At 68.2% G+C, this 57671-nt stretch carries 52 protein-coding genes and 1 other RNA gene (2 of these 53 cut by a window edge); 22 read left to right on the top strand and 31 right to left on the bottom strand.

All coding sequences use genetic code 11. The features are described 5' to 3' along the window. The 8 genes from IT361_17405 to aspS all read right to left on the bottom strand — a co-directional run. Window positions 1–374, bottom strand: the 5' portion of a protein-coding gene (locus tag IT361_17405; protein MCC6319452.1) for a methyltransferase domain-containing protein. The gene continues 283 nt to the left of window position 1, outside the view; 374 of the gene's 657 nt are visible here — the first part of the coding sequence; the start codon lies at window positions 372–374; its stop codon lies beyond the left edge, outside the window. A 185-nt stretch (window positions 375–559) separates the two neighbouring features. Then, window positions 560–2242, bottom strand: coding sequence for a methylmalonyl-CoA mutase (locus IT361_17400; GenBank protein MCC6319451.1), 1683 nt, complete (start codon window positions 2240–2242; stop codon window positions 560–562). Next, window positions 2239–3306, bottom strand: a complete 1068-nt coding sequence (gene meaB, locus IT361_17395) for a methylmalonyl Co-A mutase-associated GTPase MeaB (GenBank protein ID MCC6319450.1) — start codon at window positions 3304–3306, stop codon at window positions 2239–2241. Before meaB ends, IT361_17400 begins: the two co-directional genes overlap by 4 nt. Continuing rightward, window positions 3303–4295, bottom strand: a complete 993-nt coding sequence (locus IT361_17390; protein ID MCC6319449.1) for a DUF21 domain-containing protein — start codon at window positions 4293–4295, stop codon at window positions 3303–3305. The genes meaB and IT361_17390 overlap by 4 nt, the downstream gene beginning before the upstream one ends. Beyond that, entirely contained in the window at window positions 4292–5539 is a 1248-nt protein-coding gene (locus IT361_17385) for an HlyC/CorC family transporter (GenBank protein ID MCC6319448.1), read from the bottom strand. The genes IT361_17390 and IT361_17385 overlap by 4 nt, the downstream gene beginning before the upstream one ends. Then, a complete protein-coding gene (gene ybeY, locus IT361_17380) occupies window positions 5536–6066 on the bottom strand; it encodes an rRNA maturation RNase YbeY (GenBank protein ID MCC6319447.1) in 531 nt (176 codons plus the stop codon). Before ybeY ends, IT361_17385 begins: the two co-directional genes overlap by 4 nt. Then, window positions 6059–7030: a PhoH family protein gene (locus IT361_17375; protein ID MCC6319446.1), complete on the bottom strand. Its 972-nt coding sequence runs from the start codon at window positions 7028–7030 to the stop codon at window positions 6059–6061. Before IT361_17375 ends, ybeY begins: the two co-directional genes overlap by 8 nt. Continuing rightward, window positions 7023–8789 carry an aspartate--tRNA ligase gene (gene aspS, locus IT361_17370; protein ID MCC6319445.1) on the bottom strand — a complete coding sequence of 589 codons (1767 nt, stop codon included), beginning with the start codon at window positions 8787–8789 and terminating at the stop codon, window positions 7023–7025. Before aspS ends, IT361_17375 begins: the two co-directional genes overlap by 8 nt. A gap of 430 nt (window positions 8790–9219) precedes the next feature. On the opposite strand from aspS, the gene rlmN reads away from it, so the two are divergent. Next, a complete protein-coding gene (gene rlmN, locus IT361_17365) occupies window positions 9220–10311 on the top strand; it encodes a 23S rRNA (adenine(2503)-C(2))-methyltransferase RlmN (GenBank protein MCC6319444.1) in 1092 nt (363 codons plus the stop codon). Here rlmN and IT361_17360 read toward each other — a convergent pair. Genes IT361_17360 through IT361_17320 form a run of 9 tightly spaced genes read right to left on the bottom strand, consistent with a single transcriptional unit; the run spans window position 10225 to window position 19845 of the window. Beyond that, window positions 10225–10662: a LytR C-terminal domain-containing protein gene (locus IT361_17360; protein ID MCC6319443.1), complete on the bottom strand. Its 438-nt coding sequence runs from the start codon at window positions 10660–10662 to the stop codon at window positions 10225–10227. The two genes, rlmN and IT361_17360, sit on opposite strands and share 87 nt — an antisense overlap. Continuing rightward, a complete protein-coding gene (locus IT361_17355; GenBank protein MCC6319442.1) occupies window positions 10644–11195 on the bottom strand; it encodes a hypothetical protein in 552 nt (183 codons plus the stop codon). Before IT361_17355 ends, IT361_17360 begins: the two co-directional genes overlap by 19 nt. A 32-nt stretch (window positions 11196–11227) precedes the next feature. Further along, on the bottom strand, window positions 11228–13300 hold the full coding sequence (locus tag IT361_17350) for a GAF domain-containing protein (GenBank protein MCC6319441.1): 2073 nt from the start codon (window positions 13298–13300) through the stop codon (window positions 11228–11230). A 6-nt stretch (window positions 13301–13306) separates the two neighbouring features. Next, window positions 13307–14065, bottom strand: a complete 759-nt coding sequence (locus IT361_17345; protein ID MCC6319440.1) for a tryptophan synthase subunit alpha — start codon at window positions 14063–14065, stop codon at window positions 13307–13309. A gap of 10 nt (window positions 14066–14075) precedes the next feature. Further along, window positions 14076–15545 (bottom strand): HD domain-containing protein, encoded by a 1470-nt coding sequence (locus IT361_17340; GenBank protein MCC6319439.1) that lies wholly within the window; start codon window positions 15543–15545, stop codon window positions 14076–14078. After that, a complete protein-coding gene (locus IT361_17335; GenBank protein ID MCC6319438.1) occupies window positions 15542–17251 on the bottom strand; it encodes a HEAT repeat domain-containing protein in 1710 nt (569 codons plus the stop codon). Before IT361_17335 ends, IT361_17340 begins: the two co-directional genes overlap by 4 nt. Then, window positions 17248–18435 carry a tryptophan synthase subunit beta gene (gene trpB, locus IT361_17330; GenBank protein MCC6319437.1) on the bottom strand — a complete coding sequence of 396 codons (1188 nt, stop codon included), beginning with the start codon at window positions 18433–18435 and terminating at the stop codon, window positions 17248–17250. Before trpB ends, IT361_17335 begins: the two co-directional genes overlap by 4 nt. Further along, window positions 18432–19070, bottom strand: a complete 639-nt coding sequence (locus IT361_17325; GenBank protein ID MCC6319436.1) for a phosphoribosylanthranilate isomerase — start codon at window positions 19068–19070, stop codon at window positions 18432–18434. Before IT361_17325 ends, trpB begins: the two co-directional genes overlap by 4 nt. Continuing rightward, window positions 19063–19845, bottom strand: a complete 783-nt coding sequence (locus IT361_17320) for an indole-3-glycerol-phosphate synthase (protein ID MCC6319435.1) — start codon at window positions 19843–19845, stop codon at window positions 19063–19065. The genes IT361_17325 and IT361_17320 overlap by 8 nt, the downstream gene beginning before the upstream one ends. 136 nt (window positions 19846–19981) lie before the next feature. On the opposite strand from IT361_17320, the gene lexA reads away from it, so the two are divergent. Continuing rightward, window positions 19982–20590, top strand: a complete 609-nt coding sequence (gene lexA, locus IT361_17315; GenBank protein MCC6319434.1) for a transcriptional repressor LexA — start codon at window positions 19982–19984, stop codon at window positions 20588–20590. A gap of 245 nt (window positions 20591–20835) precedes the next feature. On the opposite strand, the gene trpD is transcribed toward lexA, so the two are convergent. Together trpD and IT361_17305 are read right to left on the bottom strand one after the other, a co-directional pair. After that, window positions 20836–21870 (bottom strand): anthranilate phosphoribosyltransferase, encoded by a 1035-nt coding sequence (trpD, locus tag IT361_17310; protein ID MCC6319433.1) that lies wholly within the window; start codon window positions 21868–21870, stop codon window positions 20836–20838. Then, window positions 21860–23170, bottom strand: a complete 1311-nt coding sequence (locus IT361_17305) for a GAF domain-containing protein (GenBank protein ID MCC6319432.1) — start codon at window positions 23168–23170, stop codon at window positions 21860–21862. The genes trpD and IT361_17305 overlap by 11 nt, the downstream gene beginning before the upstream one ends. Window positions 23171–23316: 146 nt before the next feature. Between IT361_17305 and truA the strand changes: the two genes are divergently transcribed. From truA to IT361_17210, 19 genes are all read left to right on the top strand, one after another. Continuing rightward, window positions 23317–24087 carry a tRNA pseudouridine(38-40) synthase TruA gene (gene truA / locus IT361_17300; protein MCC6319431.1) on the top strand — a complete coding sequence of 257 codons (771 nt, stop codon included), beginning with the start codon at window positions 23317–23319 and terminating at the stop codon, window positions 24085–24087. Between the two features lie 64 nt (window positions 24088–24151). Then, window positions 24152–25564 (top strand): trypsin-like peptidase domain-containing protein, encoded by a 1413-nt coding sequence (locus IT361_17295; GenBank protein ID MCC6319430.1) that lies wholly within the window; start codon window positions 24152–24154, stop codon window positions 25562–25564. Further along, window positions 25561–26994, top strand: coding sequence for an adenylosuccinate lyase (locus IT361_17290; protein MCC6319429.1), 1434 nt, complete (start codon window positions 25561–25563; stop codon window positions 26992–26994). Before IT361_17295 ends, IT361_17290 begins: the two co-directional genes overlap by 4 nt. Then, the gene (locus IT361_17285; GenBank protein ID MCC6319428.1) at window positions 26991–27911 is read left to right on the top strand and encodes a phosphoribosylaminoimidazolesuccinocarboxamide synthase; all 921 of its coding nucleotides are present in this window, start codon (window positions 26991–26993) and stop codon (window positions 27909–27911) included. The genes IT361_17290 and IT361_17285 overlap by 4 nt, the downstream gene beginning before the upstream one ends. Further along, window positions 27908–28561: a phosphatidylserine decarboxylase family protein gene (locus IT361_17280; protein ID MCC6319427.1), complete on the top strand. Its 654-nt coding sequence runs from the start codon at window positions 27908–27910 to the stop codon at window positions 28559–28561. The genes IT361_17285 and IT361_17280 overlap by 4 nt, the downstream gene beginning before the upstream one ends. A 2-nt stretch (window positions 28562–28563) precedes the next feature. After that, window positions 28564–29430, top strand: coding sequence for a CDP-diacylglycerol--serine O-phosphatidyltransferase (gene pssA, locus IT361_17275; protein MCC6319426.1), 867 nt, complete (start codon window positions 28564–28566; stop codon window positions 29428–29430). Between the two features lie 13 nt (window positions 29431–29443). Then, window positions 29444–29701: a phosphoribosylformylglycinamidine synthase subunit PurS gene (gene purS / locus IT361_17270; protein MCC6319425.1), complete on the top strand. Its 258-nt coding sequence runs from the start codon at window positions 29444–29446 to the stop codon at window positions 29699–29701. After that, the gene (gene purQ / locus IT361_17265; protein MCC6319424.1) at window positions 29698–30390 is read left to right on the top strand and encodes a phosphoribosylformylglycinamidine synthase subunit PurQ; all 693 of its coding nucleotides are present in this window, start codon (window positions 29698–29700) and stop codon (window positions 30388–30390) included. The genes purS and purQ overlap by 4 nt, the downstream gene beginning before the upstream one ends. Window positions 30391–30430: 40 nt before the next feature. After that, window positions 30431–30733, top strand: coding sequence for a zf-TFIIB domain-containing protein (locus IT361_17260; GenBank protein MCC6319423.1), 303 nt, complete (start codon window positions 30431–30433; stop codon window positions 30731–30733). Between the two features lie 2 nt (window positions 30734–30735). Beyond that, window positions 30736–33042 (top strand): phosphoribosylformylglycinamidine synthase subunit PurL, encoded by a 2307-nt coding sequence (gene purL, locus IT361_17255; protein MCC6319422.1) that lies wholly within the window; start codon window positions 30736–30738, stop codon window positions 33040–33042. A gap of 1 nt (window position 33043) precedes the next feature. Further along, window positions 33044–34426, top strand: a complete 1383-nt coding sequence (locus IT361_17250; GenBank protein ID MCC6319421.1) for an amidophosphoribosyltransferase — start codon at window positions 33044–33046, stop codon at window positions 34424–34426. A 32-nt stretch (window positions 34427–34458) separates the two neighbouring features. Beyond that, entirely contained in the window at window positions 34459–37122 is a 2664-nt protein-coding gene (locus IT361_17245) for a pyruvate, phosphate dikinase (GenBank protein MCC6319420.1), read from the top strand. Continuing rightward, a complete protein-coding gene (aroF, locus tag IT361_17240) occupies window positions 37059–38108 on the top strand; it encodes a 3-deoxy-7-phosphoheptulonate synthase (GenBank protein MCC6319419.1) in 1050 nt (349 codons plus the stop codon). Before IT361_17245 ends, aroF begins: the two co-directional genes overlap by 64 nt. Beyond that, a complete protein-coding gene (locus IT361_17235; protein ID MCC6319418.1) occupies window positions 38105–38404 on the top strand; it encodes a chorismate mutase in 300 nt (99 codons plus the stop codon). The genes aroF and IT361_17235 overlap by 4 nt, the downstream gene beginning before the upstream one ends. Before the next feature lie 8 nt (window positions 38405–38412). Then, window positions 38413–39162 carry a carboxy-S-adenosyl-L-methionine synthase CmoA gene (gene cmoA, locus IT361_17230; GenBank protein MCC6319417.1) on the top strand — a complete coding sequence of 250 codons (750 nt, stop codon included), beginning with the start codon at window positions 38413–38415 and terminating at the stop codon, window positions 39160–39162. Window positions 39163–39182: 20 nt separating this feature from the next. Beyond that, window positions 39183–39959, top strand: a complete 777-nt coding sequence (locus IT361_17225; protein MCC6319416.1) for an isoprenylcysteine carboxylmethyltransferase family protein — start codon at window positions 39183–39185, stop codon at window positions 39957–39959. A 100-nt stretch (window positions 39960–40059) separates the two neighbouring features. Then, the gene (locus IT361_17220) at window positions 40060–40395 is read left to right on the top strand and encodes a PadR family transcriptional regulator (protein MCC6319415.1); all 336 of its coding nucleotides are present in this window, start codon (window positions 40060–40062) and stop codon (window positions 40393–40395) included. 3 nt (window positions 40396–40398) lie between these two features. After that, on the top strand, window positions 40399–43038 hold the full coding sequence (locus IT361_17215) for an ABC transporter permease (GenBank protein MCC6319414.1): 2640 nt from the start codon (window positions 40399–40401) through the stop codon (window positions 43036–43038). A gap of 123 nt (window positions 43039–43161) precedes the next feature. Next, a complete protein-coding gene (locus IT361_17210; GenBank protein MCC6319413.1) occupies window positions 43162–44340 on the top strand; it encodes an NAD-dependent epimerase/dehydratase family protein in 1179 nt (392 codons plus the stop codon). A gap of 76 nt (window positions 44341–44416) precedes the next feature. Here the strand turns inward: IT361_17210 and ssrA are convergent. The 3 genes from ssrA to dusB form a co-directional block, all read right to left on the bottom strand. Continuing rightward, window positions 44417–44777: a transfer-messenger RNA gene (gene ssrA / locus IT361_17205) on the bottom strand. A 231-nt stretch (window positions 44778–45008) separates the two neighbouring features. Further along, a complete protein-coding gene (gene larB, locus IT361_17200) occupies window positions 45009–45758 on the bottom strand; it encodes a nickel pincer cofactor biosynthesis protein LarB (protein ID MCC6319412.1) in 750 nt (249 codons plus the stop codon). Beyond that, window positions 45755–46720, bottom strand: a complete 966-nt coding sequence (gene dusB, locus IT361_17195; protein ID MCC6319411.1) for a tRNA dihydrouridine synthase DusB — start codon at window positions 46718–46720, stop codon at window positions 45755–45757. Before dusB ends, larB begins: the two co-directional genes overlap by 4 nt. Window positions 46721–46926: 206 nt before the next feature. Here dusB and IT361_17190 point away from each other — a divergent pair, with 206 nt between their 5' ends. Continuing rightward, window positions 46927–47379: a PTS sugar transporter subunit IIA gene (locus IT361_17190; protein ID MCC6319410.1), complete on the top strand. Its 453-nt coding sequence runs from the start codon at window positions 46927–46929 to the stop codon at window positions 47377–47379. Between the two features lie 93 nt (window positions 47380–47472). Here the strand turns inward: IT361_17190 and IT361_17185 are convergent, their stop codons facing one another. The 9 genes from IT361_17185 to rodA form a co-directional block, all read right to left on the bottom strand. After that, window positions 47473–48789, bottom strand: a complete 1317-nt coding sequence (locus IT361_17185; GenBank protein ID MCC6319409.1) for an MATE family efflux transporter — start codon at window positions 48787–48789, stop codon at window positions 47473–47475. Between the two features lie 50 nt (window positions 48790–48839). After that, the gene (gene guaA, locus IT361_17180; GenBank protein MCC6319408.1) at window positions 48840–50423 is read right to left on the bottom strand and encodes a glutamine-hydrolyzing GMP synthase; all 1584 of its coding nucleotides are present in this window, start codon (window positions 50421–50423) and stop codon (window positions 48840–48842) included. Beyond that, window positions 50420–50944: a metallophosphoesterase gene (locus tag IT361_17175; protein MCC6319407.1), complete on the bottom strand. Its 525-nt coding sequence runs from the start codon at window positions 50942–50944 to the stop codon at window positions 50420–50422. The genes guaA and IT361_17175 overlap by 4 nt, the downstream gene beginning before the upstream one ends. Then, window positions 50944–52233 carry a diaminopimelate decarboxylase gene (gene lysA, locus IT361_17170; GenBank protein MCC6319406.1) on the bottom strand — a complete coding sequence of 430 codons (1290 nt, stop codon included), beginning with the start codon at window positions 52231–52233 and terminating at the stop codon, window positions 50944–50946. Before lysA ends, IT361_17175 begins: the two co-directional genes overlap by 1 nt. Further along, entirely contained in the window at window positions 52215–53732 is a 1518-nt protein-coding gene (locus IT361_17165) for a proline--tRNA ligase (GenBank protein MCC6319405.1), read from the bottom strand. Before IT361_17165 ends, lysA begins: the two co-directional genes overlap by 19 nt. Before the next feature lie 102 nt (window positions 53733–53834). Next, complete coding sequence (locus IT361_17160; protein MCC6319404.1) at window positions 53835–55157, bottom strand: histidine--tRNA ligase; 1323 nt, start codon at window positions 55155–55157, stop codon at window positions 53835–53837. A 9-nt stretch (window positions 55158–55166) separates the two neighbouring features. After that, window positions 55167–56456 carry a bifunctional folylpolyglutamate synthase/dihydrofolate synthase gene (locus tag IT361_17155; protein ID MCC6319403.1) on the bottom strand — a complete coding sequence of 430 codons (1290 nt, stop codon included), beginning with the start codon at window positions 56454–56456 and terminating at the stop codon, window positions 55167–55169. Continuing rightward, complete coding sequence (locus IT361_17150; GenBank protein MCC6319402.1) at window positions 56441–57304, bottom strand: acetyl-CoA carboxylase carboxyltransferase subunit beta; 864 nt, start codon at window positions 57302–57304, stop codon at window positions 56441–56443. The genes IT361_17155 and IT361_17150 overlap by 16 nt, the downstream gene beginning before the upstream one ends. A 268-nt stretch (window positions 57305–57572) precedes the next feature. Then, window positions 57573–57671, bottom strand: the final stretch of a protein-coding gene (gene rodA, locus IT361_17145) for a rod shape-determining protein RodA (protein ID MCC6319401.1). The gene runs 1164 nt beyond the window's last position; 99 of the gene's 1263 nt are visible here — the last part of the coding sequence; its start codon lies beyond the right edge, outside the window — the gene reads right to left on this strand; it ends in the stop codon at window positions 57573–57575.

Raw genomic sequence — 57671 nt, 5'->3', positions numbered from 1 at the left:
AACCTCGACATCACGCCGTCGCGGCTCCCTCCGTGCCAGACGAGCGTGCCGCCGGGCCGCAGCACGCGAGCGAACTCGGCGATCACCCGGGCATCGTCGCCCGGGGACACGAAGAAGCCGAACGAAGTGAACAGGTTGACCACCGCGTCGAACTTGCCGGTCCATCGCCGAGGGAGCCGGCGCATGTCTCCCTGCGTGTAGCGAAGACGCGCCGGGTCGGTGCCACGCTCACGGGCGCGCGCCAGCAATGCCGGCGAGAAGTCGAGGCCGTCCACCACGAAACCGGCCTCCGCAAGCAGGTGCGCATGACGTCCCTGGCCACAGGGACAATCGAGGATACGCGTACCGGCCGGGAGCCCGAGCAGGTCGAGCAAGCGGGCGACCTGCCTCCGGTCCTCGACCGGATCGAAGATCGGCTCGAACTCGAGGAGATAGTCCTCGGAGAAATACGTCGTCCACCACTCCGAAGCGTCCCGGGGCGCGCCGCCGGCGCGCGCACGCGCGGTGGACGGCCCACGGGTGCCGCTGGCGGCGCGATCCTCGGTGCGCCGGCGCCTCGTCAGAAGAACACCGGCTCGCGGTACGCCCCGAACTCCTTCTCCAGCGCATGCCTGATCTCGTACAGCGTGCAGTAGCAGCGCGCGCAGTCGAGGATGAACGGAACGAGGTTGGCCCTGGTTGCGGCGGCCGCGGTGAGCGCGTCGAGACGGGACTGGACCAGCGCACCGTCCCGCGATGCCTTCAGCTGTGCGAGCCGCTCGCGCTGTGACAGGTCCGCCTCGTGCCCGACCCGGAGTACCGGGATGTCGAGTTCCGCCTCCTGCGTGACGAACTCGTTGACGCCGACGATCACGCGACGGTGCTGCTCGATCTCCCACTGCTGGCGGGCCGCACTCTCGGCGATCTTGCGCTGGAACCATCCGGCCTCGATTCCCTTGACGACGCCACCGACCTCCTCGATCTGCGCGAACAGCGCCTCGGCGTCGCGCTCGAGCTGGTCGGTGAGCGCCTCGACGTACCACGAACCGCCTAACGGGTCGCTGACGTTGGGCACGCCGGTCTCGTAGGCGAGCACCTGCTGGGTCCGCAGCGCCACCTGCACCGCCTGTTCGGTGGGGAGGGCGAGCGTCTCGTCCATGGAGTTGGTGTGCAGCGACTGGGTGCCGCCGAGCACCGCGGCCAGCGCCTGATAGGCAACGCGCACCACGTTGTTCATCGGCTGCTGCGCCGTGAGGGTGACGCCGGCCGTCTGCGAGTGGAAGCGCAGCATCCAGGAGCGCGGATCGCGGGCCCCGTACACGTCCTTCATGCGTCGGGCCCAGATCCGGCGCGCCGCGCGGAGCTTGGCGACTTCCTCGAAGAAGTCGTTATGCACGTCGAAGAAGAACGAGAGGCGCGGGGCGAAGGTGTCGACCGGCAGCCCGCGAGCGATGCCGCGCTCCACGTAGGTGAACCCGTTGGCCAGCGTGAAGGCCAGTTCCTGCGCGGCGGTGGCCCCCGCCTCCCGGATGTGGTAGCCGGAGATGGAGACCGTGTTCCACTGCGGCGCGTGCTGCGCGCCCCAGTCGAACAGGTCGATGATCAGGCGCAGCGCGGGCTCGATGGGATAGCACCACGCATGCTGCGCCATGTACTCCTTGAGGATGTCGTTCTGCACCGTGCCGCGGATCTTCTCCGGCGGCACCCCCTGCCGCTCGGCCGCCGCGACGTAGAAGCAGAACAGGATCACCGCCGGCCCGTTGATCGTCATCGACGTCGACACCTGGTCGAGCGGGATGCCGTCGAAGAGCGTCTCCATGTCGGCCAGGCTCGAAATCGCCACGCCCGTCTTGCCGACCTCGCCTTCGGAGCGCGGATGGTCCGAGTCGTACCCCATCAGCGTCGGAAAGTCGAATGCGGTCGACAACCCCGTCTGCCCGTGCTCGAGCAGGAACTTGAAGCGCGCGTTGGTCTCGCGCGCCGTGCCGAACCCCGCGAACTGACGCATCGTCCAGAGGCGTCCGCGGTATCCGGTGGGATGGATACCGCGGGTGTACGGAAACGTGCCCGGCAGTGGCTGGGCCCCGGCGGCGTCCAGGGCCGTGTAGACGGGCTCGACCTCGAACGCCGAGTTGGTGAAGGCGATGTCGCGCTTCTCGCCCCGGCCATAGCGCTCCCGCCAGGCCTGGACTTCGGCGCGCAGCGACTCGAGTTCCTCGTCTTTCGCGCGGATCGCGTCCGACAGATCGCGTATCGACGTCATGGTTGCCCCTTCCTCAGGAGGTCGGCCCCGCGGTGCAGCAGTTCGTCGGCGATCCCGAACGGCGACACGTGGCCCGACGCAATGGCCGGTAGTTGCTGCTCGATGTAGCGCCGGATCCCCGCGTCTTCCCAGACCCTGCGCCGGATCCGCTGTTCCGCCACCTCGACGACCTGCTCACGCCAGCGGGCACGACGGCGACGCTCCAGCTCGCCGCTGGTCTCAAGATAGCGCGCATGACGATCCAGCGCGTCCACGATTTCGGTCGTTCCCTCCCCTTTCGCCGCCACGCTGCGGATCACCGGCGGCACCCATGCGGCAGGCTGTTCCGTCGCTGCCGCCAGTCGCGCTGCTTTCCCCGGGTTGTTGATGCGTCCGAGGTCCACGCCGTGATGTGCGGGCACGTCCCTGAGCGTGAGCCCGGCGCGCAGGCCGAGCATGAGCTCGATGTCGTTGCGCATCCGATCGGCGCCGGGGCGGTCCGCCTTGTTCACCACGAACAGGTCGGCGATCTCCATGAGGCCCGCCTTGAGCGTCTGGATCGAGTCTCCGGACTCGGGCACGAGGACGACCAGGGTCGAGTCGGCCACGCGCGCGATGTCCAGCTCGCTCTGTCCCACACCGACCGTCTCCAGCAGAATGCGGTCGAATCCGAACGCGTCGAGCACGTCGGCCACGACGCGCGCCGAGGCCGACAGCCCGCCTAACGACCCGCGCGTGGCCAGCGAGCGGATGAAGACGCCCGGATCCAGCGCCACGCTCTCCATGCGAATCCGATCGCCCAGCAACGCGCCGCCGGTGAACGGCGACGTCGGGTCCACCGCGACCACACCGACGCGGAGTCCGGAAGCCCGCCACGTCTGCACGAGCAGGGTACTGAGCGTGCTCTTCCCCGCTCCGGGTGGCCCTGTCACCCCGACCCGCCGGGCGCGGCCAATGCGCGGATGCAGCGTCGACAACAGGGCGTCGTACCCCTCGCGCTGGTTCTCGACGATGCTCACGGCCCGCGCCAGCGCCGCCGGTTTACCGGCGTCGAAGTCGGCGAGCAGTCGGTCGATCAGGCTCATGACTCCGGCCTCCGCGTGGCCTCGGGGATCGACGGCCCGGCGGGCTCGTCGTGCTCGTCGCGGATGTCTCCCACCAGTTCTTCCAGCAGGTCTTCAAGCGTGACGAGACCCAGGATGCGCCCCTCGGCCTTGACCAGCGTGAGGTGCTTGCGCTCGCGCAGCATGCGGAAGAGGAGGTCGTTGCACGCCATCGTCGGCGACGCGACCCCGATCGGCCGCAACGCGGGGGCCGCCCCTTCGTCGGCCTGCAGCATGTCGAACGCGTGGATGAAACCCACCGTGTCGTCCAGCGATCCCCGGTAGACGGGCACACGACTATACGTGCCCTGCGCGATGCGCGTCGCGAGCTCACCAGCCGGGAGCGAAGCGTCGACGGCAAAGATGTCTTCGCGCGGCGTCATCACCTCGCCGACCTTCTTTTCACCAAAGTGGACGACGCCCTCGATGATCGCGATCTCCGTATGCTCCCCGACACCCTCGAGCTCACCTTCGCGGAGGAGTTCCCCGAGGGTATCGCCATCGTCCGCGGCCAGCTGCTCGCGAGCTTCGTGTTCCGCCTCGCCGGTGAGTCGCTTGACCAGGGCGAGCATCGGCGTCAGGACGAACTCGAGCGCCCGCAGGAGCGGGAGCAGCGGAGGAATGATCGCGCTTGGCCACCGTCGCGCCACCGCGCGCGGCAGCAACTGCCCAAAGACGAGCAGCGAGAGCACGTAGGTCAGCACCACCTGCGCGGTGACGAGCGGGCCACCGGGGAGATGTGTGCCGAGGAAGGTGCCGGCGAGGAAGACCGTGAGCGCCACCGCGGTCGTCGCCGCGAGGATGAGCTGCTGCGGACGTTCGAGGTACAGCTCGGCGGTGGGCGCGCCGCTGAGCCGCCGTTCGACCCAATGGCGAAGCCAGATGCGGCTCACCGAGCGCACCGCCGTGGCGACCGCCGTCAGGCAGGCCACGATCACGATGGAGATGGTGAGCAGGGAGGTCGCCGTCATGCGTCCTCCTGCCCCGCCGCATCGCCCGACCGGTCGTCCAGGCGTTCAAGATAGACGCGCGTGATCCGTCGGCGGACGACGCGTTCGATGACGACGCGGAAGCCGCGAAACTCGAGGTCCTCGCCCGCGCGGGGCACGCGCCCCAGCAGTTCGTACACGAGGCCACCGACCGTCGAGACCTCGTCGTGGCGCAGGTCGTGGGAGACCAGTTCCGAGAGTTCGTCGAGGGTCATTCGCCCCGACACCCAGAAGCGCCAACCCTCATCGGACTCGACGCGCGGCTCGTCTTCGTCGTACTCGTCGTGGATGTCCCCCACGATCTCCTCGAGCACGTCCTCGATGGTGATGAGTCCCGCGGTGCCTCCGAACTCGTCGGCGACGATGGCGATGTGCATCCCCGTCGCCTGGAAGTCGCGCAGCTGGGCGTCGGCGCTCTTGCCGGCCGGAATGAACACCGGCGGTCGCGCGCGCGCCGGCCAGTCGTCAGGCACTTCGTCGGCGACGATCAGCGGCAGCACGTCCTTGGCGAACAGGATGCCCGTGACGTTGTCGATCGTTTCCGTGAAGACGGGCAATCGCGCGTGTTCGGCGCTGCGCAGACGATCCACGACCTCGGACCACGGAGCCTCGCGGTCGATCGCGACGATATCGACCCGGGGGATCATGAGTTCGTGAACCGCCGTCTGCCCAAGGCGGAAGACGCCGTTGAGCAGCACCTCCTGGTCCTTGGAGACTTCGGCTTCGGAGGCGACGACCTGCCGGAACTGATCCGCCGTTCGCTGCCGATCCTCACCCGGCGTTTCGGCGGGCGGGAGGAGACGATGGAGCAGTTGATCGAACCAGCTGCCCAGCGTCACGATGGGCGCCAGCAGCCGTTCCATCAGCAGGATGAAGCCGAATCGACGGCTGGCGACGGCGAGGCCACCAATGGTTCCGCGGCTGCGCGCCAGCGACTCGCTGGTCATCACCAGGACGACCGCCGCAAGTCCACCCTGCCAGAGAGCGTGACGGAACGGGATCGCGTCGAGCCCGAGGGTCACGGCGACCCCAACGCCCGAGAGCAGCTGCGCCGTCACGCGTGCGAACGCGAGCGCGCGATGCGCGCGCTCGCGTCGTGCGTGCAGGGCGCGGAGCGGCTCGGGCAGCCCCTGCTCAGGGTCGAGGGCCAGGAGCGCGCCGTCGGCGGCCGCGCACGCGTAGGCGAGCGCTGCTCCGACGAGCGCGAGGACGAGGCCCGGAATCATCGCGGATGACGGGTCGCGAACACACCCTGCCGACGGGCGGAGCGCAGGAGCGTCTCCTGACGCCGCCACATGGGGGACCGCGTTCGCGCCGCCGTCTCCGGGTGGTCCCAACCGAGGGCGTGCAGCACACCGTGGACGACCAGGCGTGCGATCTCCTCGCGCGCCGGGATACCGAGCGCGGCGGCGTTGGCAGCGGCCACCGCCGGGGCGATGCTGATCTCGCCGACCACCGGTGCCCCGGCGGCGGAGCGGGCATGCTCGAGCGTCACGATGTCCGTCGGCCCGTGACGCCCGACGAACTCGCGATGGAGCCTTGCAATGCGCGACACGGTCACCAGGTGGATCGCCAGGTGGGCGCGCGGGATGCGTTCGGCGCGCAGGACGTGACGCGCGAGCCCGCCGATCGCGACGCGCGACAACGGCGATCGGCCGATCTCGCTCGTGACCTCGACCTGAATCGCGCCCTTTGCGGGAACACGCCCGGGGTGTGTGCGCGAACGGCGCTGTGGAGGGTCGTCGCTACGCACGGGGCGCGTCGCCACCTCCCTCCGCCTCCGCTTCGTACGCCTTGATGATCTCGCGCACGAGCCGATGACGGACGACGTCGGCGTCGCCGAGGTAGTGCACGGCGATGCCGTCGATGCCCCGGAGGATCCGCTCGATCTGCAGCAGGCCCGATTCCTCGCGCCGTGGCAGGTCGATCTGGGTCTTGTCGCCGGTGATCACCGTCTGCGAGTTCGCCCCGAGGCGCGTCAGGAACATCTTCATCTGCGCGTTCGTGGCGTTCTGTGCCTCGTCGAGGATGACGAACGCGTCCGACAGGGTGCGGCCGCGCATGTAGGCGAGCGGCGCGATCTCGATGACGCGCGTCTCCAGCGCGCGCTGCATCCGCTCGGCCGGCATCATGTCCTCGAGCGCGTCGTACAGCGGACGGAGGTAGGGGTCCACCTTGGCCTGCATGTCGCCGGGGAGGAACCCGAGGCTCTCGCCCGCCTCCACGGCCGGGCGCGCCAGGATGATGCGCTTGACGCGCTTGCGCGAGAGGGCGTCGACCGCGGCAGCAACGGCGAGGTAGGTCTTGCCGGTACCGGCCGGCCCGATGCCGATCACGATGTCGTGGTCGGCGATCGCCTGGAGATACTCCGCCTGCCCCGAAGACTTGGGCTGGATGATGCGCCGCACGCCGGGGAGGACGATCCGGGTCTCGCCCGGGGTGCCATTGTCGCGCTGGTGCTCGAGGCTGGCTCGCAGGATGTCGTCCGCATCGAGCGCCAGCCGCTGGCGTGCCGAATCGATCATGCGCTGCGCCACCGGCATCGCCCGCTCCATGGCCTCGGCCGTCCCGGACAGCGTGAGCACGTCACCCCGGAGCGAGACGCGCGCCCCGGACACCCGGGCCAGCTCGTTCAGGTTGGCATCATTCACGCCGGCCAGCAGCAGCGGATCGGCGCCCTCGACGCTCAGGCGCTGCGTTCGGGTCTCGTCAGGCACGCGTTCCGTCGGCGAGAGTGGCGAGGTGCAGCGCGGTCAGGTCGGCCGGCTTCACGAAGGTGGGCGCGTCCTCGAACAGCGCCCGCGCCGCCGTCGTCTTGGGGAACGCGATCACATCGCGCAGCGAGGGCGCGCCCGCCAGCAGCATCGCGATGCGGTCGAACCCGAGAGCAAACCCGCCGTGCGGAGGCGCCCCGGATGCAAGGCCGTCCAGCAGGAACCCGAACCGACGCTGTTGCTCTTCTGCCGGGATCCCCAGCAACCGGAAGATCGTCGACTGGATTGCTGGATCGGTGATGCGAATCGAGCCACTGCCCAGCTCGTTCCCGTTGTAGACCGCGTCGTAGTGTTGCGCCCGGCAGCGACCGGGATCCGATTCCAGGTACGCGAAGTCGTCTGCGTGCGGGGAGGTGAATGGGTGATGCGCGGGCACGTGGTGGCCGGTCTCGGGATCGTGCTCAAACAAGGGGAAGTCGACCACCCAGCAGAACGCATGTTCGCGCAGCATCGGCGTGCCGGGTCGCCGGACCACCGCCGTGCGCACCCCGTGCAGCGCCGCCGACGTCTGCGTGTCCTGACCAACGACGGCAAGCAGCAAGTCTCCGACGGCCCCGCCAAGCCCTTCGAGGAGCGTCGCGCCGAACGCCTTCACGCCCTGCCCTTCCCAGGCGGTCGCCGCGCGTCGTGCCCAGATGAGTCCTCCGGCCTTCGCGTCCTTCGCGATCGCGGCCAGCGCGTCGATGTCCTTGCGCGATGCCTCCCCGGCATTCGCCACGCGCAGCGCCCGCAGTCGCCCACCCGCAGCGATGGCCTCGCGCACGAACGGCGCCGCATCGTCACCCACCCGCGACGTCAGATCCTCGATCTCCACGCCGTAGCGCAGGTCGGGCTTGTCGATCCCGTAGCGCTCCATGGCCTCCCGCCACGTCAATCGCGGAAAGGGCGAGGGAATCTCGTGGCCCGCCGCACGCCACAGCGCGACCAGCACGCGCTCCACCACGAGTTGCACGTCTTCCTGCGCGACGAAGCTGGCCTCGAGGTCGACTTGCGTGAACTCCGGCTGCCGATCGGCGCGCAGATCCTCGTCGCGGAAGCATCGGGCGATCTGGAAGTAACGATCGTAGCCCGCCACCATCAGCAACTGTTTGTAGATCTGCGGCGACTGCGGCAGCGCGTAGAACTGGCCCGGATGCACCCGACTTGGCACGAGGTAATCGCGCGCACCCTCCGGCGTGGGCTTGGTCAGGATCGGCGTTTCGATCTCGAGAAAGCCAAGATCCGACATCGTCTCGCGCGCCACCTGCAGCAGCCGATGGCGCATGATGAGGTTGGCCTGCAGCTCAGGGCGACGCAGGTCGAGGATGCGATGCTTCAGTCGCAGGTCCTCGGCCGGCAACGCGTCATTGCGCGCCCGGGCCACCGGAATCACCGGAATCTGCGCCGGTCCCACCAGAGCAAGCCGCGTCGCGCGCACCTCGATCGCCCCGGTGGCGAGGTCTGCGTTTCGCACGTCGGCCGGACGCTCCACCACGGTTCCCCACACCAGCACCACCGACTCAGGGGTCAGTCGCTGGGCAGCCTCCATGGTGTCGGGCCCTGCGAGCGAGGGATCGAACGACACCTGCACGATGCCGTCCCGGTCGCGCAGGTCGACAAAAACGAGCCCGCCCAGATTCCGTGTGCGGTGCACCCATCCGCCGAGTCGGACCTCGAGGCCCGCGTGCTGGAGGCGCAGAGCACCGCAGCGATGCGTGCGCATGGCGGTGGACTGGGAGTGCTCACCACTCACGACAAATCTCCTGGCGACCGGGCGCCGGATTGGGGAGGCCTGACGAGGCCAGAATCTCAGGGACACACCACGCCGCGCGGCGTCGCTGCGAGCGCGCGATCAGGAGAACGCCACTGAGGCCCTGCGACAGCGCAGGTCGCACGGATCGATGATGCATTCAGCGCGCACGCAGGCCGGTGAATGCCTGCCACATGATCACACGGGGGCCGAACGATTGTGGGCGCGGTGCGCGGGGCATGTCGGGGCCAGCGGAGGGGCCTCCGAATCTAACGCCGCGCCCACGTTCCGGCAGCGCCGATTGACCGCCATGCATCGGACGGCTTAAACTCAACTCGTTGGCACGCCTGAGGTTGTGTCGAAGCCCACAGCGGCCGGTCGTGTGATCGACCCCTCCACACCGATGAAGACCAATCTCCTTGCCCTCCCGCTCGCGGAGGCCCGTCAGGCGCTCCAGGAGTTTTTCGACGGACGTGCCGAGCCCGCCTATCGGACGGAGCAGACCCTCCGACGACTCTGGCACGCACCGGTCGACCGCTTTGCGGACATCACGGACCTTCCCGCCAGCCTTCGAGAAGCGCTGGCCGAGCGGTTCGACCTCCCGCGCCTCACCTTGATGACGCGGCAGTCCTCCGTCGACGGTACGGAGAAGTTTCTCTTTCAGCTCGCCGACGGCCAGGCCATCGAGACGGTGGCGATTCCGGACGGCAGCCGCATGACGTTCTGCATCTCGTCGCAGGCCGGCTGCGCGCTCCAGTGTGCGTTCTGCGCCACCGGGGTGATGGGGTTCGCCCGCAACCTCGGGCTGCATGAAATCGCCGGGCAGGTCCGGGAGCTGGCGATGCTCGACCCGCCCCTCCGGGCCACGAACATCGTCTTCATGGGGATGGGCGAGCCGATGATGAATTGGCCCGCGGTCGACGCCACGCTCACCGTGCTCAACGACCCGGGCGGCTTTGGCATCGGGGCGCGGCACATCACGGTATCCACCGTGGGCGTGTTACCGGGTATCGTGGCGCTCGCCGCGCGGCCCGAGCAGTTCCGACTCGCGATCTCGATCCACGCCCCCAACGATGCGTTGCGGCGCTCGCTGATGCCGGTGAACGTGAAGTATCCGCTGGCCGACGTGATCGAGGCGGCACGCACCTTCGACCGACGGGTCACCTTCGAGTACGTGATGCTCGGCGGCGTCAACGACCAGCCGGGGCACGCACACGAGCTGGCGGCGCTGGCACGCCACTGTGCCGCGTTCGTGAACCTCATTCCGCTGCACCCGGGCGGCGCGGGCACGTTCGTGCCGACCACGTCACGCGAAATCCGGGACTTCGCGACGCTGCTCGCTCGAGCGGGTGTCGAGGTTGCCGTGCGGAAGAGCCGCGGCACCGACATCAGCGCCGCGTGCGGCCAGCTACGGGTTGAGCGTCTGCGGCGGCGCTCGCCAGCTCGAGCCGACGAGGATCGTGAGGTCGACAAACCCGGCCGTGTCGGCGCGTGACTCCACCGGTGCGTTACCGAAGGCCTCGCTCGCCAACCGCGCCCACTCTGGCCGGCCGACGCGATCGATCACCAGCGTGGTGTCACGACGCACGTCCGAACCGCTGAACCGCACCACGTCGAAGCCGAGGTCACGCAGGTAGAGCGTTGCCCGCCGCGCGAGGCCGCGCGCCGTCGTGGCATTCACCACCTCCACGCGGATGCGCGTGCCCTCGGGCACCACGCGCCGTACGGCGTCAACACTCGCATCCATCGGGCGCGTCCACGCGTGCCACGCCCACCAGCCGCTACCCAGCAGGGCCAGCGCGATCACGCCGAGCGCGATCGCGCGCGTCAGCGCACGGCGTTCCACAGGGCCACCGTTTCCGGAAAGAGCGACTTGCCTTCACGCAACGTCCACTCGAGGCGCAGGCGCACGACCTGCCGAAAGACGCCATCAAAATCGACGGCCACCATGGACGCGAGGAATGCCCGGTCCTCTTGTGCAAAGGGGCGCCCGGGCTCGAGAAAGTCGGCCATGAAGAGCGCACGCCCAAGGCGACCCCAATCCGGGCTGCCTAACGTGTGCCAGCGAATGGCATGCAGCACGTCCTCGCGCGTTTCACCATCCTGGGCCAGGCGGGCCGCGGCCGCCGGCCCATGAAGGACGCGCTCGGGAAGGCGGTCCTCATTCGCCAGGTGACGCAATACGTCGACCGGCGCGTCTCTCAGCGCGTCGTGCCAGCGACCGACGTCGTGCCAGGCCGCCCGCTCGCGCGCCTCCAGCGACAGGGCAACGGCCCACCGGTCCAGCAACGCGGTCACGCGCGCGATGTGCGCCGCGCGTCGCTCGCTGACGCATGCCCACGCAGGCAACACGGGAGTCGTGGGTGACGCGTTGGTCACGGGGGTCGAGGGTGACGCGTTGGACACTCGGATCACGAAAGACGGGTCAGCTGCCTGGCCAGCGCGCCGAGTGAGCCAGCCAGTTCACGCAGATCGTGCGTGGCAGTTTCCAGCTCGCTCACCGCGCGCGCCTGCGACGCCGCGGCCGTGGCGACCTGCACCGCGCCACCGCGGTTGCTGCGGGAAATGTCGGCGATCCGATCGACGCGTGAGCGTACCGACCCGACCTCGCGTTCCTGCACGCGGGACACCTCGGCAATCTGGCGGATCCGATCGGCGGCCGCGCCGCTGGCCTCGAGGATCTCCGCCAGCGCCTGATGCGCCGACCCGCTGAGCGACTCCACGTCGTTCACCAGCCGTCGCCCACGTTCCATCTGGTTGGTCGCTCGCTCCATCTGTTCGGACAGGGAGCCGATCAGCTGCGTCGCGTCCTCCGAGGCACGCGCGCTCTGCTCGGCGAGCCGTCGGATCTCCTCGGCAACGACGGCGAACCCGCGCCCCTGCTCCCCCGCGCGCGCGGCTTCGATCGCGGCATTGAGCGCCAGGAGGTTCGTCTGTTCGGCCAGGTCCTTGATGACGGCGATGAACGACATGGCACGCTGCGTCTGGGCGCCGAGGTCATTGAGTACCGACGTACTCTCGCCGGCGAATCCGCGGGCGGCATCGAGCCGTTCGATCGCGACACCGATCGTCTCCCGGTGTTCGCGCGCAATGCCGGCCGCGCGGTCGCTGGCGATCGCGGCCGCGCGCGCATCATCGGCAATGCTCGTCATGCCGCGATGCAGCGACTCGGTGGCGTCGCGGCTCTGCGTGACCTCTTCGTTCTCCTCCCCCACCGTGCGCGAGATCTCACCCACCAGGCGCGCCACCGACTCGGCGTCTGTCCGGAGCTGCCGCGCACTCACGTTGAGCGTCCCCACCTGGCGTTCGAGGCGACCCACCGACTCGACGAGCGGGCGCCGCAGGTCCTGGATCTGCAGCGCGGTTGCGAGCTGCCCGGCGAGACGTCGTACGAACTCGACCTCCTTGTCTCCGTAGATGGCGCGCTTGTGGTGCTCGAGTTCCACGATGCCAAGGGTGCGCTCCCCGAATCGAAGCGGGGCGACGAGCCGGCTGCGGATTCCATCCGCCGCGCTCCGTACCCGCGGGTCGCGCGTGGCGTCGCGCACCACGATCGGTTCCCCGCTGGCGATGGCGAGGTCGCGAAGGCCGGCGGCTCCCCCTTCCGCTTCGCCGTCTTCCTGGTACCCCGCGGACGTCGAGTACAGCGCGCGCAAGGCGCCCTCGCGAAGCCGCAACACGCGGAACGCGCGCCAGTCCACGAATCGGTGTGCGAGCGCGCTGATGTGCGTCATCGCGTCCGACATGGACACGTCACTGTTCACCACCCGCTCGATCTCGTGAATCTTGTTGAGCTCCTCGGCGGCAATCGCCTCCTCGACGATGCGACGGAACAGGAGTGCGACGAACGCGAGCGCGATACACACGGCCGCCCAGCCCGCGCGCGCCACGTTCTCCAGGGTGTAGAGCACCACGAGCGTTCCGGCGATGGATCCGGCGAATGCAATGAGCTCGTAGCGCAGGATCAGCGAGCGCTCATCGGCCGTCAGCTTGCCGCGAGCGAGCAGCGTGTAGTACTGCAGCGCGCGTCCGGTCACGAAGTACGTCGCGAAGAACACCGTGAGCGCTGGCACCAGCTCGGCCGAAAGCGTGACGCGCACGCCCGACTGTCCGCGCGCCGCCACGACCGCATACCAGCCCATGGCGACGCCGATGACCAGCACCTCGCGACCCGCGTTGACGCCGGCCCATGACCACTGCTTGCCGTGGACCGCGATGTCGGAGAACCACACGCCAAGGGCGATGCCCAATGCCGCCGCCGGAAACCCGACGCCGAGCGGACCGGCGAGCGCGACGAGCGCGGTACCGGTGATCGCGGTGAACTTGGTGAGCTGGATGGGACGGAGGCGCAGGGCAATGGTCGCGGCGGCGATGAAGACGATGGCCCAGGGCATGGCCATCCATCGCCGATCGAGCGCGAGCGCGGCACCGAGCAGGAGCGTCCCCGCGACGCCGACACTCCGGGAGACCAGTTGCGGCCGCACGCGGCGTCAGGCGTGATCGAGCGCCAGGCGAAGTTCGCCCGTGAAGTCGATCGCGTGCTGCACGCTGTCCTCGGCGGCCTTCACCATCGCACTCCCCACCACGACGCCGTCGGCGAGGCGCGCCACGGCGGTGGCCTGTGCCGCCGACGAAACGCCAAACCCGACGCAGATGGGCAGCGTAGTGGCCGAGCGCAGGCGCGCGACGGTCTCGGGCAGGTCGGCGGCGACATCCGCACGCGGCCCCGTCACGCCGAGTCGGCTGATCAGATAGACGAAGCCGCTGCCGTGGCGTCCGATCTCGCGCATGCGTTCGAGCGGCGTGGTGGGCGCCACCAGCCGCACGAACGCGAGACCGCTCCCTCCGAGCCATGCCTCGCGTTCGGGATCCACGCCGACCGGCAGGTCCGTGACGAGGACACCGCTCACGCCAGCGTCCCTTGCCGCGGCGAGCATGCCCGGCCCCGCCGCCAGGAGCGGGTTGAGGTAGCTGAAGAGGACCACGGGAACGTCGAGCGCCGCGCGTTGCACCAGCGCGAGGGTGCTCGCAAGACCGACGCCGTGGCCTAACGCGACCTGCGACGCGCGCTGGATGACCGGCCCGTCGGCCATCGGATCGGAAAATGGAACCCCGATCTCGATCACATCCGCGCCGGCGCCAGCCACACCGCGTAGCAGGTCGAGCGAGCGCTCCGGGTCGGGGAATCCCGCCGTGAGATACACGACCAGGGCCCGCCGCCCACGCGCGCGCAGCTGGTCGAAGCGCACCGACAGCGGGTCAGACGAAGTAATCGCCGACATTGATGCCATACCGTTCCGGAGTGTCCGTCTTGATGATCGTGCGCCTGAACGAACCCGACGGCGCCTGCTCCGTGAGGTCAACGAGGTGTCCCGGGTAGAGCACGTTGCCGCGATCGTCGCTCACGAGACGAACAATGGGCCGTGACATGGCCTCGGGCACCGGGTTGGACGCGTGAACGATCGCGAGTTCGAACGTGTCGAGCACCACGAGCGTGCCGACGGGAAAAACGCCCAGCAGATTGATGAATCCCTTGACCACCACCGGATCCATTCCGCGCCTGGGATTGTCGCGCATGCCGGCGAGGACGGCCGCGGGCGACATCGGGACGGTCTGGTACGCGCGACGAGAGGTGGCTGCGTCGAAGCCATCGGCCACGGCCACGATGCGACTGAAGATGCTCTGCTCGCGCGGCCGGATGGGCTTGGGGTAGCCCGTCAGGTCCATCTTCATGTGATGCTCGACGGCAACGACCATGGCGCGGTACGGCAGCTCCTGCTGCCCGCGCATGTGAAACAGCGCGAGCACGCCGAGCCAGGGGTGCGCCGCGAGCCAGCGCCAGTCGTCGTCAGTCAGACCATCGGTCTTGTTGAGCACCGTGAGTGGTACGCGCGACTTGCCGATGTCATGAAACAGTGCCGCGAGGCCCAGGTCGTAGAGCTGCAACTTGCTGAGACCCAGCCGGCGACCCAGGGCAACCGAGAAGATGCAGACGTTCACCGAGTGCGTGAACGTGTATTCGTCGTAGTCGCGGATGGTCGTGAGGCCCAGCAGCGACGTCTCCTCGTTGAGGATCTGATCGACGATCGACTGCACCACACGCTTGATCTTCTTGATGCTCGGCGCCTGGCCCATGCGCACCGAATTGATCACGTCCTTCGTGACGGCGACCGACTGCGCGTAGGTGCGCTTGGCCGCTTCTTTCGCGCGCTCCTGGAACTCCGAGTCGTCGGCGTGCTGCGGCGGCCCGAGATCGAGGGCGGTGACGCCGGCCGCGGCGAGCTTCTCCAGCAGGTCACCGGTGGTGGGCTCGTTGCCGGCCTTCGCCTCCGCCATGATGATCGACAGGAACACGAGCCAGTCACGCGCCTGCAGCTCGCTGGTGGCGCGGAAGCTGCCGATGCCGCAGGCCTTGAGCGTGGAGAGGATCTGACTGAACGACGCGTAGTTGTCGAGGTCTAGCCGCAGGCGGGTGGCGTTCACGAAGATGAACTCGCTCGACGCACGGAACTCCAGCTCACCCTCCTTCTGCAGGATGAGGCGCGCCGAAGTCGCGAGTTCGTCGAGGGCGTGCCGTACCGCCTCGTTCTCGGGTGGATACAGCCGAATGACGCGCATCGCCCCGTAGATCGTGACCACGAGCTGTCGCCCGGCACGTCGCAGGAACGTATCGCCGGTGAAGTCGGTCAGGCCGGCGGCGCTGGTCGGAGTGATGCGGTTGCCGGTCATGCGGCCCCCCCACGCAGCGCCCGGTTCACGGCATTCCGCACCAGGATCTCCTTGTCGCCCGAGGCCTTTTGCAGGGCCTTCTCGCTGTTCCCGGTTCCGACGCGACCCAGCGCCATGGCGGCGCACGCGCGCAGTTCCGCGTGGTCGCGCTTGCCAAACAACCCCTTGCCGTTGAGGATGCCGTCGAGCAGCGCGACCCCGGCATCGCCGCACATCGCGCCGTAGGCCTCGAAGACGGCCATCTTCTCCGTCAGGTCGGCGCCTTCGACCTTGCGCTCCCGGATCATGCCCTCGAGGCGGTTGAGCGCGGGCCGATGCGCGCGCGCCGCGAAGGCGCGCAACGTGGCCACGCGCACCTCGCGCGACGCGTCGTCGATCGTCCGCTCCAGGAGCTGCATCGATCCGGGACTCCCGATCTCCGCCAGCGCCTGCACCGCCACGTGACGGACTTCGGCATCACTCTGCTGCAGCATCCGTCCAAGGCCGGTCACCGCCGCCGCCGTTCTCATCGCGCCGGCCCGACGCATCGCTTCCATCGCGACCCCGCGTTCGGGCGCCCCGATCAGTCGCACCAGCTCTCCGGTGTTCGCCGAGGCGAGCCGGGCCGCCGCCGTCTCCAGCTGCGCCCGGACGCGGGGGGTCTGCACCCGGCCGAGCCACTCGAAGATTGTCGACAGTGCGCGCACGCGGAGCTGCTCGAAGAGGTCGTTCAGCTCCTGCTGCCCCACCGCGTCCACCCGCTCATCGAGTGACTGGAGCAGCTGGCTCAGTGCCTCCGGCTCGCTCAGCCGATCGGCGAGTTGCGCCAGCCGCTGTTGCTGGGCCTCGGTGATGTCGCGCGCGCGTTCCGCCGCGACCTCTGTCTCGCGCAGCAGCACGGCCACGGTCCCGAGCTGGCCGGCGGTGAGCAGGTTCACGAGCAGCGTGTCGAGGACCCCGCAAATCTCGTCGCGAATCGTGGCATCGACCTGGTGCTCGTAGGTATCGAGCAGGATCGCGACGACGTTCGCCCGCAGGTCGGCATCGTACTCCTTCTGCACCGCCGTCCGCAGGTAGTCGACTTCGCGCTCTTCGAGGAAATAGAGCGTGGTGTTGAAGTCGTCGAGACTCACCACGCCGGCCGGGAGAATCTCCTCCCGCGGCGGCTCCTGCACCTGGGTGGGATCGACCAGGCGATGGTCCGTGGCCTCGGGCGCGGCCTCCAGGGGCTCCATGCTGTCGACGAGCAGGTCGACGTAGCGGTAGCGGATGCAGGAGAACTCCTTCTCCCAGAGCACGGTGAGCAGATCGTCGTCATCAGTCGACGCCTTGCGCACGCGCGTGATCACGTCGATCAGCCCAACCAGTTCCTGGTCCTCGACGCCCTTGAGCAGACGCAATTCGCGCAGTCCGTCCTTGTAGAGCACCCAGGGCAACGCGTCGGTTGTCTTGTCGGGCTCATTCGCCACGACACGCCCCTCCCACCGGAGCTGCGTGTCGGTCACCTCGAGCAACAGTTCGTCGGTCTGCGCCCAGATGGGTGCAAACGACGCCCGCGCCACGTCCACGGACTTGAGGTAGGTGGGGTTGTTGCGGAGATAGAGTTGCGCCGCCCGCACCGCGCGGGCAAACAGGCGCAGCATTTCCTCCACCAGGGCCGGTGGAAACGGAGGTTCCCGATCCTCGTCGGGCGCGGCGGCGGGGGACGACGCGGTGGGGCCGGTCACAGCGGCAAGATACTCATTTCACGCACCTGTGCCACGTCCTTGTCCCCGCGCCCACTCACGCAGAGCAGCACGTGCTCGTCAGGCATCCATCGCCCCGCGGCACCGGCGAGCCACGCGACGGCATGGGCGGTCTCGAGCGCCGGCACGATCCCTTCGGTCCGGCTCAGCAGCGTGAAGCCCTCCACCGCCTCGCGATCGGTCACCGCCACGTACTCGGCCCTGCCCGTGTCCTTTAGGTAAGCGTGCTCGGGCCCGACGCCTGGATAGTCGAGTCCCGCCGAGATCGAGTGCGCCGGATGCACCTGCCCGTCGTCGTCCTGCAGCAGGTAGCTGAGCGAACCGTGCAGCACGCCCGGTGTGCCCCGGCTGAGCGACGCCGAGTGCCGTCCGGTTTCCAGTCCATCGCCCGCCGCCTCGACGCCGATCAGCGCCACGTCCGTGTCGTCCACGAAACCGGCGAACACGCCCATCGCGTTCGACCCTCCGCCAACACACGCCACCACCGCACGTGGTAGAGCTCCGGCGCGTTCGAGCATCTGCGCGCGCGCCTCCCGACCGATCGTCGCCTGGAACGCCCGCACCATGCGCGGATACGGGGCCGGTCCCACGACCGAACCGATGATGTAGTGACTGTCGTGCACCGTGGTCACCCAATCGCGAATGGCTTCCGTCGTGGCGTCCTTGAGCGTTCGCGTTCCGCTCAGCACCGGCACCACCTCCGCGCCCAGCAGCCGCATGCGGTACACGTTGAGCGCCTGCCGGTGCATGTCCTCTTCGCCCATGTAAACGACGCAGTCCAGTCCAAAACGGGCACATATGGTCGCGGTCGCCACGCCATGCTGTCCGGCCCCCGTCTCGGCGATGATGCGCCGCTTGCCCATGCGACGCGCGAGCAGCGCCTGGCCCACGGTGTTGTTGATCTTGTGCGCCCCGGTGTGGTTGAGATCCTCGCGCTTGAGCCAGACGCGCGCCCCGACGCGCTCGCTCAGTCGCGGTGCGGCCGTGAGCGCGGACGGCCGGCCCACGAAGTTCACCAGCAGATCGTCCAGCTCGGCCCGGAACGCGTCGTCCTGCTGCGCCGCGTCAAAGGCCCGCTCGAGTTCTTCGAGCGCGGGAATCAGGGTCTCCGGCACGTAGCGACCGCCATACGCGCCGAACCGATCGGAGGTGTGCGGTGCACTCATGCGGACCTCGTGGCCCGTACCGCGGCGGCGAATGCGCTCATCAATCCGTGATCCTTGATCCCAGGGGTGATTTCGATGCCTGACGAGACGTCGACGATGTCGGGGGACAGCGCGCCGATCGCGTCGGCGACGTTCGACGGCGTGAGGCCACCGGCGATGGCGAGGCGCGCCCGACCTCTGAATGCCTCGATACCGGACCGCGCGGCCCGCCAGTCAAACGGCTGCCCTGTGCCACCGGTACGACCACCAACGCTCGTGTCGAAGAGTAGCACGTCGGCGGCCTCGGGCCCGACGACCCGAGCCATGGTGCTTCCCTCCACCGCAGCCACTCGCCACACGTGCACGCCCAGCACCCCACGCAACTCCCCAACCGTGAGCGGCAGGTCGCCGTGAACCTGCACGGCGTGAAGCCCCAGGCGACGCACCGCCTCCTGCAACGCATCGACCGAAGGTGACACGAAGACGCCCACGCGCCGCGCGGTCCCCGCGGACGACTCCAGAAGCCGAACGGCGTCGTCGAGCACGACGCGTCGCGGACTCGGCGCCAGCACCACCCCGACATAGTCAGCGTCGAGGGTGATCGCGTGCGCCACATCTTCGGGTCGCGTCAGGCCGCAGAATTTGATCTCAGGCACGCGGGACTCCGGAGAACGCCTGCACCACGGACGCCGGGTCGTCTGCGAGTGAAAGAGCCGACCCCACGAGCACCGCACCGGCGCCAAGCGCAGCCACGCGTTCCACGTCCGCGACCTGTGCCATGCCGCTTTCGGCAATCGCCATCCGGTCGCGCGGGATCAAGGGGAGCAGTCGGGCAACGACGTCAGGCTCGATGATGAGCGTCTCGAGATCGCGCGCGTTTACTCCGATGAGCCGCGCCGACGTCGACAGCGCGAGCGCCAGTTCGTCTTCGCTTCGCACTTCGATGAGTGCCTCGACGCCGATCGCGACGGCGCAGGCCGCGAGCTCACGGAGCCGCTCGGGCGGCAGCGCGCGCGCGATGAGCAGCGCCGCCGAAGCACCATGGACCCGGGCCTCGAGCAACTGCGCCTCGTCGATGAGAAAGTCCTTGCGCAGCAGCGGCGCGGCGACCCCGGCCGCGGTATCGGCGAGGTCGGTGATCGCTCCACCGAACTCCGCAGGTTCGGTGAGGACCGAGATCGCGCGCGCGCCGGCACCGACATAGACCGAGGCCCGCGCCGGCGCGTCGATGGCCGTGTTGATCGCGCCGCGCGACGGCGAGCGCCGCTTGATCTCGGCGATGACGGCGACCGTGCGCCCCTGCGAAAGGGCGTCGTACATCGACGGCCTCGTGGGAGAGCCTGCCGCGAGCGCCTCGAGGGCCGAGCGATGTCCGGCGATGCGCGCCGCGCGCTCGTACGCGGCCGCGGTCAGACGACCGAGCGCGCCCATCGGGGCCCTCCAGGTGGTTCGCTCTTGCACTTCGGTGCCTGTTCGGTTAACGTCGATTCGGAACCTGTTCGGGCACGGCGGGCACATCCCTGAGCGGATGCGCCCGACTGCCCTTCCGTCCTTCTGCGGAGCCTACATGCCGCTCACCAAACGGCAGCGCGAGATCCTGACCTTCCTCCAGTCGTATTCGGAGGACCAGGGCTATGCCCCGAGCTTCGAGGAGATCGCCGAGCGATTCAACTATAACTCGCTCGCGACGGTCCACGAGCACCTCTCGAATCTGGAGCGCAAGGGCTATATCCGGCGCTCATACAATGAGAGCCGCTCGATCGAAATCCTCCCGTCGGAGGCGTTCGCGTCGGCGGTGGAGCTGCCCCTGCTGGGCGCCGTGGCCGCGGGTCTCCCGATCGAAGCCATCAGTGGCACCGAGACGCTCGCCGTGCCCCGCGAGCTGGTGCGCCGGTCGGGTGACCATTACGTCCTGCGCGTGCGCGGCCAGTCGATGATCGACGAGCAGATTCGCGATGGGGACTTCGTGGTGGTCAACGAGCGAAAAGCGGCTGACAACGGCGAGATGGTGATCGCCCTCGTCGGCGGCAACTCGGCCACGGTCAAGCGGATGTTCCGCGAGCGTGACGGGCGCATCCGCCTGCAGCCGGCCAACGAGACCATGGCGCCGATCTACGTGCACGAAAACGACATCTCGATCCAGGGCATCGTGGTCGGAGTCATTCGCAAGTACTGAAGGCAGGCCGGCGGTGTTCGCGGGCACCGATGGCGGCCACACGATAGCTGCGCGCCTTGGCCGCGGGCCGGCAGGCGCGCGCGTTGACCGAGCTGTGAACTTCGGCGTGGGCTGGCAGGCGCTCACGTTGACCAGAGGTGTGCGCACTGGCGCGGGCCGGCAGGCACGCGCGTTGACCGAATTTGTGCGCACTGGCGCGGGCCGGCAGGCGCGCGCATTGACCGATCCGTTCGGCCCTCGCGCGATCAGGCTGTCGCCGTGTAGGCCACGCGCATGCGCTCCAGCGCGCCGAGTCCGGCGCCCGAGGTGATCCCGCCCCTCGCCCGCTCCACGCCCTCAGCGTAGGAGTCGACACACCCACCGACGTACAGCGCGGCCGCGGCATTGAGCACGACCGCCGCCGTCGCCGCCACTGCCCCGCGACCTCCAAGTACCTCGGCAATGATTGCGGCGTTGCGCGCCGGTGGTCCCCCGGCCAGGTCTTCCGGACGCACCGACGTGAATCCGTGCGCCGCGGGATCGATCTCCCACGCCTGCACGCTGCCGTTCCGTACCTCGAGCACCCGGGTCAACCCCACGGGGGAGATCTCGTCGAGGCCGGCGACGCCGTGGACCACCATGGCATGGGCCGTACCTAACGATGCGAGGGCGCCGGCGAGCAGTGGCAGCCGCAACGCGTCCGCCACACCAAGCACCTGACGCCCGGCACCGGCCGGGTTGGCAAGCGGGCCAACCACGTTCATCACCGTCTGGATGGCCAGTTCGCGTCGAACCGGGCCAACATGACGCATCGCCGGATGCATCGTGGGCGCAAACATGAACACGATCCCCGCCGCGCGGAGCACGCTCGACATACGTTCCGGCGCCACGTCCAGCGGCACACCGAGTGCTTCGAGCACGTCGGCACTTCCACACTGGGACGTAAAGCTGCGGTTCCCGTGCTTGGCCACGCGGACGCCCAGCCCGGCAGTGAGGAGCGCCGCCGCGGTGGAAATGTTGAACGTCGTCACCGTGCCACCACCTGTACCGCACGTGTCGACCAGCGACTCGGGCTCATCGGCATCGAGCACGACCATGGCACGACGCAACGCCCTGGCGGCGCCAGCCACCTCTTCAGCCGTCTCTCCCTTGACGCGGAGCCCCATGAGCAGCGCAGCCACCTGCGCCGCCGACGCCTCGCCCGCCATGATCCCGTCAAATGCGCCCGCCGCCTGGTCGGCAGACAGCCCCTGCCCCGCCGCGAGTGTCCGGATCGCCCCCAGGACCGCGTCAGCCGTCACCGAGACGCTCCAGCAATCGATCGGGCAGCGCGTTGCGCGTCGCGATGAGTGCAATGACCAGCCCCAGCAGTGAGACGCGCTCGACGTCTTCTTCGATGAACACACCGCGCTTGGCGCGATTCGTAAGATTGACGACGCCGATCAGTTCGTCGCGATAGACGAGCGGGAACGAGATGAACGAACCGGTGGTGAGATACTGATCGCGCAGCAGCGGGTGTTCGTTCACCTCGGCGGCGTCCTGCACGAGGAGAGGCTCCCGCGACACCGCCACCACGCCGGCGACGCCCTTGCCGTATGGGATGCGCGCTCCCATGACGATGTTGGGGGCCAGGCCGCGCGCTGCAGCGAGGTAGAGCATCTCCGGCTCCGGCGCGCGCAGCATGAGTGAGCAGCGCTGGGCCTGCATGTCGTCGCCCACCAGCGCGAGAAGCCCGTCGACCAGGGCACGCGGGTCGCGTGCCGTGTTGTCCAGGCGAAGCGAGCGCTCGATGAGATAGAGCGTGCGGACCTTCTGGCGCAGCGTCTCATGGCGGCGGTGCAGTTCCACGTGCGCCTGCTCGAGCTGGGACACGGCGGCCGTGAGCTGCTGTTCGAGCGACGCGGACTTCCTCGAGGCGCGTCGCGACTCCTCCTGCGCAGCCGCCACGTCACGCTCGAGGTGCACGCGCCGCTCGGCGTCGTCGGCACTCACCCTGTTCGCGGCCCCGCGCGCCTGACCGAGTTCCTCTTCGAGGCCCGCCAGCTTGCGCATGTACTCCGCGTGCACGCGCGTCGTGACGTCCTCCAGCGTAGCGACCGCCTCCTCGCGCGCCTCGCGCTCCTGGAATCTCGCGTATCCAAGGTCGAACAACGCGGCCGCCGGACTCAGGCGCTCCGAGGTTCTGGTGCCGAACATGCGCCGCTGCTCGTAGAGCGCGAGTACGGCGGAGAGCTGCCCGTCGGTCAGCAGACCGCGGAGCGAGAGCACGCCGCCATCGGAGAACGCGGTGAGACCCAGCAGCCGCGCGTATTCGCCCGATTTCTCTCCGAGATCCACAAACTGCCCGCCACTGGCGAGCATCGTGCGAACCGTCGCCGGGAGGTGGTCGATGGTGGTGTCCACAGGCGCCCGGACGACCTGCCCGCCGCTCGGCGTTAGGCGGTCGCGGAGGAGGCTGCGTCGACCGTCATACCGGAGGAGGCCCAGGACGGCGGTTCGGTCGGCCTCGACCAGGGCCTCACCCAAGGCGACCAGCGCGGCGTCGAGGTCCGGCGCCACGCTCAGCGCATGCGCTAGCGAGGGGAGGCTGCGGGGGGTCATGACGAGCGAGGAGGTGGCATCGCCGCGCCATGAAAAACAGGCCGCGCGGAAGGTGCAATGTGGAGGTGTAGGTCAAAGGAAGTCAATCGGTTGCGCCTCCTGTGCGTTTGCTTGACTTGAAGGGTCGCCAGGCTAACTTTCGCCCCGTGTCGGTGCGCACCGTGCAGCTCGTGCTGCACTACGACGGAGGCGCGTTCGCGGGCTGGCAAGTCCAGCCTGAGCGGCGGACCGTTCAGGGCGAACTCGAGCGGGTGCTCGCCGCACTGTGTGGACATCGAATCGTGGCCCAAGGGGCCGGCCGGACCGACGCGGGCGTCCATGCCCGCGGCCAGGTGGTCGGCGTGCAGGTGCCGGCAAAGTGGCAGGCGGCGACGCTCCGACGGGCGATGAACGCCCTGCTCGCGGATGATGTGTGGGTCGCGGCGGCGCACGAGATGCGTCCCGAGTTCCACGCTCGTTTCAGTGCGACCGCCCGACGGTATGCGTACCACGTCGGCACGGACGACTCCGCCCTCTCGCCCTTTCGCCACTCATGGGAGTGGTACGTTGCCCGACCTCTCGATCGCGCCGCCCTCGACGCCGCGGCGGCGCACATCCGGGGACGCCATCGCTTCCTCGCCTTTGCCGTGCGCGGCACCGCACCACACACCGACGATCACTGCTGCGACATCTCGCGCGCGGAGTGGTGCCCGAGTGCGCACGGACTGACGTTCCATGTCGAGGCGAATCGATTCCTCCATCACATGGTACGTTTCCTCGTCGGCACCATGATCGACATCGCGTCGGCACGCCGGCCCGCGGAGGACATGGAGCGCCTCCTGCTCGCCGAATCGAACGACGACGTGTCTGCCCCCGCACCGCCGCACGGCCTCTTCCTCGAGGCCGTCACGTATCCGAACGACCTCTACCTTCGTTGAACATGTGCGCTCGTGTCCCGGCCCGGCTGTGGTCGCTTGGCGTCTCGCTGACCGGAGCCCTCGCGTGAAGGCGGTGCTCGCATCGATCGCCCTCGCACTCGGCCTGGCGTGTGAAGGCGCTGCCAGCGCCGGCGAGCAGCGCCCGCCCGCCGCGGCCGCCGATACCGCGCAGCGACTCGCGCAGGCGGCGCAGATCTCGGCGCAGCGGCGCACCGCCATCACCGAGGCCGTCACGCGCATCGCGCCCGCCGTGGTCACCGTGCAGACCGAGACCGTCGAACGCGTGCCCGTCGATGTCTTCGAGAGTTTTTTCGGCGGCCGCTCGGGTCAGCAAACGCAATCGGGTATCGGGTCCGGGTTCATCATCCGACCCAATGGCGTCATCGTCACCAACGAGCACGTCGTCGGAGGCGCGACCCGCATCTCGGTCATGCTGCGCGACGGCACCACCTATCCCGCGAAGGTGCTCGGGCGGGATGAAGCCAACGACCTCGCCGTCCTCAAGGTCGAAGCCTCCAACCTGCCCATCGCGACGCTCGGCAACAGTGACCAACTGCTGATCGGCGAATGGGCGATCGCGATCGGGAATCCGTTCGGCTTCGTTCTCGGCAACACCGAGCCCAGCGTCACCACGGGCGTGGTCTCCGCGACCGGACGCAACCTGCTGGGCCGCAGCGAGGGGAACGGAGTGTACCTCGGCATGATCCAGACTGATGCCTCCATCAATCCGGGCAATTCCGGCGGACCGTTGGTGAATGCGACCGGGGAAGTCATCGGCGTGAACTCCTCGATCTACACGCCCAGCGGGGGGTCCATCGGCCTCGGGTTCGCGATCCCGATCAACCGCGCGCGTCGCGTGGTCGACGACCTGCTGGATCACGGCAAGGTTCGCCGGCCCTGGATCGGCGAGAAGCTGCTGACGCCGGACGGAAGTAACCCGCGGGATGTCGTCGCCGCGGGCGTCGTGATCCGATCGGTCGTGCCCGGATCGCCGGCCGCGAAAGCCGACCTCCGGCCCGGCGACGAAATCGTCGCGGTCCGCGGAAAGACGCTCAGGAACGTGTTCGACTGGGAGGCCGCACGACTCGACATGCGAGTGGGTGAGAGCGTGACGCTGACCGTGCGCCGCGGTGAGCGCGAACGCGCCGTCACGGTCGTGGTGGCGGACCTCCCGGAAGTCAGCGCGCCACGCGTCACCGTGATGCGCGAGATCGAACTGACCACGCTGACGCCGCAGATCCGCGCCGAGCGCGGATACCGGAGCCAGCAGGGCGCGGTCGTGGTAGGCGTCTCGGATCGCGTGCGCGATGAGATCGGCATCCAGACCGGAGACCTGATCGTGCAGATCAATCGGTCGGCGATCCAGGCGGCGAGCGACGTCTCGCGCGCGCTGGAGTCCTACGGTGGCCGCGGCATCATTCGCATGGTGTTCGAGCGACAGGGCTATCTCTACACCCGCGACTTCGAGATCCGTTGACGTCACGCACCACGTACTCCTCACCACTCTCCGAGCGCTACGCCTCGCAGGCGATGCTGGCGCTGTGGTCACCGCAACGGCGCTACGGCCTGTGGCGACAGCTCTGGCTCGCCCTGGCGGAATGCGAGCGCGACCTCGGCGTCGGGATTCCGGCCGACGCGATTGCCCAGATGCGCGATCATCTGGAGGACATCGACTTTGACGCGGTCGCGGCCTACGAGAAGCGCTTCCGGCACGACGTGATGGCGCACGTGCACGCCTTTGGCGACGTGGCGCCGGCGGCCAAAGGACACATCCACTACGGCGCGACGTCGTGCTACGTCACCGACAATGCCGAGTTGATCCTGATGCGCGAGGCATTGGGCGTGCTGCGCGAGAAGGTCGTGGGCGTGCTGCGCGCGTTGCGAAGCTTTGCCGCCACATGGCGTGACCAACCGACGCTCGGCTACACGCACCTGCAGGCTGCGCAGCTTACCACGGTCGGCAAGCGAGCCACCTTGTGGATGCAGGATCTCGTGCTCGACCTGGCGGACCTCGACTACCGGATCGCCACGCTTCCGTTCCGCGGCGTGAAGGGCACGACAGGTACCCAGGCGTCGTTCCTCCAGATCTTCGATGGCGATCACGAACGCGTGCGCGAACTCGATCGGCGCGTGACGCGGGCGATGGGATTCGCGGCCAGCATCCCTGTGACCGGCCAGACGTACTCCCGCAAGGTGGACGCACAAGTCCTCGGCGTCGTCGCCGGCATCGCCGCCAGCGCGGCGAAGTTCGCGAGCGACCTGCGCATGCTCCAGTCGTTTGGCGAGATCGAGGAGCCATTCGAGAAGGATCAGATCGGGTCGTCGGCGATGGCCTACAAGCGCAACCCGATGCGCAGTGAGCGCATCAACTCGCTCGCGCGTTTCGTCGCCTCGCTCGAGACCAACGCCAATCAAACGCACGCGGTGCAGTACTTCGAGCGGACCCTCGACGACTCCGCGAACCGGCGGCTGGTGATCCCGGAGATGTTTCTGGCGACCGACGCGATTCTCGTGTTGCTCGGCAATGTGACCGCCGGTCTCGAAGTGCATCGCGCGCGAATCACCGCACGCATTCGCGAGGAGCTGCCGTTCATGGCGACCGAGGATCTGATCGTGCGGGCGGTGCGTCAGGGCCTGAGTCGCCAGGACGCCCACGAAGTCATCCGTCGGCATTCGATCGCCGCGGCGCGGGCGATGAAGGACGAAGGGACACCCAACGACATGCTGGATCGGCTCGCGGAGGATCCCGGGTTCCCGGTGGCCATCGCCGACCTGCGCGCTGCGCTCGAACCCGAGCGCTTCGTCGGGCGCGCGCCGCAGCAGGTCGATGAGTTTCTCACCGAGGTGATTGACCCACTCCTCCGTGGTGCGGCGGCCGGCGCTCCGCTCGAGGAGGTGCGCGTATGACCGTCGCAACGACCGCCCTCCCGCTCCCGCTGCTCCGCCGTGGCAAGGTGCGCGACGTGTACGAGGTCGACGCCGAGCGGCTGCTGATCATCGCGACCGACCGGGTCTCTGCCTTTGACGTCGTGATGCGTGAGGCCGTGCCGTTCAAGGGCGCTGTGCTCACGCAGCTCACCGCGTGGTGGCTCCGGCAACTGGAGGGCACGCTCGAACATCACATGCTGTCGTCCGACGCGGATGACATCGTGCGTCAGGTACCCGCGCTCTCGGACTCGCGTGATCTGCTGCGTGGTCGTGCGATGCTCTCGCGTCGCACCGAGGTCTACCCGATCGAGTGCGTCGTGCGCGGCTACATTTCGGGGTCGGCGTGGAAGGAGTATTCGGCGTCGGGCACGCTGGCCGGTGAAGCGCTGGCCCTCGGGCTTCGTGAAAGCGATCGCCTCACACCCACGGTGTTTTCGCCCGCAACCAAGGCAGAGAGCGGCCATGACGAGAACATCACGATCGGTCGGATGCGGGAGATCGTCGGCGACGACGTGGCCCGTCACCTGGAGGAGCTGTCCCGCACCGTGTACGCCTTTGGCTGCCGGGCGGCCGAGCCGCGCGGCATCATCATCGCCGACACCAAGTTCGAATTCGGCCACGTGAACGGACGCACACTGCTCATCGACGAAGTGATGACGCCGGACAGCTCGCGATTCTGGGCGCAGGACTCGTACGCGCCCGGGCGCGGCCAACCGAGCTTCGACAAGCAGCCGCTGCGCGACTACCTCGATGGCGAACGCCGGGCCGGAAGGTGGAACGGCGACGCCCCACCCCCGCCTCTTCCGGCAGCGGTCGTTGAAGCCACGAGCCTCCGCTACCTGGACGCCTATCGCCGGATTACCGGCGACTCTCTCGACACCTCGGTGCTCTCGTGAGCTTCGCGCGCGAAGGCCTTCCGTTCATCGGCATCGCCACGCTCATCGCGCTGGCCGGCTATGCCGCCGCGCTCTCCATGCGCTCGTGGCCCTTCTGGCTGGTGGCGTTCCTCCTCACGCTCATCACCCTCTGGGTCGCGTACTTCTTCCGCGACCCCGAACGCACCGGTGAACGCGGCGCGGACCTCGTCATCGCACCCGCTGACGGGCGCGTGGTGCACGTCACGGAGGTCGACGAACCCGCCTTCCTGCGCGGCCGGGCGCTCCGCGTGTCGATCTTCATGAACGTGTTCAACGTGCACGTGAACCGATACCCGGTCTCGGGAACGGTGCGCTACGTGCACTACAACCCGGGCAAGTTCCTGAACGCGGCGACGGAGAAATCTTCGCTGGAGAACGAGCAGAGCTCGGTGGGTCTCGAACACGACGGGCGCCGCATCCTCGTCAGGCAGATCGCCGGGCTCGTAGCCCGCCGCATCGTGACCTACAGCCGCGAGGGCGAGCGCGTCGAGCAGGCCGAGCGCATGGGTATCATCCGCTTCGGCTCCCGTGTCGACGTCTTCCTGCCAACATCGGCCGAGGTCCTCGTGAAGGTCGGCGAAACCACCGTGGCGGGAACCACGGTCATCGGCCGGCTCCCGTCGAAGTAGCGATGGCACGCCCCCTCCCTCGCCCTGTCGTCCTGCTGCCGAACGGGTTCACCATGGCGAACCTGTTCTTCGGCGTCTTCGCGATCGTCGCGGCGTCACGCGGCGACTACTCGCGCGCCGGGACGTACGTGGTGCTGGGCGGGATCGCCGATGCGCTCGACGGACGCGTGGCGCGCGCCACGCGCACGGGGAGCCGCTTTGGCGAAGAACTCGACTCGCTCGTCGACGCGATCTCGTTCGGCCTCGCGCCTGCGCTCATCATGTACTTCGCCGTGCTCAACCAGCACGGCTGGGACTGGATCTTCTGCTTCCTGTTCACGATGTGCGCCGTGATCCGCCTGGCGCGATTCAATGTCGAGCAGGCCGGGCGCGCCAAGACGCACTTCCACGGCCTGCCGAGCCCCGCCGCGGGCATGACGCTGGCCACGTACTACTGGTTCTCGCAGACGCCGCTGTACACGCAGACGATGATCGCGGACCTGCCGTGGCACGTGATGCTCCGCTACATCATGCTGGCGCTGGGCTTCCTGATGATCAGCAACGTGTCGTACGCGGCGTTGCCGACCATCGGCTATCGCACGGTGAAGGAGATCCTCGGCTCGCTGCTCGTGCTTGGCACTATCGCCGGCGTGATCTTCCTGCCCAAGCAGTTCTTCTTCCCGGCGCTCATGGGCTACATCGTCTATGGCTTGGCGCGGACGGTCTTCTTCGGGCTCCTTGGGCGTCTCCCGCGCGGTGAGTTCGACGTCGGAGAAGACGACGTGGTCGGCGGGACCGAGGATGGCCTGCCGCGTCGACGACGACGGCGGCGCCGTGCACGATCCGAGCGTCGCGACGATGTCGGCCAGCTTCCCCCAACCAACTCCTGAGAGGATTCCGGGCATGTCCCGTTTTCGCGTTGCCGTTCACATCGTGCCTCGGAAGGGCATCCTCGACCCGCAGGGCAAGGCGGTGACCGACGCCCTGCACGCCCTCGGCTTTGCCGCGGTCGCCGACGCGCGCGTCGGCCGGCACGTGGTGCTCGACGTCGACGCCGCGTCAACCGACGGGGCCCTGGCGTCGGTGCGAACCATGTGCGACAAGCTCCTCGCCAATCCGGTGACCGAGGACTACGAGATCGCCGGAGTGCACCCCGCATGAAGTTCGGCATCGTCGTTTTTCCGGGCACCAACCGCGACGGGGACGCGTTCGACGCCGTCACCGGGCCGTTGGGTGCGACGGCCGTGCGCCTCTGGCACAAGGACCACGACCTGCAGGGCGCCGACGTGATCATCCTGCCAGGGGGATTCAGCTACGGAGACTACCTCCGCGCGGGCGCGATCGCCCGCTTCAGTCCGATCATGCAGGAGGTCATCGCCCACGCGAGCGCCGGCGGCCCGGTGATCGGCATCTGCAACGGATTCCAGATCGCCTGCGAGGCGCACCTGCTCCCGGGCGCACTGCTCCGCAACGCCAGCCTCCAGTTCCGAAGCCAGCCGGTCACCCTGCGCGTGGAAACGAACGACACGCGCTTCACCAATCAGTATCGCAAGGGACAGCTCCTGCGTGTGCCGATCGCGCACGGCGACGGGCGGTTCGTCATCGACGCCGAAGGGCTCGATCGCCTCGAGGCCAACGGTCAGGTGGTGTTCCGGTACGCCGACGCCAACGGTCAGCTCACCGATGCGGCAAATCCGAATGGTTCGCTCGATCACATCGCGGGCATCGTGAACGAGCGTGGCAACGTCCTCGGCCTGATGCCGCACCCCGAGAACGCGATCGATGCGCGGCAAGGCTCGCGCGATGGTCTCGGGCTCTTTGAATCCGTCCTCGCGCGCGTCAACGCCTGACGACGCCGCCTTCGCCAATCGCCCCCCGCCCCTTCCTCCGATGTCTGACCAGAAGCCGAGCCGCAACGAGGACGAGTACTTCGTCAAGATGGACGCGGACCTCATCAAGGATCAGCGCGCACGGCTCGATGCCGAGCGCGCGCGCGCCGAGCGCCGGACGCATTTCATGAAGTGCCCGAAATGCGGCGCCGACCTGCGGGAGACGGAGTTCCATCACATCAAGCTCGACCGGTGCCCCGACTGCGACGGCGTGTGGCTTGACAAGGGAGAACTGGAGATGCTGGAACACGTGGACCAGAGCGCGATCCGCGGGTTTGTGCGCTCGATGTTCGGGCTCAAGTAGGCATGGGCGCGTCTCCACGACCTGGCGATCCGGTCATCTCTCCCGCGCTCGTCGCCGAGCACGGGCTCACCATGGACGAATACGACCGGCTGGTGAACATGCTCGCTCGCACCCCGACGTTCACCGAGCTGGGGGTCATTTCGGCGCTGTGGAGCGAACACTGTTCGTACAAGCACTCACGACCGGTCCTTCGCACCCTGCCGACGAAAGCGCCGCACGTCCTGCAGGGACCGGGCGAAAATGCCGGCGTCATCGCCATTGGCGACGGACTGGCCATCGCCTTCAAGATCGAGTCGCACAACCACCCTTCGGCGGTCGAACCCTACCAGGGGGCGGCCACCGGCGTCGGCGGCATCCTGCGCGACGTGTTCACGATGGGAGCGCGTCCGATCGCGCTGCTCAATTCGCTCCGCTTTGGATCGTTGGAGAGCCCGCGCGTGCGCTGGTTGGTGTCGGGCGTCGTGAAGGGCATCGGCGACTACGGCAACTGCGTCGGCATCCCCACGGTCGCGGGCGAGGTGGTCTTTGACCCGGCCTACGAAGGCAACCCGCTCGTGAACGCCATGTGCGTCGGGCTCCTGCGCGAAGACGAGTTGATCCGGGCCAAGGCGCAGGGCGTCGGCAACCCGATCATCGCCGTCGGCGCACGGACCGGGCGCGATGGCATCCACGGGGCGTCGTTCGCCTCGGAGGATCTTACCGCCGAGAGTGAAGCGCGGCGCCCACAGGTGCAGGTCGGGGATCCGTTCACCGAAAAGCTGCTTCTCGAGGCCAGCCTGGAACTGATCAGGAGCGGGCACATCGTCGCCATCCAGGACATGGGCGCCGCGGGACTCACCTCGTCGTCGGCGGAGATGGCCGAGCGCGGCGATGTTGGTGTCACGATCGACACCACTCGAGTGCCGGTGCGCGAGTTCGGGATGACGCCGTATGAGATCCTGCTCTCCGAATCGCAGGAACGGATGCTCGTCGTCGCGCGAAAGGGCCACGAGGATCAGGTGCGGGCGATTCTCGAACGATGGGATCTGGTGGCGGCGGTGATCGGCGAGGTGATCGCCGAGCCGGTCTATCGCGTGACCGAGGGCGACCGGGTGGTTGCCGAGTTCCCCGGGTCACGGCTGGTCACCGACTGCCCGATGTATCACCCCGACGCGAAGGAGGGCGAGGAGGTCCAGCGCCTGCGCGCGGTCGACGTGCACGGCATCGCCGAGCGCGCCGAGGAGCGCGACCCCATGTGGACACTGGAACAGCTGCTCTCGAGCCCAACGATCGCAAGCAAGCATTGGGTGCACCGGCAGTACGACTCCACGGTCCGCGGGCAGACGCTGCTGGGCCCTGGTCACGGAGACGCCGCCGTCGTCCGGATCCCCGGCACGCGCAAGGCCGTGGCCCTCAAGACGGACTGCAACGGCCGGTACGTGTACCTCGACCCCCGCACCGGCGGCCGGATCGCGGTGGCCGAAGCGGCCCGCAACGTGGCGTGCACCGGCGCGCGCCCCATGGCCATCACCAACTGCCTCAACTTCGGCAACCCCAGGCGGCCGGAAGTGTTCTTCCAGTTCCGTGAGGCCGTTGGCGGCATGGGCGATGCCTGTACGGCGTTAGGCACCCCGGTGACGGGCGGGAACGTGTCATTCTACAACGAGAGTCCCACCGGAGCGGTGTTCCCGACGCCCACCATTGGCATGGTGGGCCTCGTCGACGACGTGGATCATGTCGTGGGCGGCGCCTTCCGCGTACCCGGTGATGCCATCGTGCTGCTCGGTGAACCCACGAGCGAACTCGGAGCGAGCGAGTACCTTTCGCGGATCCATGCGCGCACCGTGGGCGCGCCGCCCTCCTGCGATCTCGACGGCGAACGACGGCTCATCGAGGCCCTGCTCGATGCCATCCGCTCCGGCGCGGTACGGTCAGCGCACGACTGCAGCGACGGCGGGCTCGCGGTGGCCCTCGCCGAGAGCGCCATGATGAACCGCGAAGATCCCTTCGGGCTCGAGGTGGATCTGTCGACGTGGAAGGCGCTCCCGCTTCGCGCGCTGCTGTTCGGCGAAGCGCAGGGACGGATCGTGGTGTCCACGGCGGATGCGCCTGCGGTGCTGGCGATCGCCGCTCGGCACGGCGTGAGCGCATGCCGCATCGGCACGGTTGGGGCATCCAACGGCGACTTCGCGCTGGTCGTTGGCGCGCACCAGTGGCGCACCTCGATCGCCCGCCTTGGCGAGGCATTTCACCAGGCCATTCCCCGACTCATGTCGCGGGTGGCCATCTCCACCGACGAGGCGGCGCTGGCCGTCGCGGGAGACAGCTGACATGTGCGGGATATTCGGCGTTTATGGCCATCGGAACGCGGCCGCCATCACCCACCTGGGACTCTACTCCCTGCAGCATCGCGGGCAGGAGTCCGCGGGCATCGTGGCTGTCGATGGAGAACACGTCGCGCGCGGCTCGCGCAAGATGGGCCTCGTGGGCGAAGGCCTCTCCGCGACCGAGCTCGAACACCTGCCCGGTGTCGTGGCGATCGGCCACACGCGCTACAGTACGGCGGGAACCTCCACGCTGGACAATGCGCAGCCGGTGCTGGCCCGGTTCAAGGGCGGCCACGTGGCGCTGGCGCACAACGGCAATCTGACCAACGCCGTCGAGCTCCGCGACGACCTGGAAGATGCCGGCTCCATCTTCGCCTCGACGATGGACTCCGAGGTCATCGTGCATCGCCTCGCACGCTCGCGACACACGGATCCCGAGCGCATGCTGGCCGAGGCGCTCGATGGCGTCGAGGGCGCGTATTGCCTGGCCGTGCTGATCGGCGAGACGCTGCTGGCCGCGCGTGACCCGCACGGGTTCCGCCCGCTGGTCATCGGGACGCTTGGCGATGGGTACGTGGTCGCATCGGAGACGTGCGCGCTGGACATCGTTGGCGCGACACTGATGCGCGAGGTGGTGCCCGGCGAGATCGTCGCGATGGACGCGCGAGGGCTGCGCTCGTTCCAGGCGTTCCCGGCAGCGCGACCGCTGGCACGGTGCGTCTTTGAACACGTCTACTTTGCGCGTCCCGACAGCTACGTCTTCTCAGGTTCGGTCGACCGTGCGCGTCGGGCCCTTGGCCGGCAGTTGGCCAGGGAACGCCCTGCCCCGACGGCGGACCTCGTGTTCGCCGTCCCCGACAGCTCCAACGCTGCCGCGCTCGGGTACGCGGAAGAGTCGCGCCTGCCGCTCGAGCTGGCGCTCATCCGCAACCACTACGTGGGCCGCACCTTCATCCAGCCGACGCAGTCGGGCCGTGATTCGAAGGTGAAGGTGAAGTACAACGCCGTGAAGGAGGTGCTCGTCGGCAAGAGCGTGGTGATGGTGGACGACTCCATCGTGCGCGGTACGACGACGCGAGGGCTCGTGGCGCTCGTGCGCGCGGCGGGCGCGCGCGAAGTCCACATGCGCGTTTCGTCGCCGCCAATCACCGGCCCCTGCTACTACGGTATCGACACGCCGAACCGCGAGGAGCTCATCGCTGCCACGCACACGCTCGACGAAATCGCCCGCCAGATCGGCGTCGACTCGCTCGGGTACCTCTCGCTCCAGGGGATGCTGCACGCGGTGCCTGGTGGGCCGAGCGGCTTTTGTCACGCGTGCTTCTCGGGCGAGTATCCGACCGCGGCGCCACTCGTCGACCTGATGCGCGCCGGCAAGGATTCCTGATTCTGCACCCCATCAACCCGGAATACGTGGCAATGGAACGGCTGGTCTACTTCTTCGGGAACGGCTCAGCCGATGGAACCCGCGACATGAAGGCGATCCTCGGCGGCAAGGGAGCCAATCTCGCCGAGATGACCAATATCGGCGTTCCGGTGCCACCAGGGTTCACCATCGCGGCGTCCACGTGCCTCACGTACCTGAACGGCGGTGCGCGACCCGAGGGACTCGAGCGCGAGGTCGAGGCCCATCTCACCAAACTCGAAGCCGCCACGGGTCGCGGGTTCGGCGACCCGCAGAACCCGCTCCTGGTGAGCGTGCGATCGGGCGCCGCGGTCTCCATGCCGGGCATGATGGAGACCATCCTCAACCTCGGCCTCAACGATCGCACGGTCCAGGGCCTCGCCCAGCAGAGCGGCAACGCGCGCTTTGCGTACGACTCGTATCGCCGGTTCCTTCAGATGTACGGCGACGTGGTGCTCGGCGTTCCGATCCACGACTTCGAACATCTGCTCAAGGCCAAGCGCATCACCTCCGGCGCCGACACCGACGCCGCCCTCGACGAAGACGCGCTGCGCAATCTCGTGGAGGAGTACAAGGCACTCGTCAGGCACAAGACGGGGGCCGGCTTTCCGATGGACCCGCGCGAGCAGCTGTGGGGCGCGATCGAGGCGGTGTGGAAGTCCTGGACGCTTAAGAAGGCCGTCGACTATCGGCGCGTGAACGGCATCGCCGACACCCTCGGCACCGCGGTGAACATCGTGGCCATGGTCTTCGGCAATCTCGGCGACGACTCGGGGACCGGCGTCGCTTTCACGCGCGACCCGAGCACCGGAGAGCGCCGCTTTTACGGCGAGTTCCTGGTGAACGCTCAGGGTGAAGACGTCGTGGCCGGCATCCGAACGCCGCTGCACATCGACGGCATGGCGGAACAACTGCCCGGCGCATACCGCGAACTGCTGCGCATCCAGGACGTGCTCGAGCGTCACTTCCGCGACATGCAGGATCTCGAGTTCACCGTGGAGCGCGGCACGCTGTATCTGCTGCAGACGCGCACCGGCAAGCGCACCGCGGCCGCCGCGGTGCGGATCGCGTGCGACATGGTGGACGAGGGGCTGATCGCCGCGCCGGAGGCGATCGCCCGGGTCAATGCGTCGCAGCTCGATCAGCTGCTGCATCCGGTCATCGATCCGTCGGCGCGCGCGACGCCCATCGCCGTGGGCCTGCCCGCGAGCCCTGGTGCGGCGTCCGGGCTGGCCGTCTTCGATCCCGATGTGGCCGAACGGCGCGCGACCAAGGGTGAGTCTGTGATCCTGGTTCGCGAGGAGACCACGCCCGAAGACTTCCACGGCATCGTCGCCTCGCGCGCAGTGCTCACCTCCCGCGGGGGGATGACGAGCCACGCCGCGGTTGTCGCGCGCGGCATGGGCAAGTGCGCCATCGTCGGCTGCAAGGACGTCGACGTGTATGTCGACAAGCGCGAGTTCCGCGTGGGCGAGACCGCAGTGAGCGAAGGCGACTGGATCACCCTCGACGGCGCGACGGGTCGGGTGTTCATCGGCGACCTGCCGACCGTCCCCAGCGAAGTCGTGCGGGTAATCGCCGGCCAGCTCGCACCGACGCAGGCGCCGCTGCACCAGGCCTTTTCACGCGTGCTTGCGTGGGCCGACGACACCCGACGACTCACGGTGCGCGCGAACGCCGACACGCCGCGTGATGCCCGTACTGCGCGGGCCTTTGGCGCCGAGGGCATCGGCCTCTGCCGCACGGAGCACATGTTCTTTGAAGGCGACCGCATCAGCGCCATGCGCGAGATGATTGTCGCCCACGACGAAGGCGGCCGGCGCCGGGCCCTCGCCAAACTGCAGCCGATGCAGCGCGCGGACTTCGAGGGCATCTTCGAGGCGATGGACGGATTTCCCGTGAACATCCGGCTGCTCGATCCGCCGCTGCACGAGTTCCTTCCGCACGGCGGCGAGGAAACCAAGTTGCTGGCACGCCAGCTCCGGCTCACGCGCGACGAACTCACGCGGATCGTCGATGGGTTGCGCGAGACCAACCCGATGCTCGGTCACCGGGGCTGCCGACTCGGGATCACCTATCCGGAGATCACCGAGATGCAGGGCCGGGCGATCTTCGAGGCGGCGGTACGCGCGATGCGGCGCGGGCTCGACGTGCAGGTGGAGATCATGGTGCCGCTGGTCGCCACGCTGCGCGAGTTCGAACACCAGCGGGCGATCCTCGAGGAGTGCCACGCGCAGGTTGCACGCGCCATGGGCTTCGAGATCCGGTTCCAGATCGGGACGATGATCGAGTTGCCGCGGGCCGCGCTCACCGCCGGCGACGTGGCGCGTGGCGCGGAGTTCTTCTCCTTTGGCACCAACGACCTGACGCAGACGACGTTAGGCATGAGCCGGGACGATGCCGGCCGCTTCCTGCCGGGTTACGTCGAGCGCGGTCTCCTGCCCGAGGATCCGTTCCAGGTGCTCGACGTGCAGGGCGTGGGCAAGCTGATCCGGATGGCGGTGCGCGACGGACGCGACGCACGGCCGGGGCTCAAGACCGGAATCTGCGGTGAACACGGCGGCGAGCCGCGCTCCATTGCCTTCTGTCACGAGGCCGGGCTCGACTATGTTTCCTGCTCTCCGTTCCGCGTGCCCATCGCGCGGCTCGCGGCGGCCCAGGCGGCGCTCGCGACCTAGGGCAAGCTGGCCGGGGCACGTTCGACGCCCGCCGGACGCCCGCGCCGTTGACGGTCGGGGCCCGGTGGGCTAGCGTCGCCGCTCCTGCACCCGAGCCGAACCCCGTGTCCGCTCCAAGGAAAGCCCCATACCCGCTCGCTGGACGCGTCGACGCTGCGCACACGACGATTGTCCGGTTTCCCGATACCGAGGTCACCATCGGTGGCAATCGGGTTACGGTGATCGCGGGGCCGTGCTCGGTCGAGGGCTACGACATGCTGCGCGACGTCGCGAGCGCCGTGAAGGCCTCCGGCGCCGCCCTGCTCCGCGGCGGCGCGTTCAAGCCACGAACGTCGCCCTACACGTTCTCCGGCCTCGGGGTCGATGCGCTCGAGATGCTCGCCACCGTGCGGGCCGAAACTGGGCTCCCCGTCGTGACCGAGGTCATCGACACGCGGCTCGTCGACACGGTCGCGATGTACGCCGACGTCCTGCAGATCGGCGCCCGCAACATGCACAACTACGCGCTGCTCTCGGAAGTCGGTCGGCTGCGCAAACCGATCCTGCTCAAGCGGGGCTTTGCCGCCACGATCGCCGAGACCGTGATGGCCGCCGAACACATCATGACCCAGGGCAACACCGACGTCATCCTGTGCGAGCGCGGCATTCGCAGCTTTGACACGGCCACGCGCAACACGTTCGATGTGGCTGCCGTGCCCGTGCTCAGGAAGGAGACGCACCTTCCGGTTTTCGTCGACCCGTCGCATGCCGCCGGCCGCACCGACATCGTCGCCGCGCTTTCCTATGCTGCGATCGCCGCCGGCGCCGACGGACTGATCATCGAGGTGCACCCGCAACCCGCCAGTGCACTCTCCGACGCGGACCAGTCCCTCTCGACATCCGAGTTCGACGCCCTCATGCGCGGGCTCGCGCCCTTCGTCGCCGCGAGCGGCCGCACGCTCGTCGCCCCCACCACGGGCGCAACGCACCCTGGCGTCGCGCCATGACGCTCCCCGCGACCCCGCAGGACGCCGTCCGTCAGCTCGCGCGGCTGCGCGAGGAGATCGAGCTCCTGGATCGGCAGATCATTGAGCTGGTCGTGCAGCGCGCACGACTCGCCGAGGAAGCGGGCGAGGCCAAGCGCGTGGCCGGACTTCCGCTCCTCGACCCCGTGCGCGAAGCACGCGTGATGGAGACGGCGGCCGAAGCCGCGCGCCAAGCCGGGATCCCCGATGCCGACGTTCGACAGATCTTTCGCCTGCTGATCACCATCGCCCGAAAATCCCAGGAAGTCGTCCCGTGAACCGCCCGATGCCAGACACCGCCCCCACCGACGCCCGTCCCGTCGATCGCATCTTCAACGACCCGCAAACCACGACCGACTTCCGCTTCGACTCGCGCACCGCCGGCGTCTTTGACGACATGGTCGGGCGTTCGGTGCCGTTCTATCACGAGATCCAGCGGATGACCACGGAGCTCGCGGCCGACTTTGCGGTGCCGGGGACCAACCTCTACGACCTGGGATGCGCGACGGCGACCACGCTGATCGCGTGCGAACCGGTCGTCGATCCGCGAGTGCGTTTCATCGGCATCGACAACTCGCGCGAGATGCTCGACAAGGCGCAGGCCAAGCTCGATGCCGTGCCGAGTTCCCGCGAACGTTCGCTCGTCCTCGGCGACCTGCACGAAGACCTGCCGATCGAGAACGCCTCTGTCGTCATCCTCACCCTCACCCTGCAGTTTGTCCGCCCGCTGCATCGTGAGCGACTGGTGCGGCGCATCGCCGAGGGGCTCAACCCACAGGGCTGCCTGATCCTGGTGGAGAAGCTCACGGAACACGACACGCTCTTCAACCGCCTCTGGATCAAGTACTACTACGAGATGAAGCGGCGACACGGGTACTCCGAACTGGAGATCACGCAGAAGCGGGAGGCCCTCGAGAACGTGATGATCCCCTACCACCTCGAGGAAAACCAGTCGCTGCTCACCACGTGCGGCTTCACGAAGTTCCAGACGTGGTTCCGCTGGTACAACTTCTGTGGCATGATCGCCGTCAAGTGACCTCGGCGTCGTCCGACCCGATGCCCGGGCTTCCCGCCAACCCGGCGTGGCTGGTTACACTCGGCAACTTCCTGTTCAAAACGCGCGACGGCCTGTTCCCCGTCGTGCTGATCGCGCTCATCGCGCTCAGCCGACCGATGCTGTTCCACGACAATGCGTCGCAGGCGCGGATCGTTGATGGCGTGGCGGTGACCATCGCTGCCCTGGGCCAGCTGCTGCGCGTCGCGGTCATCGGATACCGCTACATCGTGCGCGGCGGTCGCAATCGAGAGGTGTACGCCGAGGGGCTCGTCACCACCGGCTTCTTCTCGCTGAGTCGGAACCCCCTGTACGTCGGCAACATCATGATCCTCGTCGGGTTGCTGTTGCTGTGGCACAGCACGCTGGCCATCGGCGTTGGCATCCCGTTGTTCCTGCTCGCCTACCGAGCGATCGTGGCCGCCGAAGAGGCTTACCTCGGGCGCCAGTACGGTGCGGAGTACGGCGCGTATTGTGTGCGCGTCCCCCGCTGGTGGCCTCGGCTCGGCGGCATTCGCGCCGCGACAGCGGGCATGACCTTCAACTGGCGCCGTGTGATCCTCAAGGAGTACGGCAGCGCCGCCTACTGGATGGCCGGTGCGGCGGTCCTCCTGTTCCTGAAAGCACGCCGATACGCCGAGGTCGACGGAAGCACAGTGCGCACCTGGCCATACGCCGCCGCCGTGGCGCTGGTTGCGGTGCTGTGGGGCGCGGCTCGCTGGCTCAAGAAGAGCCGCCGCCTCCGCGAGGACGGCGGGAGCCCTCGGTCCGCCGCGTAGGTCCGGCCGCGCGCCCCAGGGGACACTCTTGTTCGTCACATCTTGACAATCAAGAGTAAGCACGCGAGGTTCCGGCTCGACTCACTTCGCGAGGCGCGGCGTGGACCAGGTCAGTACCGATGTCATCCAGGGCACGCTCGACATGCTCATCCTCAAGACGCTGAGCCTGCAGCCCCTGCACGGCTTCGGCATCGGCCGACGGATCGAGCAGGTGTCGCGCGGCGTCTTCAAGGTCAATCCGGGTTCGCTGCTGACCGCCCTGCAGCGGCTCGAGCGCGGCGGGTTCCTCGATGCCGAGTGGCAGGAGACGGAGAACGCGCGGCGGGCGCGCGTGTACTCGCTCACCCGCGCCGGCCGCAAGCGACTCGACGACGAGACCGCCGACTGGCAGCGCCGCACCGGCGCCGTTGCCCGTCTCCTGCGCGCCGAGGTCTGACCCATGCACCTCTGGCGCCAGACGATCCGTGGATGGCGCGCACTCACGCGCCGCGAGGAAGCCGAGCAGGAGATTTCGTCGGAGGTCGCGCACTACCTGCACGAGTCCACGAAGGCGCATCGCGCGCGCGGCCTCGACGCGGAGGCCGCGGAGCGCGCCGCGCGGGCGGAATTCGGAAGCCTGACAAGCGTCGAGCAGCAGGTGCGTGGCTATGGCTGGGAGCGGGTGGTCGAGGGCACGGCGACCGACATGCGCCGCGCGGTCCGACGCCTCATCGCGCAGCCCTCGTTTTCCCTCGCGACCGCGATCACGCTCGCGCTCGGCATCGGGGGCACGACCGCCATCTTCAGTGCCATCAAGCCGACGCTCCTCGATCCGCTCCCGTATCCGCAGGCGCACGAGATCGCCCTGATCCGCGAACTCCGGCCGGATGGCGCCGAGAACGGCGGGACGTTCGGCATGTATCGCGAACTGGCCGCGCGCTCGCGCAGCCTGACCGCGATCGCCGCCGTGAAGGATTGGCGGCCCACGCTCACCGGCATCGAACGCCCCGAGCGCCTCGATGCGCGACGCGTCTCCGCCGCCTGGTTCGCGGTGCACGGCAAGGCGCCCTCCCTCGGACGGCCCTTCACCGAGGCCGACGACGTGCATGGCGGCCCCGACGTCGTCGTCATCAGCGATGCGTTCTGGCACGTGCGCTTTGGTGGCGACGCCGCCGTCGTTGGGCGACAGCTCCGGCTCGACGATCGCCCGTTCACGATCGTTGGTGTCATGCCGCCGGGCTTCGAGGACGTCCTCGCGCCGGGAGCGACGGCCTGGGCTCCCTTGCAGTACGCCATCACCGAAGGGCGCGCCTGGGGCCACCACCTGCGAACCGTCGCGAGGCTTCGACCGGACGTCTCCTTTGCGCAGGCCACGCAGGAACTGGACGCCATCGGTACCGCCGTGCTCCGGGAGATGAAGCCTGAGACCTACGGCCGCGAGGTACGATTCGCGGCCCTGCCCCTTCAGGAAGCGATCACCGAAGGCGTCCGCCCGGTGCTCCTTGCGATGCTGGTCGCGATGAGCCTCGTGCTCGTGATCGCCTGCGTGAACGTGACCAATCTCGTCGTGGCACGCGATGCCGGCCGCCAGGGTGAGTTTGCGTTGCGCGCCGCCCTGGGCGCCGGACGGGTGCGACTCGTCAGGCAGGTTCTCACCGAGAGCGTCGTGCTCGCGGGCCTTGGTGGAGCGCTCGGCCTCCTCGTCGCCGCCGGTGGGGTCCGTGCCCTTCGGGCGCTCGCGCCGGCGGACATGCCGCGCGCCGCGGCGATCGGGTTCGACAGCGGCGTGTTTGTCTTTGCCGCGGTGGTCAGTGCGCTCGTTGGCCTGGCATTCGGCGTCCTGCCAGCGCTACGCGCCACCAACAACGATCCACAGCAAGCCATCCAGGGAGGCCAGCGCCGGACCGTGACCTCCCGGCGGCGCGCCACGCGGTTCCTCGTGGTGCTCGAGGTGTCGCTCGCGGTGACGCTGCTCGTGTGCTCGGGCCTGTTGCTGCGGAGCCTGACCCGAGTGTTCTCGGTGGACGCCGGCTTTGTGCCCGATGCGGTGCTCACGATGCAGCTGCACCTCGGGCGGCGCCCTCCCGGCGGCGACTCCGCCATCGACGCCGTGTTTCAGCGGGCACTGGCGGAAGTACAGCAGGTGCCCGGAGTCGCCAGCGCGGCGCTCACCAGTCAGCTGCCGCTGAGCGGCGACCAGGACCTCTATGGCGTGCAGTTCGAGCCAGTCATCGACCAGGATCCCGGCGAACTGCGCGGCACCTACCGATATGGAGTCAGTACGGACTATTTCGCCACGATGGGTATCGCGCTGCGTCGCGGTCGACTCCTCGGTGCAGACGACGACGCGGATGCTGCACCCGTGGCCCTGGTGAGCGAGTCGCTCGCGCGGCGCCGTCTTCCAGGGCTGGACCCGATCGGACGGCAGATTCGCGTCGGACCCAACGGCCCGTTCACGCTGGTCGGGGTGGTGGCCGATGTGAAGCAGGTCTCACTCGCTCTCCACGAGCCGGACGCCGTCTACGTGCCTGCGGCGCAGTGGGCAGGCGTGGACCCGACCGTGTCGCTCGTCGTGAAGGGGCGATCGGCGCTCCCGGCGCTCGACGGCGCGGTGCGCGAGGCGGTGTGGTCGGCGGACGCGGACCTGGCCATTGCACGCGCGATGCCCATGGCCGCGATCGTCGCCGACTCCGCGTCGGAGCGTCGCTTTGCGCTGATCGTATTCGAGGCGTTTGCGCTCACGGCGCTCCTGCTCGCGGCCGCCGGTATCTACGGCGTGCTGGCTGGCAACGTCGCCGAACGCACGCGCGAGATCGGTGTGCGCACGGCCCTCGGTGCACCGCGGGGATCCCTGCTCCGACTCGTCGGCAGTCACGCGATGCGACTTACCGTGGCCGGCGTCGCACTCGGCGCGATCGGGGCCGTCGTGGCCACGCGGATGATCTCGGGCCTGCTGTTCGAAGTCTCCGCGCTTGACGCCACCACATACCTCGGCGTCATTGCGCTGCTCTCGGTCGTCGCCTCGGTCGCCGCGATCGTGCCGGCCTGGCGAGCGATCCGAATCGATCCAGCGAGTACGCTGCGGAGCGATCAGGCCTGACCTCGCGACACTGGCCGTCACCGCGCGGAGGCGGCTCGGAGCGCTGGCGGTCGGGCCAGCCCCCTGACCTGTCGATGGTCACATCGCGCGGCCATCTTGCTGGCTTCCTCGACCGCGCTGCCGATGCCGACCGATCGCCGCACGTTTCTCAAGGTGTCCGCTGCTGCCGGCGGCGCCCTTGCCCTCGGGTCACCGGGCATCTCGCGCAGGGCGCAGGCGCAAGGCGCACCGTCCACGGCAGACGTCGGGCGGGCGAGCGCCCCGCTCAACATCCTCATCATTGGCGGTACCGGATTCACCGGACCCGAACAGGTCGAGTATGCGCTCGCCCGGGGTCACCGCATCACGCTGTTCAACCGCAACCGCACCCGACCCGACTTCTTCAAGGGCAAGGTCGACCAGCTGCTCGGCGACCTGAGCGGCGACGCGAGCGCCCTGCGAGGCAAGCGATTCGATGTCGTGATCGACAATCCGACGACCTTTCCATACTGGGTGCGCAACGCGGCCCAGTACCTCAGGGGGAACGTCGGCCACTACCTGTTCATCTCGACGATCTCGACGTACCCCGACAACAGCGTGCCTGACGCGGACGAGAGCGCGGCGACGACTCCGATGCCGGAAGGGGTGGACCCGTACACGCTCGTTCGCGAACACGCGGGACAGTACTACGGCGCCCTCAAGACGTTCTCGGAGCAGGAAGTCGCGCGTCAGTACGGAAGCAATCACACGGTCATTCGGCCAGGACTCATCGTCGGACCGCTCGATCGTTCGGATCGATTCACCTATTGGCCGGCGCGCATCGACCGCGGTGGCGAAGTGCTCGCGCCCGGCACGCCCGACGATCCGGCGCAGATCATCGACGCGCGCGATCTCGCCGAGTTCACCGTGCGGTGCGCCGAGAACCGGGTGTTCGGCACGTTCAACGCGACAGGTCCCGCCAAGCCGACGACGATGGCCGAGGTGCTCTACGGCATCAAGGCGGTCACCAACGCAGGCGCGTCGTTCGTGTGGGTACCGGCTGACTTTCTCGCGACGCAGCAGATTCGCGGCTGGCGCCACATGCCCATCTGGCTTCCACCGACAGGGGCGACCGCTGGGTTCCTCCGTCGGAACATCGACAAGGCCCTCAAGGCTGGACTCACGTTCAGGCCCCTCGCGGTGACGGCGAAGGACACGCTCGACTGGCATCGCGCGCGCCCCGAGGCCGAACGGACGGCCCTGGAGAACGGTACGATTGCCGGCATCCCGGCCTCAAAGGAGGCCGAGGTCATCGCCGCGTGGCGCGCGTCCCGACGGGGCTGAGCAACCCGCGGGAATCCGTGCGCTGATCGCGCGCCAGAAACGCGAAGCCCCAGCCGAGCGGCTGGGGCTTCGTGTTCAGTGGAGGCGCGGGGATTCGAACCCCGGTCCGAGATAAGATCGACCACAGTTTCTACGTGCGTAGCCCACCGGTTGAGGTCTGCAGCAACTGGCCGGTAGGCCGCCCATCGCTGCACAAGCCTCCTTGAGTTTCGCCCGACGTCAGGAGGCGCGACGCCGGACTATCCCGATATTGCGATACTCGAAAGGCCGCCTCGGGCGGGCTTCCAGTCGAGCAAGGCGCGTACCGTACTAGACGTTACGCAGCCAGGGCCAGTTCAGAGTTGGCAGTTGTGAGTTTGCCGAGTGTTTTACCAGGGGCTCAGCACCTGGGCACGCCACCGCAGCGTCACCGACCCCGTCGAAGCCAAGTCGCCCCCGAAACGGTCGAGACTTGACGAAGGCTAAGGGAATCATCGAGGAAGTCAAGCGGTTCCCAATGTGACGTCTTGCGTGAACTGACGGCGTAAAGCAGTTGTCACACAACGTGTTGTCCGGCGAACTGCATAAAGAACCCGAGGCCCAGGGGTTCGACGGGTCGCGTGGACCGGGCCCTCCGGGGCGCACGCCAACGGCTGGTCCGGGTCGGGACCGGCCACCCGTTGCCCGAGCTACCGGGCGACGATGCGACCGGCCGCCATCGCGGCGCCAAAGCCGTTGTCGATGTTCACCACGGTAACCCCAGCCGCGCAGGAGTTGAGCGCGGTCAGAAGCGGGGCAATTCCGCCAAACGCCGCCCCATAGCCAACGCTGGTCGGCACGGCGATCACCGGACACGCCACAAGTCCTCCAACCACGGATGGCAAAGCGCCGTCCATGCCCGCAACGACGATGATCACTGAGGCCTCGCGAAGCGTGGCCGACCGCGACAGGAGCCGGTGGATCCCGGCGACCCCTACGTCGGTGAGCCGGTCGACGTGGATGCCGATCGCGTGCAGCGTTTCGACGGCCTCCTCGGCGACCGGTAGGTCGCTCGTGCCTGCGGTCACGACCAGCACCCGCCCGGTTCGGGCCTCGACGGGTCGGTCCGCTGGCAGCGCCACTGTGCGCGCGAGGTCATTCACGCGCGCTCCCGCGAAGCGGGCCACGAGCCCGGCTCTCACCTCGGGCTCGGCGCGAGTGACCAGGAACCCGTCGCCGCGCGCTGCCAGTCGCTCGGCGATCGCGACGACCTGCTCCCGGGTCTTGCCGGCACCGAAGATGACCTCGGGAACGCCCTGACGCAGTGCCCGATGATGATCGACCGTCGCGAACCCGAGCGATTCCAGGGGCGCGGTGGCCAGCTGCTCCAGCGCTGCCGCCACGGTCAACGTGCCGCGCACCACTTCATCGAGAATCGCGCGCGCGCGTTCCGGTGTCACGCCTCCACGGACTCCAGTGTGGGCCCCGTGGCCTCGAGGTGATGCCCCGCCGACAGGTACGCCTCGAAGATGCCCTCCACCTCGCCAAAGCTGTTGACCGCGTGCAGGCGACGGCGCAGATCCGCCGAGTTGGGAAGTCCCTTGACGTACCAGCCGAGGTGCTTGCGGAACTCCACGGCGGCGCCCTCGGGATCGGCCTCATAGCTCTGCACCATACGCGCGTGCTCGAGCGCAATGGCGAAACGCTGCTCCACGGGCGGCGTCGCCGGCATCGGGCGACCCTCAAGCAGTGCGCGCGCCTGGTCGAAGATCCACGGCTGACCGAACGAGCCGCGCGCGATCATGAGGCCGTCGGCGTTGGTGAGCTCCTTCATGCGCACCACATCCTGCGGCGTCTTGATGTCTCCGTTGCCGATCACCGGGATCGAGAGCGCCGCCTTGACCGCGGCGATCTCCTCCCAGCGCGCAAAGCCGGTGTACATCTGGGTACGCGTGCGCGGGTGCAGCGTCAGCGCGCCGGCTCCGGCGTCCTGGCAGCGGAGCGCAATGGCCACAGGGTCCCGAAGCTCTTCGCTCCAACCGCTCCGGATCTTCACGGTGACCGGGAGATGCGTGCCGGCGCGAACCGCGCGGATGACGGCCTGCACCAGGTCGAGGTCCCGCAGGCATCCGGAGCCACCGTTGCGACGCACGACCTTCTTGACCGGGCAACCGAAATTGATGTCGATGAAGTCGGGCTGGAAAACGTCCGTAACCAGCGCCGCCGCCTCACGCATGGCGGCCGGGTCCGCGCCAAAGATCTGGACGCCGATCGTCCGCTCGTCGGCGCCGAATCGGAGCTTGGCCACCGTCGCCGGATTTTCTCGCCGGATGCCCTCGGCGGACAGGAACTCGGTCACGACCACGTCCGCCCCGTGCTGACGACAGAGGCGCCGGAACGGGGACTCCGAGACCCCAGCCATGGGGGCCAGGATCAGTGGGAGGGGGTGGCGAACGGGGTATGGGAAAGCCATCCCGGAGCAAGCTAGCTGGCGCCGAAAACGCTTGCAACGTGAAGATTTGACACGACTTGGAGCCTTCGGTAAGTTGCCCCGCTCGCTCGCAGGACGGTCCGCGAGCCCCCGTCGCAGCGCTCAGACGCGCGGCGTCGACCAGCCGCCCCCCGTACATGGAACTGCGCGAGTTTTTCTCCGAAGACGCGATCAAGCTGGATCTCGAAGGCGGGACGAAGGACGAGATCCTCAAGGAACTCATCGGGCTCCTCAAGCTCGACGAGAAGTCCGAGAGCATGCTCTTCAAGATGCTGAAGCGTCGGGAGAACCTCGGGTCCACTGGTATTGGCCGCAACATCGCGATCCCGCACTGCCGCTCGCTCGTCGTGAACAAGCTGCGGGTGGCGTTCGGGCGACGGGTGGAGGGCCTGGACTTCAAGGCGATCGATGAGAAGCCGGTGCGCTTTTTCTTCCTGATCGTCGCGCCGCCGCTGGAAGTCTCAAATCAGTACCTGCCCGTGCTCGGCAAGATCGCCCAGTTCTCCAAGGAGCCTGACGTACCCGATCGCCTGCTGGGGATCCAGTCGCCCGCGGAGTTCATGGCGCTCCTCGAAGAGAAGGGTGTGTAGTTCGGGACGTCCCCCAGGGTCAGGCCCCCGCGCGGCCCGCGCATGGTGCTGATGTGTGGTAAAGTGAGTTCAGATTGGTCGGCCTACCCCGAGCTAGTGCGCTGACTCCACGCGCACGAGAGCGCCGCTGAGCCGAGTGCGCACGCGGGCAGCCAACAGGGCAGCGACCACGGCGAGGCACACCACCAGGCCCCACCACACGCCCTCGGGCCCGATCCCGAGCGGGAATGCGAGGATGGCGGCCACCGGGATCCCGATCAGCACGAACCCAACGAGATTGAGCAGCATTGGGATCCGCGTATCGCCAAGACCGCGAAGGATGCCGCTCGACACGCCCTGTATCCCGTCGAACACCTGGAACGCGGCCGCGATCGGGAGGAACCTGGCTCCGAGTGCAACAACGGCCGGCTCGATCGAGAAGGCCCTCGCCAGAGTCTCCGGCACGGCGACGATCACCAGCGCGGCGATCGCCATGAAGCCCACACCGCACACCAGCGCGGCACTGGCCTCCCGGCGTGCGCCATCGGCATCGCCGCGCCCCACGGCGTGCCCCACCAGGACGGCAGCCGCGCTCGCGGTGCCTAACGGCACCATGTAGGTGAGCGCGACGATCTGGATCGTCAGGTTGTGCGCGGCAAGGGGCACCGTGCCAAAGCGCCCAACGAGCAGCAGCGCGCCGCCGAATGCCGCCATCTCGAGCCACTGGTGCACACCGATGGGCAGGCCGATGCGCAGCATCGGCGTGAGCGCCGTCCACCGGAGCGCCGACCGCCAGGACCCGCGAAGATGCGGCCGCAGGTATCGCCAGCCGATGCCGCCGAGGATCAGCACCATGGCCCAGCGTCCGATCGACGTGGCGATGGCGGCGCCCGTGGTCCCGAGCGCTGGCGCGCCCAGACGCCCGAAGATGAGCACCCAATCCAGGAAGACGTTGAGCAGGTTGGCCCCAACGACCGTAAGGATCAGAGGCCAGACGCGGCGCATGGCTTGCAGGCTCTGGCGCAGGGCAAAGAACCAGTAGTACGCGATGGTACCCGGTACGCAGGCCAGCGTGTAGTCACCGGCAAGGGCGGCCACGTCCTCCGGCTGCCCGAGCCACCGCAACACCGGCTCGGCCGGTACGAGGACCAACGCGGCGGGCAGGGACAGGAGTGCACCCAACACGAGGCCTCGCTTCACGCCGCGTCCCGCGGCGGCCGCGTCGCCGGCACCCAGGGCCTGGGAAACGATGGGGTCGAGCGCATGCACCGCGCCCTGACCGACCATCGTGGCCAGCATCCAGTACAGGTTGCCGAGCGCACCACCCGCCATGGCCGCCGGGGACACCCGCCCGAGCATTGCCGCGTCGACGGCGCCCATCGTCATCAGCCCGACCTGCACGGCAACGATCGGTGCCGCGAGTCGCGCCACGTCGATGAGCTCGCGATGGGTCGGCCATCGCAGCGCCCCCGGCGTGGCGCCTACTCCCACTCGATCGTGGCCGGTGGCTTGGAACTCACGTCGTACACCACCCGGTTCACCCCCTTCACTTCGTTGATGATCCGACTCGACATGCGCGAAAGGACCTCGGGCGGGTACGGGTACCAGTCGGCGGTCATGCCATCGGTACTCGTGACCGCGCGCAGCGCCAGCACGTTTTCGTACGTGCGATAGTCACCCATCACGCCCACCGAGCGCACCGGCAACAACACGGCGAATGCCTGCCAGATGTCATCGTACAGCCCGGCGCTCCGGATCTCCTCGAGGTAGATGGCGTCGGCCTGGCGCAGGACCTCGAGCCGCGCCTCGGTCACGTCACCCAGGACGCGAATCGCCAGGCCCGGCCCCGGGAACGGATGCCGGCCGACCATCTCCTCGGGAAGCCCAAGTTCGCGGCCAACGTTTCGCACCTCATCCTTGAAGAGTTCGCGCAAAGGCTCGATGAGTCGGAACGTCATCCCCGGTTTGAGGCCACCGACATTGTGGTGCGTCTTGATGGTCGCCGAAGGACCGCCCTTGGCCGACACCGACTCGATGACGTCGGGATAGAGCGTGCCCTGAACGAGAAATGCAGCGTCCTTCCCTGCCTCGGCCGCGGCGTCCTCGAACACGTCGATGAACGTGTGCCCGATGATGCGTCGCTTCCGCTCCGGATCGTCCACGCCGGCCAGCGCGTCGAGAAAGCGCGCCTCGGCCCGCACCGTGACCAACCGGATCCCCAGGTGCGCCCTGAACGTGCGCTCGACCTGCTCACGCTCGTGCAGCCGCAACAGCCCCGTGTCCACGAAGATGCACGTGAGCTGGTCTCCGATGGCGCGGTGCACCAGGGCGGCGGCCACCGACGAGTCGACGCCACCGGACAAGCCGCAGATCACGTGCTGCTCGCCCACCAGATGGCGGATGCGCGCGACCTCATCCTCGATGAAGTGCCCCGGCGTCCACCCGGGGGTGCAGCGGCAGACCTCAAACAGGAAGTTGCTGATCATGTCGGCGCCCCGCGTCGTGTGGGACACCTCGGCGTGAAACTGGATGGCGTGGATCGGCCTGGATGCGTGGCGCATCGCGACCACCGGATTGTCCGCGCTCGACGCCGTCACGACGTAGCCCGGCGGCACCGACTCGATATGATCGCCGTGGCTCATCCAGACCTGCGTGCGCTCACCGGGCGCAAAGCCACTGAAGACGCCTCGTGCCTCGCCCACGGTCACTTCGGCACGGCCGTACTCACGGCGACCACCCCCCTTCACCTCCCCGCCGGCGTGCTGCGCGATCCACTGCATGCCATAACACACGCCCAGTACCGGCGCGACGTCGAGAATGCCGGGATCAAACGTCGGCGCGCCCTCATCCGTGACGGACGAGGGTCCGCCGGAAAGGATGATGCCGGTCGGCTTGAACGCCTTCACCCACTCGAGTGAGCGCGGTGGGTGGATCTCCGAATACACCCGCGCCTCTCGCACGCGCCGCGCGATGAGCTGCGTGAACTGCGACCCGCAGTCGAGAATGAGGATACGGTCGCCAGCCGCATCGCGGCCGGTGGGTCGGGCGGTGGCGTCAGCGCTCACGCGGTATCGGCTGGCTTGAAGGTGTGGACGTCCTTGAGCTTGAAGAACTGCACGTCGCGGGTCTGCAGGTCCAGGATCGCGCCACTCGGCTCGCCGTGCAGCCAGCCGCAGCCTTCGCCCGGATTCACGATCAGCGTCTCGGCGCGCGACTTCATCTCCTCGCGGTGCGTGAATCCATGAAGCACCACCTGGTGACTCTCCAGCGATCGCGGGTTGGCATCGCTGAGGTCGTGGACCATGAGGATCCGCTGCCCGCCGAGTTCCATGGAGTGCGGTCCCTCGAACAGTTCGATCCCGACGCCCCGCTGGGCGAACGCGCGCAACCCCTCGCGGTCACCGTCGTTGCGGCCAAAGACGCCGATCACGGGCATGTTGGCATCCACGAATGGCTTGAGGGAAAACGGCGCGCAGAAGTCCCCCGCATGCAGCACCAGGTTCACGCCATGCTCCTGCATGTAGCGCAACAACGCCTCGATGGCCGGGAGGCGGTCGTGCGTGTCGGACAGCAGTCCCACCTTCATCAGGTCGTCCTCCACTGCGGCGTGGTCGTCTCTCGTCGCACCAGGTCCTCGTACCGTTCGCGCGCGGTCACGATGGCCCACCGATCGCCATCCAGCAGCACCTCGGCGGCCCGCGGCCGTGCATTGTAGTTCGACGACATGCTGGAGCCGTACGCGCCCGCCGTCCAGACGCACAGGAGCGCACCCGCGTCCACGTCGTCCATCTCGCGATCGATGGCGAGGAAGTCGCCACTCTCGCAAATGGGGCCCACCACGTCGAAGGTCGCGCGGGCTGTCGTGTGGTGCACGGCGCTGATCCGGTGATACGCGTCGTAGTGCGAGGGACGCAACAGGTCCGTCATGCCCGCGTCGGTGATGAGCAGCTCGCGTCCGCCGCTGCGCTTTCGGTAGAGGACGCGCGTGAGCAGCACGCCGGACTCCGCGACCAGGAATCGCCCGGGCTCGACGATGAGTTCGAGGCCGATGCGCCGGATCGCCGGAACCACCAGCGACGCGTAGGCATCGAGGTCGGCAGGCGGTTCGTCGTCGTAGGGTACAAAGATCCCGCCACCAATGTCCACGTGCTCCAGCGTGTCGACCCCGGCCGCGCGCACCGAGGTGATGAGCTGCTCCAGTCGCTCGATACCGTCGCCATAGGGCTGCAGCTGCGAGAGCTGCGACCCGATATGCATGCCAATGGCGACAAGCGCGACGTTTGGCAGCGTCATCGCCAGGCGCGCGACGGCGTCGGCCTGGTCATACGGCACGCCGAACTTGTTTCCCTTCTGCCCGGTCTTGATGTAGTCGTGAAAACTCTCGACGGCGACCTCCGGGTTCACGCGCAGGCCCACGCGTGCGACCACGCCACGCTCACGGGCGATGGCATCGAGCATGCGCAGCTCGGTCGCCGATTCCACGGAGACGAGGTGCACGCCCGCATCGAGGGCCTCGCCGAGTTCCGCCTCCGACTTGCCGACGCCGCCAAAAATGATGTCGCGGCCGGCAAAGCCGGCGCGGCGAGCGCGGAACAGCTCTCCGCCAGACACGACGTCCACGCGGGCGCCGAGGGAACGCAGGAGCGAGAGGATGGCGAGGTTCCCGTTGGCCTTGCAGGCGTAGTGAATGCGATGCGGAATCGGCGCGAGGACCGCGTCGAGTCGCGCGAATCGCGCCGCGATCGTTGCCGAGCTGTAGGCGTAGACGGGGGTGCCCACGGCGGCCGCGAGCGCGTCCAGCGCCACGCGCTCGCCGTGCAACGTCCCGTCGACCCGGCCAAACGCCGGGCTGGATGTCAGTACGCTTTCGCCCACACGACCTCGTGCATCGCCGGTTCGCCGGTCACCATGCAGCGTGACGGAGCCGTCGGCGAACGGAACTCGGCGTCGGGGATGCAGCGGATCGTTGCTTTGGTCTCCTCCTTCACCCGGGCTTCCACAGCCGGATCGCCGTTCCAACCCGCATACACGAACGCGCCGTCCCCTTCCATGATTTCCCGGAAGCGATCGTACGTCACCGGCTCGCGGATGCTGTTGGCCTCGCGCCGCGCTCTCGCGGCCGCGAGCATGTCGGACTGAATGCTCCCCAGCACCCCGTGAATCGTGGCTGGCAGACCGTCGAGCGAAAGCGTCGCCTTGCGGCTCGCGGGCTTTCCTCCTGGCGCTTCGGCCGGCGCTGCGCCGATGAAGTTGCTGTCCCGGCGCGCGGCCATGCACGCATTCGCCTGCAGGTCGCGCGGGCCGAGTTCGAGCCGAAGCGGCACGCCGCGCAGTTCCCACTCATAGTACTTGGCGCCGGGCTTGATGCCCTCGCGCGCGTCCACGTGCACGCGCATGCGGTCGTCCCCGCGGCCGGACCACGTCTGAAGATCCTGCTTCACCCGGCTGGCGGCCTCGAGCAACTGCGCGCGCTCCTCCTCCGACTTCCAGATCGGCACGATCACGACTTCGGTGGGCGCGAGCCGGGGAGGAATGCGCAGCCCGTTGTCGTCGCCATGCGTCATCACGAGCCCGCCAATCATGCGCGTCGAGACCCCCCAGCTCGTGTTCCATGCAAACTCCATCCCACCCGACTCCGACTGGTACTGCAGCTCGAAGGCCTTCGCGAAGTTCTGCCCGAGGTTGTGCGACGTCCCCGCCTGCAAGGCTTTGTTGTCCTGCATCATGGCCTCGCACGAATACGTCCGCAGGGCGCCGGCGAACTTCTCGCTCGGCGTCTTGAGACCGGTGAGCACCGGCATCGCCATGTGCTCCTCCATGAACTTGCGGTAGACGCCGAGGATCAGGCGCGCTTCGGTCTCCGCTTCATCGTGCGTGGCGTGCGCTGTGTGGCCTTCCTGCCAGAGAAACTCCAGCGTGCGCAGGAACAGGCGTGTCCGCATCTCCCAGCGGACCACGTTCGCCCACTGATTGATCAGGATGGGCAGGTCGCGATAGCTCTGCACCCACTTGGCGAACATCGAATAGATGATCGTCTCCGACGTGGGCCGCACGACGAGCGGCTCCTCGAGCTTCTTGCCGCCGCCATGCGTGACGACCGCGGCCTCCGGCGCAAAACCCTCGACATGTTCAGCCTCCTTGTGCAGGAAGCTTTCGGGGATGAAAAGCGGGAAGTAGGCGTTGCGGTGTCCCGTGGCCTTGAAGGCGTCGTCCAGCGCACGCTGCATGCGCTCCCAGATACCGTAGCCATCGGGACGGATCACCATGCACCCACGCACGGGCGAGTAGTCCGCCAGCTGCGCGCGCAACACGACTTCGTTGTACCACGCGCTGAAGTCCTCGGCGCGAGTGGTCAGCTTCTTGTCATCGGACATCGGACATCGGGACGGCGGATGGACTGATGGACGGGCGCCAGAGGCGCGTGGACGGAGCGGCGGAGTCACGGGGCGCGGGATCGACCCGCATGCCGTACAGCATCACGGTCGATCGGTCGCGCCACCCATTCGGCCCTTGATGCGGGCCAGCAGCTGCTCCACGTGGATCACGTGCTGGGTGCCATCGCCAAAGGACTTGAGCTCCACCTCGCCGCTGTCGCCGTAGCCCTGCCCCACCATCACCACCTCGCGCGCGCCGGCGGCGTGCGCGGCCTTGAGCTGCTTTCCCAGAGCCTGCTCACGGAGCGGCGATTCCACGCGTGCCCCGACCGCGCGCAGCTGCGTGGCCACGCGAACCGCGGAGAGCCGATGCGCAGCGTCGAGCGGCGCGACCCAGAAGTCCAACGACGGCGTGCCGCTCGGCAGCTTCTCACGCGCCCTCAGCAGTTCGGTGAGCACCACATCGCCCATGCCAAACCCGAGGGCGGGCATCGGCGCACCGCCCAGCGCCTGCAGGAGGTTGTCGTAGCGCCCGCCGCCGCAGATCGCGCGGAAGTCACCGCGCGCGTCGAACAGCTCGAACACGATGCCCGTGTAGTAGGCCAGCCCCCTGACGATCGTCAGGTCCAGCTCAACGTAATCCCGCACACCGTGGGCTTCGAGCAGGTCGAAGTAACGTTGCAGATCGCCGATGATCCGCGTGCCTTCGTCCGTGCGCGCAAACCGTTCGCTGAACGCGATGTCCGTCACCCCTCGTGTTCCCTGTACCAGCGCCAGAACCTCTTCGGCGGCGTCCTTCGCGACGCCCGCCTCGGTCATGCGCCCGACCAGCACGTCAAACGGATCACGCTCGACCTTGTCGACCGCGGCGAAGACGGTCGGCATCTGCGACCCACTCACGCCGATCGCCGACAGCATGGCCGTCAGCAGGCGGCGGTCGGAGATGCGGGCCCGCACGTCCCGAGGGCCGAGACCGCAGGCTCTCATGATGGTGCAGGCCACCGCGAGCAACTCCGCATCAGCCGCGACATCACTCTCGCCAAAGATGTCGACGTTCAACTGGAAGTGTTCGCGCAAGCGCCCCTTCTGCTGCCGCTCGTAGCGGAACAGCTGAGGGACCGAAAACCAGCGAACCGGCTTGCGGAGTGCGTTGGCCCGGGCCGCGACCATTCGCGCAACGGTCGGCGTCATTTCAGGCCGAAGGGCGACCGCGCGATCGCCCTTGTCCACGAAGTTGTACAGCTGGCCGACGATCTCGTCGCCGCTCTTCTTCGTGTACAGATCCAGCGGCTCGAGCGGCGGACCGTCGTACTCCACGTACCCGAACTGCCGAGCCACGTCGCGCCAGCGGTCGAAGAGCCACGACCGCTGGGCAAAGCTCTCGGGATAGAAGTCTCTGAATCCGGGCAAGGCCCCAGCTGACATTCGCTAAACCTAGTCGGCAAGAGGACTTACGTGCAAGCGAGCCATGGCATCGCCGACCGTATGGAATGACCCGGTCACCAGAGCGGTCCCGCCACTCCGCTCCCCGATCGCTAGCGCCTCCTCAAACTCGGGCGCCCTCGTCACCTGCACCCCCAGGGTCCCGGCGAACGTCGCCACGTCATCGAGATTCCACGCTCGACTGCTCGGCGCGGTTGGAGCGTTGGTCAACACCAGGTGAGAGACGTGTTCGGCCAGGGCCTCGAGCACGCCGCGCCAGTCCTTGTCGGCCAGCACGCACACCACGGCCGTGATCGGTGATGGCGGCGCCACCTCACGCAGCGTGCGCACCAGCACCCGCGCACCGTCGGGATTGTGCGCGACGTCAAAGATCCATCGTCCCACCTGGTGAAAGCGACCGGGAAGCCTCACCGCTTCCAGCGAGCGGATCGCGGCATCCCATCCCGGCCAGTAGGCGGCACCGGCCTCGCGCAGCGTCAGCAGCGCGACGGTCGTGTTCGACGCCTGGTGCGCACCAGCGAGCGGAGTGTGGACCTGGCGCTTGCCAGTCTCCGTCGCCAACCGAAACGTGGTACCGCGAGCACTCGGCACCACATCATGCGGCGGCATGGCGCGCCACGCGTCCACGATCGGCGTGGCCCCACGGGCGCGCGCGTGCCCGGCGAGGACGGACGCGATCGCCGCATCACTCTCGCCAATCACCGCCGCCGAGCGCGCCTTGAAGATCCCCGCCTTCTCGCCGGCGATCGCCTCACGCGTGCGCCCGAGGATCTCCACGTGATCGAAGCCGATCCCGGTGACCGTCGACACGAGCGGACGCACGACATTTGTGGCGTCGAGGCGGCCGCCGAGCCCTGTCTCCACGATGGCGATGTCCACGTCACGACGGGCGAACCAGGCAAAGGCCATCGCCGTCGTGGCCTCGAAGAACGTCACGCCGAGTTCCTCGACCGTTGGCGTCCATCGTTCGAGGAAACGCATGACATAGTCGGCGTCGATCGGCGCACCGTTCACGAGGAACCGCTCGCGGAAATCCACAAGGTGCGGCGAGGTGTAGCGGCCGACCTTGAGGCCCTGGGCGCGCAGCATCGCATCCAGGGTCGCGCAGACGCTGCCCTTCCCGTTCGTGCCGGCGACGTGGATGACGCGCAGCATGAGGTGGGGGTTCCCCAGGATCCGGAGGAAGGCCTCGGTGCGTTCGAGCCCGAACTTGCTGACGCCGGTCGTTCGTGCGAAGAGCGCGTCGAGGGCGCGCCGGTACCCCGTCAGCTCGTCGCCCATCCCGCCGCGGCCGGCTTGCCGCTCATGTGTCGCAACAGCCTGCCTAACGTTGGCTTCAGCTCCTTGCGGTGCGCCACGAGGTCGAGCATCCCGTGGTCAAGGAGGAACTCCGCGGTCTGGAACCCCTCGGGCAGGTCCTGGCCCAGCGTCTGCTTGATGACGCGCGGACCGGCAAAGCCGATTACCGCCCCTGGCTCGGCGATGATCGCGTCGCCGAGCATCGCGTAACTCGCGCTCACGCCACCCGTCGTGGGGTTGGTGAGTACGGACACATACGGTATGCGGCGGTCGGCCAGCTGGGAAAGCACGGCGGAGACTTTGCCCATCTGCATGAGCGAGAGCACGCCTTCCTGCATTCGGGCGCCGCCTGACGACGAGACCACGATGAGCGGATGTTTGCGCTCCAGTGAACGCTGCGCCAGCCGCGCGATCTTCTCGCCGACGACCGATCCCATGGAACCACCCATGAACGCAAAGTCCATCACGCCAAGGTTCACCGGCATGTCGCCGAGCTTCCCCGCCACGGTCAGGATGGCGTCCATCTCGCCGGCGTTCGTCCGCGCCTTCTTGAGCCGCGTGGAATAGTCCGGAAAGCCGAGCGGGTCCGTCGACCGCATGTCGGCGTCGGTCTCCTCCCACGAGTTGTCGTCCATGATGATCTGGACGTACTCGAGCGCACGGATCCGCCGATGATAGTCGCAGCTGGGGCAGACGTTGAAGTTCCGGGCGAACTTCTCCCGGATATCGGTGTGCCCGCAGGCCTCGCATTTCTCCCAGACATCGGCCGGTATCTCCAGGCGTTCACGTCTCGGCTGGCGGGCCTTCTTCTCCTTACGGAACCATGCCATTTCGGGAAGATGGTGGCAGCGGGGGGTCCGTCGGAAGTGCCGACGCGATCGCGTCGGGCACTGAACGGGCGTGGCAGAAACCCGGGATCCATCACGAGTGCGCCGACCACGTCCGGGCCTCGCGGATGGGTACCGCCTCACGAGGCAATCACCTCTGCCCTCTCGGCGCGCGTCGGCTGCTCCAGCGGTCCATCGATGCCCACGCCCCGGGGAGCATCGGCGTCGGCGATCTGTCGTAACTCGCCCTGAAGCGCGCGTGCGTGTCGGCCTATCGGATCCCGATCGGGAGCCCGTCGGCTTCTCCCCGACCTTCGCTGGAGATCCGTATCAGGATGCCTACCGCCAGCCAGCTGGCCAGCATTGCCGA

It is taken from the genome of Gemmatimonadaceae bacterium (assembly GCA_020846935.1).
Taxonomy (GTDB): domain Bacteria; phylum Gemmatimonadota; class Gemmatimonadetes; order Gemmatimonadales; family Gemmatimonadaceae; genus RBC101.
This window is presented reverse-complemented; position numbering and strand designations above follow the sequence as displayed.

Bases quoted from the DNA above. Each gene is read 5' to 3' on its own strand.
- IT361_17400 (MCC6319451.1), bottom strand. From the start codon at position 2,242: ATGACGTCGATACGCGATCTGTCGGACGCGATCCGCGCGAAAGACGAG.
- meaB (MCC6319450.1), bottom strand. From the start codon at position 3,306: ATGAGCCTGATCGACCGACTGCTCGCCGACTTCGACGCCGGTAAACCG.
- IT361_17390 (MCC6319449.1), bottom strand. From the start codon at position 4,295: ATGACGGCGACCTCCCTGCTCACCATCTCCATCGTGATCGTGGCCTGC.
- IT361_17385 (MCC6319448.1), bottom strand. From the start codon at position 5,539: ATGATTCCGGGCCTCGTCCTCGCGCTCGTCGGAGCAGCGCTCGCCTAC.
- aspS (MCC6319445.1), bottom strand. From the start codon at position 8,789: ATGCGCACGCATCGCTGCGGTGCTCTGCGCCTCCAGCACGCGGGCCTC.
- rlmN (MCC6319444.1), top strand. From the start codon at position 9,220: ATGAAGACCAATCTCCTTGCCCTCCCGCTCGCGGAGGCCCGTCAGGCG.
- IT361_17340 (MCC6319439.1), bottom strand. From the start codon at position 15,545: ATGACCGGCAACCGCATCACTCCGACCAGCGCCGCCGGCCTGACCGAC.
- trpB (MCC6319437.1), bottom strand. From the start codon at position 18,435: ATGAGTGCACCGCACACCTCCGATCGGTTCGGCGCGTATGGCGGTCGC.
- IT361_17320 (MCC6319435.1), bottom strand. From the start codon at position 19,845: ATGGGCGCGCTCGGTCGTCTGACCGCGGCCGCGTACGAGCGCGCGGCG.
- lexA (MCC6319434.1), top strand. From the start codon at position 19,982: ATGCCGCTCACCAAACGGCAGCGCGAGATCCTGACCTTCCTCCAGTCG.
- IT361_17305 (MCC6319432.1), bottom strand. From the start codon at position 23,170: ATGACCCCCCGCAGCCTCCCCTCGCTAGCGCATGCGCTGAGCGTGGCG.
- IT361_17285 (MCC6319428.1), top strand. From the start codon at position 26,991: ATGACCGTCGCAACGACCGCCCTCCCGCTCCCGCTGCTCCGCCGTGGC.
- pssA (MCC6319426.1), top strand. From the start codon at position 28,564: ATGGCACGCCCCCTCCCTCGCCCTGTCGTCCTGCTGCCGAACGGGTTC.
- purS (MCC6319425.1), top strand. From the start codon at position 29,444: ATGTCCCGTTTTCGCGTTGCCGTTCACATCGTGCCTCGGAAGGGCATC.
- purQ (MCC6319424.1), top strand. From the start codon at position 29,698: ATGAAGTTCGGCATCGTCGTTTTTCCGGGCACCAACCGCGACGGGGAC.
- IT361_17260 (MCC6319423.1), top strand. From the start codon at position 30,431: ATGTCTGACCAGAAGCCGAGCCGCAACGAGGACGAGTACTTCGTCAAG.
- purL (MCC6319422.1), top strand. From the start codon at position 30,736: ATGGGCGCGTCTCCACGACCTGGCGATCCGGTCATCTCTCCCGCGCTC.
- IT361_17250 (MCC6319421.1), top strand. From the start codon at position 33,044: ATGTGCGGGATATTCGGCGTTTATGGCCATCGGAACGCGGCCGCCATC.
- IT361_17245 (MCC6319420.1), top strand. From the start codon at position 34,459: ATGGAACGGCTGGTCTACTTCTTCGGGAACGGCTCAGCCGATGGAACC.
- IT361_17235 (MCC6319418.1), top strand. From the start codon at position 38,105: ATGACGCTCCCCGCGACCCCGCAGGACGCCGTCCGTCAGCTCGCGCGG.
- cmoA (MCC6319417.1), top strand. From the start codon at position 38,413: ATGCCAGACACCGCCCCCACCGACGCCCGTCCCGTCGATCGCATCTTC.
- IT361_17225 (MCC6319416.1), top strand. From the start codon at position 39,183: ATGCCCGGGCTTCCCGCCAACCCGGCGTGGCTGGTTACACTCGGCAAC.
- IT361_17215 (MCC6319414.1), top strand. From the start codon at position 40,399: ATGCACCTCTGGCGCCAGACGATCCGTGGATGGCGCGCACTCACGCGC.
- IT361_17210 (MCC6319413.1), top strand. From the start codon at position 43,162: ATGCCGACCGATCGCCGCACGTTTCTCAAGGTGTCCGCTGCTGCCGGC.
- dusB (MCC6319411.1), bottom strand. From the start codon at position 46,720: ATGGCTGGGGTCTCGGAGTCCCCGTTCCGGCGCCTCTGTCGTCAGCAC.
- IT361_17190 (MCC6319410.1), top strand. From the start codon at position 46,927: ATGGAACTGCGCGAGTTTTTCTCCGAAGACGCGATCAAGCTGGATCTC.
- IT361_17175 (MCC6319407.1), bottom strand. From the start codon at position 50,944: ATGAAGGTGGGACTGCTGTCCGACACGCACGACCGCCTCCCGGCCATC.
- IT361_17165 (MCC6319405.1), bottom strand. From the start codon at position 53,732: ATGTCCGATGACAAGAAGCTGACCACTCGCGCCGAGGACTTCAGCGCG.
- IT361_17160 (MCC6319404.1), bottom strand. From the start codon at position 55,157: ATGTCAGCTGGGGCCTTGCCCGGATTCAGAGACTTCTATCCCGAGAGC.
- IT361_17155 (MCC6319403.1), bottom strand. From the start codon at position 56,456: ATGGGCGACGAGCTGACGGGGTACCGGCGCGCCCTCGACGCGCTCTTC.
- IT361_17150 (MCC6319402.1), bottom strand. From the start codon at position 57,304: ATGGCATGGTTCCGTAAGGAGAAGAAGGCCCGCCAGCCGAGACGTGAA.